Source organism: Halorubrum shenae, assembly GCF_051194165.1.
Classification (GTDB): domain Archaea; phylum Halobacteriota; class Halobacteria; order Halobacteriales; family Haloferacaceae; genus Halorubrum.
In genome coordinates, this window is record NZ_JBLZNI010000008.1 from 1 (window position 1) to 55,098 (window position 55,098).

57 protein-coding genes and 2 tRNA genes (1 of these 59 only partly in view) are annotated in these 55,098 nt (G+C 66.9%); 34 read left to right on the plus strand and 25 right to left on the minus strand.

All coding sequences use genetic code 11. From position 1 onward, the window contains the following. Positions 1 to 151 precede the first annotated feature (151 nt). The 3 genes from icd to ACNS88_RS10760 all read right to left on the minus strand — a co-directional run bounded on the left by icd (position 152) and on the right by ACNS88_RS10760 (position 4,035). Positions 152 to 1,414: an isocitrate dehydrogenase (NADP(+)) gene (gene icd / locus ACNS88_RS10750; RefSeq protein ID WP_435097091.1), complete on the minus strand. Its 1,263-nt coding sequence runs from the start codon at positions 1,412 to 1,414 to the stop codon at positions 152 to 154. Positions 1,415 to 1,504: 90 nt separating this feature from the next. Then, on the minus strand, positions 1,505 to 2,482 hold the full coding sequence (locus tag ACNS88_RS10755; protein ID WP_435097093.1) for a glycosyltransferase family protein: 978 nt from the start codon (positions 2,480 to 2,482) through the stop codon (positions 1,505 to 1,507). A gap of 62 nt (positions 2,483 to 2,544) precedes the next feature. Then, positions 2,545 to 4,035 carry an HTTM domain-containing protein gene (locus tag ACNS88_RS10760; RefSeq protein WP_435097095.1) on the minus strand — a complete coding sequence of 497 codons (1,491 nt, stop codon included), beginning with the start codon at positions 4,033 to 4,035 and terminating at the stop codon, positions 2,545 to 2,547. 116 nt (positions 4,036 to 4,151) lie between these two features. Between ACNS88_RS10760 and ACNS88_RS10765 the strand changes: the two genes are divergently transcribed. The 9 genes from ACNS88_RS10765 (at position 4,152) to ACNS88_RS10805 (ending at position 11,167) form a co-directional block, all read left to right on the plus strand. Next, a complete protein-coding gene (locus ACNS88_RS10765; RefSeq protein ID WP_435097097.1) occupies positions 4,152 to 5,060 on the plus strand; it encodes an isoaspartyl peptidase/L-asparaginase in 909 nt (302 codons plus the stop codon). Between the two features lie 500 nt (positions 5,061 to 5,560). Next, positions 5,561 to 6,577 carry a 2-phospho-L-lactate transferase gene (gene cofD, locus ACNS88_RS10770; protein WP_435097099.1) on the plus strand — a complete coding sequence of 339 codons (1,017 nt, stop codon included), beginning with the start codon at positions 5,561 to 5,563 and terminating at the stop codon, positions 6,575 to 6,577. Next, entirely contained in the window at positions 6,574 to 7,395 is an 822-nt protein-coding gene (locus tag ACNS88_RS10775; protein WP_435097102.1) for a tRNA-dihydrouridine synthase, read from the plus strand. The genes cofD and ACNS88_RS10775 overlap by 4 nt, the downstream gene beginning before the upstream one ends. After that, positions 7,392 to 8,351: a triphosphoribosyl-dephospho-CoA synthase gene (locus ACNS88_RS10780; RefSeq protein WP_435097105.1), complete on the plus strand. Its 960-nt coding sequence runs from the start codon at positions 7,392 to 7,394 to the stop codon at positions 8,349 to 8,351. Before ACNS88_RS10775 ends, ACNS88_RS10780 begins: the two co-directional genes overlap by 4 nt. Continuing rightward, positions 8,348 to 8,995 carry a DUF447 domain-containing protein gene (locus ACNS88_RS10785; protein WP_435097108.1) on the plus strand — a complete coding sequence of 216 codons (648 nt, stop codon included), beginning with the start codon at positions 8,348 to 8,350 and terminating at the stop codon, positions 8,993 to 8,995. The genes ACNS88_RS10780 and ACNS88_RS10785 overlap by 4 nt, the downstream gene beginning before the upstream one ends. A gap of 90 nt (positions 8,996 to 9,085) precedes the next feature. Beyond that, positions 9,086 to 9,280: a 30S ribosomal protein S17e gene (locus ACNS88_RS10790; protein ID WP_435097111.1), complete on the plus strand. Its 195-nt coding sequence runs from the start codon at positions 9,086 to 9,088 to the stop codon at positions 9,278 to 9,280. 118 nt (positions 9,281 to 9,398) lie between these two features. Further along, positions 9,399 to 10,634, plus strand: a complete 1,236-nt coding sequence (locus tag ACNS88_RS10795; protein ID WP_435097114.1) for a tripartite tricarboxylate transporter permease — start codon at positions 9,399 to 9,401, stop codon at positions 10,632 to 10,634. Between the two features lie 84 nt (positions 10,635 to 10,718). Next, complete coding sequence (locus ACNS88_RS10800) at positions 10,719 to 10,898, plus strand: HVO_2753 family zinc finger protein (protein WP_004047107.1); 180 nt, start codon at positions 10,719 to 10,721, stop codon at positions 10,896 to 10,898. A 2-nt stretch (positions 10,899 to 10,900) separates the two neighbouring features. After that, complete coding sequence (locus tag ACNS88_RS10805) at positions 10,901 to 11,167, plus strand: elongation factor 1-beta (protein WP_435097119.1); 267 nt, start codon at positions 10,901 to 10,903, stop codon at positions 11,165 to 11,167. A gap of 94 nt (positions 11,168 to 11,261) precedes the next feature. Here the strand turns inward: ACNS88_RS10805 and ACNS88_RS10810 are convergent, their stop codons facing one another. From ACNS88_RS10810 to ACNS88_RS10825, 4 genes are read right to left on the minus strand one after another with little or no spacing between them, the layout of a single operon-like run. Further along, positions 11,262 to 11,642, minus strand: a complete 381-nt coding sequence (locus tag ACNS88_RS10810) for a thioredoxin family protein (protein ID WP_435097122.1) — start codon at positions 11,640 to 11,642, stop codon at positions 11,262 to 11,264. Between the two features lie 60 nt (positions 11,643 to 11,702). Then, entirely contained in the window at positions 11,703 to 15,398 is a 3,696-nt protein-coding gene (locus ACNS88_RS10815; protein ID WP_435097129.1) for a UvrD-helicase domain-containing protein, read from the minus strand. Beyond that, positions 15,391 to 16,677: a PD-(D/E)XK nuclease family protein gene (locus ACNS88_RS10820; protein ID WP_435097132.1), complete on the minus strand. Its 1,287-nt coding sequence runs from the start codon at positions 16,675 to 16,677 to the stop codon at positions 15,391 to 15,393. The genes ACNS88_RS10815 and ACNS88_RS10820 overlap by 8 nt, the downstream gene beginning before the upstream one ends. Then, positions 16,674 to 17,492 carry a hypothetical protein gene (locus tag ACNS88_RS10825; RefSeq protein WP_435097135.1) on the minus strand — a complete coding sequence of 273 codons (819 nt, stop codon included), beginning with the start codon at positions 17,490 to 17,492 and terminating at the stop codon, positions 16,674 to 16,676. The genes ACNS88_RS10820 and ACNS88_RS10825 overlap by 4 nt, the downstream gene beginning before the upstream one ends. A gap of 109 nt (positions 17,493 to 17,601) precedes the next feature. Here ACNS88_RS10825 and phoU point away from each other — a divergent pair, with 109 nt between their 5' ends. From phoU to ACNS88_RS10850, 5 genes are all read left to right on the plus strand, one after another. Next, positions 17,602 to 18,276: a phosphate signaling complex protein PhoU gene (phoU, locus tag ACNS88_RS10830; protein WP_435097138.1), complete on the plus strand. Its 675-nt coding sequence runs from the start codon at positions 17,602 to 17,604 to the stop codon at positions 18,274 to 18,276. A 5-nt stretch (positions 18,277 to 18,281) separates the two neighbouring features. Beyond that, positions 18,282 to 18,680 (plus strand): acyl-CoA thioesterase, encoded by a 399-nt coding sequence (locus tag ACNS88_RS10835; RefSeq protein WP_435097141.1) that lies wholly within the window; start codon positions 18,282 to 18,284, stop codon positions 18,678 to 18,680. Between the two features lie 83 nt (positions 18,681 to 18,763). Then, positions 18,764 to 19,003, plus strand: coding sequence for a glutaredoxin family protein (locus ACNS88_RS10840; RefSeq protein ID WP_435097144.1), 240 nt, complete (start codon positions 18,764 to 18,766; stop codon positions 19,001 to 19,003). Beyond that, the gene (locus ACNS88_RS10845; RefSeq protein WP_435097147.1) at positions 19,000 to 19,533 is read left to right on the plus strand and encodes a cob(I)yrinic acid a,c-diamide adenosyltransferase; all 534 of its coding nucleotides are present in this window, start codon (positions 19,000 to 19,002) and stop codon (positions 19,531 to 19,533) included. The genes ACNS88_RS10840 and ACNS88_RS10845 overlap by 4 nt, the downstream gene beginning before the upstream one ends. Positions 19,534 to 19,706: 173 nt before the next feature. Beyond that, a complete protein-coding gene (locus ACNS88_RS10850) occupies positions 19,707 to 19,988 on the plus strand; it encodes a DUF7553 family protein (RefSeq protein WP_435097150.1) in 282 nt (93 codons plus the stop codon). Between the two features lie 20 nt (positions 19,989 to 20,008). Here the strand turns inward: ACNS88_RS10850 and ACNS88_RS10855 are convergent, their stop codons facing one another. Next, a complete protein-coding gene (locus ACNS88_RS10855; protein WP_435097153.1) occupies positions 20,009 to 20,527 on the minus strand; it encodes a hypothetical protein in 519 nt (172 codons plus the stop codon). Between the two features lie 84 nt (positions 20,528 to 20,611). Here ACNS88_RS10855 and ACNS88_RS10860 point away from each other — a divergent pair. Then, positions 20,612 to 20,686 (plus strand) — tRNA-Val (locus ACNS88_RS10860). Positions 20,687 to 20,901: 215 nt separating this feature from the next. Here ACNS88_RS10860 and ACNS88_RS10865 read toward each other — a convergent pair. The 4 genes from ACNS88_RS10865 to ACNS88_RS10880 all read right to left on the minus strand — a co-directional run bounded on the left by ACNS88_RS10865 (position 20,902) and on the right by ACNS88_RS10880 (position 23,196). Beyond that, positions 20,902 to 21,753 (minus strand): SDR family oxidoreductase, encoded by an 852-nt coding sequence (locus tag ACNS88_RS10865; RefSeq protein ID WP_435097156.1) that lies wholly within the window; start codon positions 21,751 to 21,753, stop codon positions 20,902 to 20,904. A 90-nt stretch (positions 21,754 to 21,843) separates the two neighbouring features. After that, complete coding sequence (locus ACNS88_RS10870) at positions 21,844 to 22,122, minus strand: DUF7123 family protein (RefSeq protein ID WP_435097159.1); 279 nt, start codon at positions 22,120 to 22,122, stop codon at positions 21,844 to 21,846. After that, a complete protein-coding gene (locus tag ACNS88_RS10875) occupies positions 22,119 to 22,394 on the minus strand; it encodes a DUF8028 family protein (RefSeq protein WP_435097162.1) in 276 nt (91 codons plus the stop codon). The genes ACNS88_RS10870 and ACNS88_RS10875 overlap by 4 nt, the downstream gene beginning before the upstream one ends. Before the next feature lie 286 nt (positions 22,395 to 22,680). Further along, positions 22,681 to 23,196, minus strand: coding sequence for a macro domain-containing protein (locus tag ACNS88_RS10880; RefSeq protein ID WP_435097165.1), 516 nt, complete (start codon positions 23,194 to 23,196; stop codon positions 22,681 to 22,683). Positions 23,197 to 23,363: 167 nt separating this feature from the next. Here ACNS88_RS10880 and ACNS88_RS10885 point away from each other — a divergent pair, with 167 nt between their 5' ends. Together ACNS88_RS10885 and ACNS88_RS10890 are read left to right on the plus strand one after the other, a co-directional pair. Continuing rightward, entirely contained in the window at positions 23,364 to 24,131 is a 768-nt protein-coding gene (locus ACNS88_RS10885; RefSeq protein ID WP_435097168.1) for an Lrp/AsnC family transcriptional regulator, read from the plus strand. 40 nt (positions 24,132 to 24,171) lie between these two features. Then, positions 24,172 to 24,879, plus strand: coding sequence for a universal stress protein (locus ACNS88_RS10890; RefSeq protein ID WP_435097171.1), 708 nt, complete (start codon positions 24,172 to 24,174; stop codon positions 24,877 to 24,879). Positions 24,880 to 24,917: 38 nt separating this feature from the next. Here ACNS88_RS10890 and ACNS88_RS10895 read toward each other — a convergent pair whose 3' ends face one another. Then, on the minus strand, positions 24,918 to 26,300 hold the full coding sequence (locus ACNS88_RS10895) for an APC family permease (RefSeq protein WP_435097174.1): 1,383 nt from the start codon (positions 26,298 to 26,300) through the stop codon (positions 24,918 to 24,920). Between the two features lie 140 nt (positions 26,301 to 26,440). Next, positions 26,441 to 27,253: a DUF485 domain-containing protein gene (locus ACNS88_RS10900; protein ID WP_435097177.1), complete on the minus strand. Its 813-nt coding sequence runs from the start codon at positions 27,251 to 27,253 to the stop codon at positions 26,441 to 26,443. A 216-nt stretch (positions 27,254 to 27,469) separates the two neighbouring features. On the opposite strand from ACNS88_RS10900, the gene ACNS88_RS10905 reads away from it, so the two are divergent. The 3 genes from ACNS88_RS10905 to ACNS88_RS10915 all read left to right on the plus strand — a co-directional run bounded on the left by ACNS88_RS10905 (position 27,470) and on the right by ACNS88_RS10915 (position 30,991). Beyond that, on the plus strand, positions 27,470 to 28,597 hold the full coding sequence (locus tag ACNS88_RS10905; RefSeq protein WP_435097180.1) for a tRNA (guanine(26)-N(2))-dimethyltransferase: 1,128 nt from the start codon (positions 27,470 to 27,472) through the stop codon (positions 28,595 to 28,597). 75 nt (positions 28,598 to 28,672) lie between these two features. Continuing rightward, positions 28,673 to 29,989: a YihY/virulence factor BrkB family protein gene (locus tag ACNS88_RS10910; RefSeq protein ID WP_435097183.1), complete on the plus strand. Its 1,317-nt coding sequence runs from the start codon at positions 28,673 to 28,675 to the stop codon at positions 29,987 to 29,989. Positions 29,990 to 30,004: 15 nt separating this feature from the next. After that, the gene (locus tag ACNS88_RS10915) at positions 30,005 to 30,991 is read left to right on the plus strand and encodes a phosphatase PAP2 family protein (RefSeq protein WP_435097186.1); all 987 of its coding nucleotides are present in this window, start codon (positions 30,005 to 30,007) and stop codon (positions 30,989 to 30,991) included. Positions 30,992 to 31,088: 97 nt separating this feature from the next. On the opposite strand, the gene ACNS88_RS10920 is transcribed toward ACNS88_RS10915, so the two are convergent. Then, positions 31,089 to 32,222, minus strand: coding sequence for a zinc-dependent metalloprotease (locus tag ACNS88_RS10920; RefSeq protein ID WP_435097189.1), 1,134 nt, complete (start codon positions 32,220 to 32,222; stop codon positions 31,089 to 31,091). A 114-nt stretch (positions 32,223 to 32,336) separates the two neighbouring features. On the opposite strand from ACNS88_RS10920, the gene ACNS88_RS10925 reads away from it, so the two are divergent. From ACNS88_RS10925 to ACNS88_RS10945, 5 genes are all read left to right on the plus strand, one after another. Then, complete coding sequence (locus ACNS88_RS10925) at positions 32,337 to 33,401, plus strand: M28 family peptidase (protein ID WP_435097192.1); 1,065 nt, start codon at positions 32,337 to 32,339, stop codon at positions 33,399 to 33,401. A gap of 120 nt (positions 33,402 to 33,521) precedes the next feature. Next, positions 33,522 to 33,596, plus strand: a tRNA-Glu gene (locus ACNS88_RS10930). Between the two features lie 161 nt (positions 33,597 to 33,757). Beyond that, the gene (locus tag ACNS88_RS10935) at positions 33,758 to 34,885 is read left to right on the plus strand and encodes a tyrosine-type recombinase/integrase (protein ID WP_435097195.1); all 1,128 of its coding nucleotides are present in this window, start codon (positions 33,758 to 33,760) and stop codon (positions 34,883 to 34,885) included. A 238-nt stretch (positions 34,886 to 35,123) separates the two neighbouring features. Then, entirely contained in the window at positions 35,124 to 35,258 is a 135-nt protein-coding gene (locus ACNS88_RS10940) for a hypothetical protein (RefSeq protein ID WP_435097198.1), read from the plus strand. 700 nt (positions 35,259 to 35,958) lie between these two features. Continuing rightward, positions 35,959 to 36,540 carry a hypothetical protein gene (locus ACNS88_RS10945; protein WP_435097201.1) on the plus strand — a complete coding sequence of 194 codons (582 nt, stop codon included), beginning with the start codon at positions 35,959 to 35,961 and terminating at the stop codon, positions 36,538 to 36,540. Between the two features lie 465 nt (positions 36,541 to 37,005). On the opposite strand, the gene ACNS88_RS10950 is transcribed toward ACNS88_RS10945, so the two are convergent. From ACNS88_RS10950 to ACNS88_RS10965, 4 genes are all read right to left on the minus strand, one after another. Beyond that, positions 37,006 to 37,485, minus strand: coding sequence for a hypothetical protein (locus ACNS88_RS10950; RefSeq protein WP_435097204.1), 480 nt, complete (start codon positions 37,483 to 37,485; stop codon positions 37,006 to 37,008). Between the two features lie 355 nt (positions 37,486 to 37,840). Then, positions 37,841 to 38,680, minus strand: coding sequence for an alpha/beta fold hydrolase (locus ACNS88_RS10955; RefSeq protein WP_435097207.1), 840 nt, complete (start codon positions 38,678 to 38,680; stop codon positions 37,841 to 37,843). A gap of 78 nt (positions 38,681 to 38,758) precedes the next feature. Further along, a complete protein-coding gene (locus ACNS88_RS10960) occupies positions 38,759 to 39,265 on the minus strand; it encodes an Ig-like domain-containing protein (RefSeq protein WP_435097210.1) in 507 nt (168 codons plus the stop codon). 630 nt (positions 39,266 to 39,895) lie between these two features. Continuing rightward, the gene (locus tag ACNS88_RS10965; RefSeq protein WP_435097213.1) at positions 39,896 to 40,171 is read right to left on the minus strand and encodes a hypothetical protein; all 276 of its coding nucleotides are present in this window, start codon (positions 40,169 to 40,171) and stop codon (positions 39,896 to 39,898) included. Between the two features lie 278 nt (positions 40,172 to 40,449). On the opposite strand from ACNS88_RS10965, the gene ACNS88_RS10970 reads away from it, so the two are divergent. Beyond that, on the plus strand, positions 40,450 to 42,363 hold the full coding sequence (locus ACNS88_RS10970) for a methyl-accepting chemotaxis protein (protein ID WP_435097216.1): 1,914 nt from the start codon (positions 40,450 to 40,452) through the stop codon (positions 42,361 to 42,363). Between the two features lie 24 nt (positions 42,364 to 42,387). On the opposite strand, the gene ACNS88_RS10975 is transcribed toward ACNS88_RS10970, so the two are convergent. Next, entirely contained in the window at positions 42,388 to 42,816 is a 429-nt protein-coding gene (locus ACNS88_RS10975; protein WP_435097219.1) for a DUF7993 family protein, read from the minus strand. Then, on the minus strand, positions 42,816 to 43,325 hold the full coding sequence (locus ACNS88_RS10980; protein ID WP_435097222.1) for a DUF2240 family protein: 510 nt from the start codon (positions 43,323 to 43,325) through the stop codon (positions 42,816 to 42,818). The genes ACNS88_RS10975 and ACNS88_RS10980 overlap by 1 nt, the downstream gene beginning before the upstream one ends. Positions 43,326 to 43,467: 142 nt before the next feature. Here ACNS88_RS10980 and ACNS88_RS10985 point away from each other — a divergent pair, with 142 nt between their 5' ends. The 3 genes from ACNS88_RS10985 to ACNS88_RS10995 all read left to right on the plus strand — a co-directional run bounded on the left by ACNS88_RS10985 (position 43,468) and on the right by ACNS88_RS10995 (position 45,600). Next, positions 43,468 to 44,352: an aldo/keto reductase gene (locus ACNS88_RS10985; protein WP_435097225.1), complete on the plus strand. Its 885-nt coding sequence runs from the start codon at positions 43,468 to 43,470 to the stop codon at positions 44,350 to 44,352. 5 nt (positions 44,353 to 44,357) lie between these two features. Beyond that, the gene (locus ACNS88_RS10990) at positions 44,358 to 45,101 is read left to right on the plus strand and encodes a class I SAM-dependent methyltransferase (RefSeq protein ID WP_435097228.1); all 744 of its coding nucleotides are present in this window, start codon (positions 44,358 to 44,360) and stop codon (positions 45,099 to 45,101) included. A 274-nt stretch (positions 45,102 to 45,375) separates the two neighbouring features. Next, a complete protein-coding gene (locus ACNS88_RS10995) occupies positions 45,376 to 45,600 on the plus strand; it encodes a DUF5789 family protein (RefSeq protein WP_435097231.1) in 225 nt (74 codons plus the stop codon). A gap of 212 nt (positions 45,601 to 45,812) precedes the next feature. Here the strand turns inward: ACNS88_RS10995 and arcD are convergent, their stop codons facing one another. Beyond that, entirely contained in the window at positions 45,813 to 47,273 is a 1,461-nt protein-coding gene (arcD, locus tag ACNS88_RS11000) for an arginine/ornithine antiporter ArcD (protein WP_435097234.1), read from the minus strand. Positions 47,274 to 47,476: 203 nt separating this feature from the next. On the opposite strand from arcD, the gene ACNS88_RS11005 reads away from it, so the two are divergent. Next, a complete protein-coding gene (locus ACNS88_RS11005) occupies positions 47,477 to 48,463 on the plus strand; it encodes an NOG1 family protein (RefSeq protein ID WP_435097237.1) in 987 nt (328 codons plus the stop codon). A gap of 29 nt (positions 48,464 to 48,492) precedes the next feature. Here ACNS88_RS11005 and ACNS88_RS11010 read toward each other — a convergent pair whose 3' ends face one another. From ACNS88_RS11010 to ACNS88_RS11020, 3 genes are all read right to left on the minus strand, one after another. Continuing rightward, positions 48,493 to 49,248 carry an SIMPL domain-containing protein gene (locus ACNS88_RS11010; protein ID WP_435097241.1) on the minus strand — a complete coding sequence of 252 codons (756 nt, stop codon included), beginning with the start codon at positions 49,246 to 49,248 and terminating at the stop codon, positions 48,493 to 48,495. Between the two features lie 91 nt (positions 49,249 to 49,339). Then, positions 49,340 to 51,607 (minus strand): formate/nitrite transporter family protein, encoded by a 2,268-nt coding sequence (locus ACNS88_RS11015; protein ID WP_435097244.1) that lies wholly within the window; start codon positions 51,605 to 51,607, stop codon positions 49,340 to 49,342. A gap of 200 nt (positions 51,608 to 51,807) precedes the next feature. Continuing rightward, on the minus strand, positions 51,808 to 53,082 hold the full coding sequence (locus tag ACNS88_RS11020; protein WP_435097535.1) for a TIGR00341 family protein: 1,275 nt from the start codon (positions 53,080 to 53,082) through the stop codon (positions 51,808 to 51,810). Positions 53,083 to 53,264: 182 nt separating this feature from the next. Here ACNS88_RS11020 and ACNS88_RS11025 point away from each other — a divergent pair, with 182 nt between their 5' ends. The 4 genes from ACNS88_RS11025 to ACNS88_RS11040 all read left to right on the plus strand — a co-directional run. Beyond that, entirely contained in the window at positions 53,265 to 53,516 is a 252-nt protein-coding gene (locus tag ACNS88_RS11025; RefSeq protein ID WP_435097247.1) for a DUF8006 family protein, read from the plus strand. A gap of 182 nt (positions 53,517 to 53,698) precedes the next feature. After that, positions 53,699 to 54,580 (plus strand): homoserine kinase, encoded by an 882-nt coding sequence (locus ACNS88_RS11030; RefSeq protein ID WP_435097250.1) that lies wholly within the window; start codon positions 53,699 to 53,701, stop codon positions 54,578 to 54,580. A 62-nt stretch (positions 54,581 to 54,642) separates the two neighbouring features. Further along, positions 54,643 to 54,873, plus strand: coding sequence for an antitoxin VapB family protein (locus tag ACNS88_RS11035; protein WP_435097253.1), 231 nt, complete (start codon positions 54,643 to 54,645; stop codon positions 54,871 to 54,873). Further along, positions 54,870 to 55,098 carry the 5' portion of a PIN domain-containing protein gene (locus ACNS88_RS11040; RefSeq protein ID WP_435097256.1) on the plus strand. Its footprint extends 179 nt past the window's final position, so 229 of the gene's 408 nt are visible here — the first part of the coding sequence; its start codon is at positions 54,870 to 54,872; the stop codon falls past the right edge of the window. The genes ACNS88_RS11035 and ACNS88_RS11040 overlap by 4 nt, the downstream gene beginning before the upstream one ends.

Below are 55,098 nucleotides of genomic sequence, written 5' to 3' on the forward strand. Positions count from 1 at the left end.
ACTGCAAACCCTAATATCCCAATCCAGCGGTACGGTACCGTGGGATTCCCGCGTCTTCAGGCGCGGGAGGATGTCAAAAACGGAGCTGACGCTCGCGCTCGAAAAAGAATGAAAAATCGTCGACTGCTAGGCCGACGTAAGTAACCGAGTCTTACGCGAGTTCGTCGATATTCTCGACGACGGCCTCGGCGAACTTGCTCGTGGCGAGCTTCTCGCCGCCCTCGATCTGCCGGTGAAGGTCGTAGGTGACCTGGCCGGACGAGATGGTCTCCTCGACGGCGTCGCGAACGAGGTCCGCGGCGTCGGACCAGCCGAGGTAGTCGAGCATCTCGCGGCCGGAGAGGATCATGGCGGTGGGGTTCACTTTGTCCTCGCCGGCGTACTTGGGCGCGGAGCCGTGAACGGGTTCGGCGAGACAGCGCCCGTGGCCGCGGTTGATACCGGGCGCGATGCCGAGGCCGCCGATCTGTGCGCCGGCGGCGTCCGAGAAGTAATCGCCGTTGAGGTTCATCGTCGCGATCACGTCGTAGTCCGCGGTCCGAGTCAGCACCTGCTGGAGCATGTTGTCGGCGATGCGGTCCTTAACGACCACGGTACCCGCGGGCTGTTCGCCGTCGTGATCGTCCCACAGCTCGTCTTCGGTGAGGACGTCGTCGCCGTACTCCTCTTCGGCGAGTTCGTAGCCCCAGTCGCGGAACGCGCCCTCGGTGAACTTCATGATGTTGCCCTTGTGGACGAGCGTGACCGAGTCACGGCCGTTGGCGAGCGCGTAGTCGATCGCCTCGCGGATGAGCCGCTTCGAGCCGAACTCGGAGATGGGCTTGATGCCGATCCCGACCGGGCCGTCGTGGATCACGTCGGCGATCTCCATGTCGTTTTCGAGGAAGTCGCGTACCTCCTCGACCTCGTCGGTGCCGGCCTCCCACTCGACGCCGGCGTAGACGTCCTCGGTGTTCTCGCGGAAGGTGACCATGTCCATCGCCTCGGGATTTTTGACGGGCGACGGGACGCCGTCGAGGTAGTACGTCGGGCGGACGTTCGCGTATAAGTCGAGCGTCTTTCGCAGCGCCACGTTCAGCGAGCGGAAGCCGGCACCGACCGGCGTCGTCAGCGGGCCCTTGATCGCGACGCGGTGGTGGCGAATGGCCGAGACGGTGTCCTCGGGAAGGTTCTCGTCGTACATCTCGCGGGCTTTCCCGCCGGCGTAGACGCGCATCCACGCGATGGAGCGACCCGTCGCCTCCGCGGCCGCGTCCAGTACCATCTGGGCGGCCGGCCCGACGTCGGTGCCGATTCCGTCGCCGTGAATAATCGGGATGATCGGGTTCTCGGGGACGTTCAGCTCGCCGGTTTCCTCGTCGGCGAGCGTGATCGCCTCGCCGTCGTCGGGGACGTCGACCTTATCGTAGCTCATGAACGTTCGTGCGTTGTCGGACCCGCGTAAAGTGCCTGCCGCTTTGCCTCTGAGCGCCAGATACCGCGAAATCAGCCGTTTCAGCTCACCTCACACGGGAAGGACTTCCACGTCGAACAGCGATCGCCACCGATAGCGCCGGCCACCCCAGACGAACGTCCGGCGCGCCAGCGCATACGCGAGGAACAGCGGCGAGAGGAGCACCGACGGGCCCGCGAGCAGGAACGTCGCCCGTCGAATCCCGAACCGGGCGTAGACGGCGGCCGAGATGGCGGTAACGAGCACCACGCCGAACACCGGTGCGAACAGACACAGCGCGGCGAACGCGGCCGACAGGGCGAGGTTGAATGCGGCCGCACGGGGCGCGTGAAATCGGACGATCCGGAAGAACCGGACGAACCGCTCCACAGACCCTCGGATCGAACCGCCCGCGGGGACGACCCGAGTCCTGTTCGCGGCGGTCACGTCTAGGTACTCCGAGAGCGTTCCGTCGTCGCTGACGGTCCGACGGAGGTCTGCGAGGAACGCCGCCTCCGGGTCGGCGGCGTTCGCGGCGGCGGCGGAGACCGACTCGGGACGGTCGAAGTCGTCGCGCTCGAAGACGACCGCGCCGCCCCAGGCGATATCGCCCGCGGACACCGCGGCGGTCCCGCCGATCGCGTACGCGGGCTCGAACAGCCGAGCGAGGGGATCTCTCCCGACGAAAACGGGGATTTCCGTCGTCGGTCCCCGTCGCTCGTAGTCGGCGTTGAGCGTCGCGAGCCAACCGTTCGGGTGCGCGAAGTCGTCGTCGGTCCAGACGAGCCGGTCGTGTGCGGCCGCCTCCATCCCCGCGGCGATGGCGTTCGCCTTCCCGGAGCAGCCCTCCGGTTCGCCGGCGAGGACGATCCGGACGCCGTCCGGTGTCGCCCCCCGACGATCGGCGACCGGGTCGTCGCCGGTGTCGCAGATCACGAGTAGCTCGTCGCGCGCGCCGAGCTGTGCGGACACCTCCTCGCAGGCGTCGGTCCAGCGCACGGTGGGGAGGAGGACGGAGGTCGGCGGCGGGTCCTGATCCGGGCTGGTCACGTTGCCCGCTTGGCGCGGGTGAGTTATAAGTAATCAGTTGGGAGCCCACTCGTTCGGCCCCCTTACAGACACTCGCGCGTGCCGACCTCTCGGACCCGGACCTCGCCGCTCCCGGAGACGTCGACCTCGACCGACGAGACCGTCACCGATTCGATCTCCGCGCCGGAGAACGCCGCCGCCCGGTCACAGAGGTGCGCGAGCGTCGCGTCGACGCGCTCGGTGTCGTCGACCGACAGCAGCGAGACGTGCTTCCGCCAGCGCGCGGTGGGGTACCCTCGGGCGTCCGAAGGCGGGCGATCGGTCGCGACCGGGTCGCCGTACAGCGCGTCGATCCGCTCGCCACCGGCGGTCGTCGCCGTCGCGAGCACGAGCGAATCGGTCGACGGCGGCTCCGGCGCGAACATGTCCCAGTCGCTCTCGGCCGGATCTGACACCGCCGCGACGGACTCCGGTGCATCGACGACCCCGAGCCCCATGGCGGTCCACGCGAGCAGCGAGACGAGGAGGACGGCAGCGACGGCGGCGACGAGGGAGTCGCGGGTCACTCGGTCGAGACCGATCTCGGAGGGCGGGCCGGCGACGGACCTGTCACTCAGCGGCTCGGAGCGCCTCTCGACCGCCGACCGGAACCGCCCGATCATCGGAGCGGCCAGCGACTCGATCCGGTCCCAGACGACCGGCGGGAAAAAGGGCAGCAGCGCAGTCGCCGACACGAGCGAGAAGATGCCGATCTGGAGCGTGAGCGCCATCGAGAGGTGGGCAGCGACGAGCACGCCGGCGAGGGCGGTCCGAACCCGTCCGGCGGCCGCGACGAGCAGCGGCGAAGCGACGAGGAGCGCGAGCCAGCCGTAGGCCGCGGCCGCGAGCAGCGCCGGGCTCTCGGGCACCAGTCCTCCGAGCGGGCCGTGGAGGGACGTGAGCCGGAAGACGGTCTCGACCGCCTCGCCCGCGGGCCACGCCTCGCCGCGGAGCTTCACGACCGCGTTGGAGACGTAGACCCCGACGACGACGGTCAACAGGAGGGCGGATTGGGGAGCGACGAACCGGGCACCCTCGGGCGATCTTCCCTCTCGCATCCCGCCTCGTTCTCCCATCCCGGCTCGCGCCCGGACCGCGTCCACCGACCAGCGCGCGCCGAGCGGGCACAGCAGCCCCGCCCCAAGCAGCTGCCAGAGGAGCGTGTCGCCGGCGTTGAGCACGAACGGGTTCCGCGCCTGTAGCGACGCGAGCAGGACCAGCGAGACCGCGGCCGCGAGCCGAGTTCGGTAACCGACCGCGAGCGCGACTGCAGTGACGGCGGCGAGGAGGAACAGCACGGCGGCGGCCCACGCCTCGCCGGAGAGCGCGTAGAGGGAGAACCGCGCGAGGGGGTACGACTCCGTGAGCAGCGATCGGGGGAGTACGCCGGCGTCGGTGTAGAACGCCGTCAGGTTCCGGGCGCGCAGCGCGAGGTCGACGAGGAGGGTGACGCCGAGCGCGATCCGGAACGCCGCGAGCGCGCGCACGTCGATTCCGATCCGGCGGCGGAGCGCGGTGCGGAGACGGTCGGCCACGATGGTGACGACTCTTCGAGGAGCGTGGATAGCTCTTGCGGGGACGGGAGGACCGGCTGGCGGGTCGGTTCCACCGCTTTCCGGAGGCTTATCCGAACACCGCGAGACCCCGACGCATGCGCATTGTCGCTCACGGCGGTGCCGGGGGGCTCCCGGACGAGCCGGATCCCAGACAGGCGACGCTCGACGAGGCGACCCGTCGCGGCGTCGACGCCGACACGCCCCTCGGCGCGGTCGAGGCGGCGCTCGGCGTCCTCGAGTCGAGCCCGCGGTTCAACGCCGGCGTCGGGGGCGCGGTCCAGTCCGACGGCGTCGTCCGCACCGACGCGGGCGTGATGACGTCGGACCGCGAGATCGGCGCAGCCTGCTCGATGCCCGGCGTCGAACACGCCGCGAGCGTCGCCCGCGTCGTCCACTCGGAGACGCCGCACGTTTTCGTCTCCGGCGAGCACGCGATCGATCTCGCCGACGTGTTCGGGGTCGAGACGGGGATCGATCTGCTCACCGACGAGAAACGCGAGGGGTACGAGGCGGAGGACCCGCCGCGGGGCGGTCCTCGGGAGCACCTCGACTGGCTGGCGACGCGGTTCGGGTCTGGCGACGATCAGGCGGGAGAGCGGTCGGAGAGCGACGGCGGGAAAGGCGAGGCACCGGACCACGACACGGTCGGCGCGGTCGCGACCGACGGCGAGACGTTCGCGGCGGCGACCTCCACAGGCGGCCGGTCGTTCGCGCTCGCGGGGCGCGTCGGCGACGTGCCGCAGGTCGGCTCGGGGTTCTTCTGTACCGAGGCCGGCGGCGCGAGCGCGACGGGCGCCGGCGAGGACATCGCACGCGTGACGCTCTCGCGGCGGGCCGTGGGGTATCTTGCGGAGGGGCTCGGCGCGCAGGAGGCGGCCGAACGAGCGATCGACGAGTTCGAAGGAATCACCGGGTCGGGTGCCGGCGTGATCGTTCTCGGGGAGGATGAAGCCGGGAGCGCGTTCAACACGAACGGGATGCAGACGAGTATCGCTTATAAGTAGTTGACTCGGCGGCCAGCTGTGCATGTCCGGTCGCCGACGTAGCGACTGCGCGGCGGTTCGGTCGCTTATAAGTCGCCGACAGTGCGGTGAACACCTCCAAAGCCCCAGCCGCGCTCGGCTCCCACAGCTCGCTGCGCTCCTCAGTCGCTCACTTCGTTCGCTCCTTGTGGTGCTTTCGTCGCTGGGGTTCGCCGAGCGCGGCTGCCCCTTTGAGTCCCACCCGACCGCCCCGCGACCGCACCTCACACCTCCCCAGCCTCGTCGCTCACTTCGTCGCCGGCGCTTCGCGCCGGCTGCAAGAGGGACGAAGGTCCCTCCCAGTTCGCGACTCCCTCGCGCGTGCTGACTCGCGGGCCTGCGGCCCGCTCGCAGGCACGCGCCGACCGTGAACTCGGTTGAGCGTCGTCGATCACTTATAAACAAACCCGCTACTCCCGTCCCGATTCTCCGCGTCGATCGCAGAGGCGAGGATACAAATCCGCCCGCCGCCTTGCCCGGGTATGGTCACGTTCCTCGCCGGCGGTACGGGGACGCCGAAGCTCCTCGACGGGGCGACCCGCGTGTGGGACCCCGACGAGATAGCGGTCGTCGCCAACACCGGCGACGACATCGAGCTCGGCGGGCACCTCGTCTGCCCCGACGTCGACACCGTGCTGTTCGCCGGCGGCGGCGTCCTCGACCGCGAGACGTGGTGGGGGATCGCGGACGACACGACGGCGACCCACGAGGAACTCCGCCGACTCGCGGAGGCGGTCGGAGTCGAAACGGGTCCCCGATACCTCGACGACAAGGCGCAGACGGCGGGCCGCGAGATTTCTCGATGGCGGCGCTTCTCGGGCGTCGGCGAGTTCATGGAGATCGGCGACTGCGACCGCGCAGTCCACGTCACGCGCACGAGCCTGCTCGACGAGGGGCACACGCTCACCGAGGCGATTCGCACCCTCGCGGCCGCCTTCGACCTCGACGTCGCCCTCCTCCCGATGTCCGACGATCCGGTCGCGACGCTGATCCACACCGAGGCGGGCGAGACGATCCACTTCCAGGAGTACTGGGTCGCGCGCCGGGGCGAGCCGGCGGTCGCCGACGTGGAGTTCCGGGGGGCGGCAGACGCGGAGCCGACGGCGGCGGTCCGGGACGCCCTCGCCGACCCCGTCGTGATCGGCCCCTCCAACCCCGTGACGAGCATCGGCCCGATGCTCGGGCTCCCGGGGTTCGAGGCCGCGCTTTCGTCGACCCCCGTCGTCGCTGTCTCGCCGTTCGTCGGCGACGAGGTGTTCTCCGGGCCTGCCGCCGATCTGATGGCGGGCGTCGGCCGCGACCCCTCGACGGCGGGCGTCGCCGACGCGTACCCGTTCGCGGACGCGTTCGTTCTCGACGACGACGACCCGACCGAGCTTCCAGATCGGCACGTCGAGCACACGGATACCCGCATCGACGACGCCGACGACGCCGAGCGCGTCGCTCGGGCGTGTGAGCGCGCGTTGTCGGCAGTCGCGGATGGGGAGGTTGCGGAGTGACCGACCCCGACTCGTCCCCGTTCCTCGTCGCGGCCAGCCTCAGCGGCGCGGCCGACGCCGACTGGGCGCGGGCGGCGGCCCCGCACGTCGACGCCGCGGTTCTCGGGGGAATCGCGCTCGATCCGGCCAGTCGGGCCGCCGCGCGCGACCTCGTCGCCCGCGACCGCTCGGAGTTCCTCCCCGCGGATCCGTTCGCCTGGATCGATCGCCAACTCGATCAGCTCGCCGAGACCCCAATCACCCCCGGCGTCAACGTCCGGAGCGCGACCGTCGACCCGGTCCGCGAGGCGGCGAGGGTCTGCGCCGAGCGCGACGCGGTCTGCGAGGTAAACGCGCACTGCCGACAGCCCGAACTGCGCGCGGTCGGCTGCGGCGAGTCCCTGCTCCGAGACACCGACCGTCTGGCCGAGTACGTGGCTGCCGCCGCCGAGACCGGCGCGACGACGGGCGTAAAGGCCCGCGCCGAGGTCTCCGGCGTCGACCTCGTCGCCGTCGCGGACGCGGTCGCGGACGCGGGCGCCGACTGGTTCCACGTCGACGCGATGGACTCGGAGGCCGTCGTCGACGAACTGACGGCGGGCCGAGAGCGGGGTGAGACCGCGAGGCTCCGCGACGATCTCACCGTGATCGCTAACAACGGCGTACGGGGCCGAGAGACCGTCGCCGAGTACGCCGCGTACGGCGCGGACGCCGTGAGCGTCGGTCGGCCCAGTGATCGCCCGGCGGCGCTCTCCCGCATCGCCGATGCGGTGGCGGCGTGGCGAGAGGGGGAGCTGCTGCCGGAGGACGCGGCGGTCTCCTCGGAGGCGTCGCCGTGACACCGGACCCCGTCGACGACGCGACCCTCGCGCTCTTACTCGAGGTGGCCGGAACGCCGAAGCCCGGCAACGTCGACCGGCACCGCGACCTCGGCGACCTTCGGTTCGAGGCGTTCCTCGGTGGGGCGGTGGGCGCCCGCGAGGGACTCGAACTGGCCGCAGGCGGGGAGGTCGGGATCGGAGACGCCTTCGAGCGCGGCGTCGAAGGAATGGCGGCGCGGTCCGGGACCAACACCCAGTTCGGCTGTCTCCTCCTGCTCGTTCCGTTGGTGCGGGCGACGGTCGCGGGAGACGGGTTCGATGACGGTCTCTCCCTCGCAGTCGTCGACCGGGTGACCCGAGAGACGACCGTCGAGGACGCGGTCGCGTTCTACCGAGCCTTCGAGCACGTCGATGTCGCGGTCGGAGACCCACCGGCGGACGTCGACGACCTCGACGTGCGCCGCGGAAGCGACGCGTCTCCCGCGCTTCGTGAACGGGGCGCGACCCTGCGGGACGTGATGGCGCTCTCGGCCGACCCCAACGACACCGCCATTTCCGACGATTCCGACGACTCCGATAGGGTCCCCGACCGCAACGCGCAGGAGTGGGTCGAGGGGTTCCCGCGGACGTTCCGCGCGGCCGAGTGGATCCGAAGCGACGAGGGTCCGTTAACCGACCGCGCGGCCAGGGCGTTTCTGGGCCTGCTCGCGGCCGAGCCCGACACGCTGGTCGCGGCGAACCACGACCCGGAGACGGCCCACGAGACCAGCGAACGGGCGGCCGCGCTGCTCGGGGGAGAGCGCTCGACTCGCGAGCCCATCGACGCCGACGCGGTTCACGACGCCGACCTCGACGCCGCAGAGGAACTGGCGACCGCGTTCGTCGACGAGGGGATCAACCCCGGGACGACCGCCGACCTCACCTGCGCGGCGCTGTACGTCGCTCTCCGGCGCGGGGCTGAGGTGGCGCCGTGAGCGGGACCGACCGCGATGACACCGACACCGTCTCGCCCCCCGGCTGGCCGGTCGCCCTCCGCGGCGTCACCGAGTCGGTCGTGACGACGCTGGGGCCGAACGACCGCTGGAACGTCGCGGCGCTCGGGCTCCACGCGCCGGACGACCCGAGCGAGCCCGTCACCGCCCGAACGTACGGGCGCACCCGAACGTGGCGGAACTTCACCGAGCGCGGGGGCGGTGTCGTCCAGTTCACGACCGACCCGCGAACGTTCGTCGACGCCGCGCTGACGGTCCACGAGGCCGACGAGCCCGTGCTCTCGACCGCCGACGCGTGGGTCGAAGTGACTGTCGAGGAGGTCGCGAGCGAGACGGAGGGCGACACCACGATCCGGACGTGGGCGCTCGACCCGGCCGAAAGCGCGGTCGTGAGAGAGCGCGTCCCGACGGTGAACCGCGGGTTCGGCGCGGTCGTCGACGCGACGGTGGCGGCCTCGCGGCTGGACGTGCCGGGGTTCGAGGCGGCGGAACTCCTCGATCGGCTGCGGTATTTCGCGGACGTGGTCGAGCGGTGCGGCGGCCCGGCCGAGCGCGAGGCGTTCGCGCGGATCGACGAGGCGACCGGGTGGCGGGAGCGGGCGGGAGCGGGAGACGACGGAGAATGACTGATCGAGAACCCGCCCGACTCAACTGCGCCTGTGGGCCGCTCGCGGCGTAACGAACCCTTTTAGTTCGGGCCGGGGGTATCGCTCGGTATGGCCATCAAGCCCAAGTACATCAAGCAGCTCGGGAAGGTCCTGCTTGAGCGGTACCCCGACTCGTTCAACACGGACTTCGAGACGAACAAGGACAGCGTGACCGCGCTGACGACCGTCGAGTCGAAGGGCGTCCGCAATCGGATCGCCGGCTACGTCACCCAGAAGAAGGCGCAGGCGGCCCAGAAGGCGTAAGCGGGTTCGAGTTCTCGACCGGTTCGTTCGTTTTCGCCGAGCTGCGGCTCCGTCGCAGTCGGCGGTGTCTGTACCGCCTCCCCACGTTTATCACCGAAGCCGCGGCCACCTCGTCGCGATGGACGCGCTGGTCCGACCCGTCGTCGATCCGGGGTTCGCGGCGGCGGCGCTGGCGTTCCTGTGTGGGGGCGTCGCGCTCGGGACGGCGAGCGGACTCGTCCCGGGGCTCCACGCCAACAACTTCGCGCTGCTTTTGGCCGGACTCGCTCCCTCGGTGTCGGCCGATCCGCTGCTCGTCGGCGTCGCGATGCTCGGCGCGGGCGTGGTCCACTCCTTTCTCGACATCGTGCCCGCGCTCGCGCTCGGCGTCCCGGACGCGGCCACAGCGGTCGCGGCGCTGCCGGGTCACCGGCTCGTCGTCGCCGGGCGCGGTCGGGAGGCGGTCCGGCTGTCCGCGGTCGGCTCGGGAGTCGCTGTCGCGCTGGCGGTCCCGCTAGCGGTCCCGATCACGTGGGTCATGATACGCGGCTACCCCGTCGTCAGAGCGCACCTTCCTCTGGTTCTGGGCGGCGTCGTCGTCTTCCTCGTACTCACCGAGTCGTCGAGGCGGGCCGCGCTCGGCGGACTCGCCGTCTTCCTCGCGAGCGCCGCGCTCGGCCTCGCGACGCTCGACGCCGACCCGTCTGCACCGCTCGACGCCGGCGGGGTCCTCGCGCCGCTTTTCGCCGGACTGTTCGGCGCCCCGGTGCTCATCGATGCGATGGGCGGCGGGGGCGTGCCGCCCCAGGCCGACGCCCGAGTCGCGATGAGTCGCCGCGGGCTTGCCGCCAGCGCGAGCGGCGGGTCCCTCGCGGGCGCGATCGTCGGGTACGTGCCGGGCGTCTCTGCGGCTATCGCGGCGGTCGCGGCGCTGCCGGCGGTCCCGCGCGATGAGTCGGACCGCGGATTCATCGTGGCCACGAGCGGTGCGAACACGGCGAACACGATATTCGCGTTGTTCGCCCTCGTCGCGCTCGGGACGCCCAGAACGGGGGTGACCGTCGCGATCGACCGCGCCGAGGTCCCCTTCGCGCTCCCGATCCTGCTCGTCGCGGCCGCGACCGCCGCGGCGTGTGGGTTCACGCTCGTGCTGCTGGTCGGCGACGCGTACCTCCGAGTCGTCGGAAACGCGGACTACACGCGGCTGTCGGTCGGCGTGCTGGCGCTGCTCGCCGGGATTTCGTACGCGTTCGCGGGTGCGTTCGGGGTCGGTGTCTTCGTCGTCGCCGGGGCGTTGGGACTCGTTCCGCCGCGGGTCGGCGCGCGACGAGTCCACCTGATGGGTGTGTTGATCGGGCCGCTCATCGTCGGATGAACTACGGTACCGCGTCGCAATCGGCCGTAGGAAGGGCGAGGGCAAAGAACAACGGTTAAAAGTCGCGCGGTGGTGGTTCACTGTATGAGCGAGAGTGAAACGCAGGGCACCCGGCAGTGTGTCTCCTGTGGCATTCAGGTGGCCGGGATGAACGCCGCGCGGTTCTCCTGCCCCGACTGCGGAGAGACGATCCACCGGTGCGCCAAGTGCCGGAAGCAGAGCAACCTCTACGAGTGTCCCGACTGCGGCTTCCGAGGACCCTAACCATGGGAGACGTCGCTGCCAAGATCAAGGTCATGCCGAACAGTCCCGACGTGGACCTTGACGACCTGCAGGACCGACTGGAGGAGTCGCTCCCGCAGGGTGCGAAGATCCGCGGCTTCCAGCGCGACGATGTCGCGTTCGGACTCGTCGCCGTCCTGCCGACCGTCATCGTCCCCGACGGCGCGGGTGGCACCGAAGCGGTCGAAGAGGCGTTCAACGAGGTCGACGGCGTCGAGTCCGTCGCCGTCGAGAACGTCGGTCGTCTCTAAGCGACTTCGGTTTCGTCGTCAACGACACGAAACGGCCTTTTTCGGATCCGATCGTTCCTCGACCGGAGAGCGACCGCTGTAGAGGGAATGAGCCCTACGCGACGCGGTCTTCGATCCACGTGGTGAGGTCGTCGCCGGGAATAAACCCGTCCGCGCGGCGCGCGACCGGCTCGCCGTCGACGAACAGCACGAACAGCGGGACGCTCCGCACGTCGAACCGCTCGACGAGCGGCGGGTCGTCTCGGGGGTTCACCGTGGCGACGGCGATATCGAGCTCGCGCGCGACGTTGCCGAGGACGGGCTCCATGCTCGCACAGATGCCGCAGCCGTCCGTGTAGAACTCGACGACGGCGGCGTCCGCGCCGGCGACGAACGCGTTGAGCGCACCTTCGTCGGTGAGAGAGACCGGTCGGCGGACCTCCGCGGACGCGCCGTCACCGGCCCCGATGTTCTCGGGCTCAGTATTGGATTTCATATACATTATTGTCGTCGAACGGTGATAAAGGCTCGTGTCGGGACCGCGTCGCTTCCGACCTCAGCGGTCGAGGAGCCGCTGTAACCGCCGATAAACGATATCTGGCGGCCACGAAGTCCCGGTCGTCTCGGTCGCGACGCCGAACGTCTCGACGGTCCGGCGGATGGACGCGTCGGACGCACCGCGCTGTTCCGCGAGGAACGCGTACGCCGCGATCTGGAGCTCGTACCGCCGACGCGTCTCGGGAGTCGGCTCGGCCAGGGCGATCTTCACGTCTGTCACGAACCGCTCCCCGGTCGGGTACTCAATGACGAAGTCCGCCCGCCCGTGGATCTCGACTTCGAGATCGCCGACCTCGGCCAGCCCGTCCAGCGGGCGTTCGACGCCGACCGTGGTCGCCGGGTCTGCGATCCGCTCCCACAGGTCCGAGTCGAGGAAGTCCTCAAGAACGGTCTCGAAGAAGGAGAACATCCCCTCGCGTTCGGCCTCGCCAACCGGTTCCGGGAGCGCGTTCACGGCGTCGTCGAACGCCGCGCGCACTTCGGGGCTCGTCGCCCGGATCGCCCGTCCGTCGACGCCGCTGGCGACGAGTTCCGTGAGCGCGTCGTGGAGACACGTCCCCACTTCTTCGGGACCGAGCCGCTCGAAGCGCAGGGGGAGATCGGCGGAGATCTCGTTCGTCGTCGTGTGCAGCGGCTCGCCCAGCAGGTGGGCGAGTGCGTACCGATCCACGTCCTCCGTCAGCGGGTACATCGTACTGGGACTCAGGAACCGGGGAACCCACGAGTCGAGCCGGTCGCGCCGCGGCGGGGAGGCGGTGACGTGAGCCCGTCCCGTCTTCGAGACCGAGCGGTCAAGTCGGGTGAACAGGTCCACGTCGTTGACGCCGACCGCGATAGCGTCTCGGTTCGGGTCCGAATCGAGCCGCAGCTCGTAGGAGTCGGTGCCGCCGCGCGGGAACGCCAGCCCGTCGCGGAGCGCGTCGAGCCACCGGTCCCGAGTCTGGTCGTCTCCCGCATCCGAGCGAGGCAGCGGCACCACGAGGTGGTCCCGGGCTCGGGTCAGCGCGACGTACAGCAGCCGCCACGCCTCGGCGCGTTCGTTTTCCGCAATCCCGCGGAGCCGGTCTGGACCGACAAGGGCGTCGCGGTCCGCGGATGCAGATACCGAATCGCGCCAGCGAGCCGTCGCCCACCGAAGTCCGACGTCACGGCCCCAACCGTCTCCGACACCGTACAGCCCGCCGTCGAACGGGGGGACGGCGACATCTTCGGGCACGTCAGTGTTCGTCGGCGGGGCGATCCCCGCGATCTCCCCCTGCGCGACGAACCGTCGCGTGTGAGGGCCGCGCGACCAGATATCGAACCCGGGGTCGGCGACGACGACGACATCGTCTTGGTCCCCTTTTGCCCGGTGAACCGTGCGGAACTCGACGTCGTACGCGGCGCCGGCCGCGCTCGGCTGTGCCGGACCGGCGCCGGGGTCCTCGCGGAACGGGTCCACGAGATCGATCAGCGCCGCGGGCGAGTGGCTGTTGTCCCCTTCCCACTCGGAGAGCGTTTCGACGAGCGCATCGAGATTGGCGACCCGCTGGTCCGGATCGACCTCGCCGACGCACCCGTTCGGGTCGGCCCGCAGCGCGAGCGCCTCGATGACCTCCTCGACGTAGCCGCTCGCCGGGAGCCGGTGAAACGCGTCGCTGCGGTCGCGGAGTCGGACGAGCCCCTCGACGACGTTCCGCTGCGCTTCCGTGAGGGCCTCTGGGGTCTCGTCAAGCACCCGGTCGAGACTCCACGATCGGGCCTCGAACGGAGCCGGATCGAAGACAGCGCGCAGCGGGGATTCGGTGAGGAGTTCGGTCGTGCGTCGCGGAGATCCCGGCACGATCAGCCACTCGCAGACGGCAAGTGCGGTCTCGACAGCTGGACAGTCGAACAGCCTGTCCGTCGCGGTGCGGACGCGGAGCCCCTCCGCGGTGAAGGCCGCCTCGTACTCCGGCAGCCGCGTGCCGCGGCGGAACAGCACCGTGACGTCGAGCGGGTCGCCGTCGGCGTCGCAAAACGTCCCGTCGGCGAGCCCCCGCGAGACGTGAGTCGCGAGTACGTTCGCCTCCCCGACCGCCTCGTCGGGATCTGCCCACGTCGCGGAGCCGGGGTGGCCGGCGCCGGCAAACGACGAGACGTGGACCGCGGTCCCGTCCCCGTCGTCGAGGTCGTCGCCGTCACGAGCCGAGACCAACCGCGAGTACGCGGCGTCGAGGTCGCCGAGGCCCCCGCGGGCCGGATCGTCGAACACCGGTTCGGCGATCGCGTTGATCCCGGCGGCGATGTCGGGTACGCATCGGTAGGTGGTGGTCGCTCTCCGGTTCTCGTGGGTGTCCCACTCCACGCCGAGATAGGTCCCCTCGGTCGTCGCGGCGGCGAACCACCGCGGGTCGGCGTGGCGCCACAGGTAGATCCCCTGAAGGGTGTCACCGCAGGCGAACACGCGCGAGTCGCTCGTCACGACGTGCGAGAGCGCGGCGTGCTGGACGGCGGAGACGTCCTGCGCCTCGTCGATGACCAGGCTCCGGATCCGCGACCGATAGATTCGACGGACCCGATCGCGATGGGAGTCGTCGATCGAGCGGAGCGGCTCCGGGAGATCCGACCGCTCGCCAGCTCCAGCGAAGTACGCGTCCACGAGGTACGCGACGTCGGTGTGGGAGATCGCGCCGTGCTCCCGAACTGAAGTCCGGTAGCGGGCGCGGTACGCCGAGAGGACGGCACAGAAGTCGTCGATGCGCGCGTCCCACGCGTCGTACAGGTCGCGGTCGGCATCGACTAGGCGTTCTCGGTCCGGACCGGCCACTGCCTCGCGGACCCGATCGCCGGCACCCGCGTCGGCTTTACTGCCGTCGAATTCGTCGCCGGTCGCGTCTCCGTCGCCCGTTTTTCCGGTGTTCGCGTCCTCGCCTTCGACGAACCGCTCGACCGACCGCACGATGTCGTCGAACGAGTCGGGTTTTCCCTCGGGGTACACCGCGTCACGCGTTCGCCTCAGTTCCGAGCGGAAGGCATCGGTCGAGAGGTGTCGATCGCGGCAGTACGTCAGTGCGTCCGCCAGCATCTCGTCGACGCTCTCGTCGTACTCGCCGTCGGGATACGCGGCCTCGAGACGATCGAGCCGCCGGGCGTGTTCCGGGTCGTCGCGGAGCGACTCGTCGCAGTCGCGGTGAACCCGTTTCAAGAGCGCGTCGTTCCCGACCGACGGCACCTCGTCGAAGCCGATATCGGCGGCGAACTCCCCGAAGACCCCGCGCAGGAATCCGTCGACGGTACCCGCGTATGGGGCCTGTCGCGTGCGCTGCTGGAGGTATCGCAGCTCCGCTTCGGAGACGTCGGCCGCGGCGGGAACGAGTTCGTGTTCGACGATCTCCCGTAGCCGATCGCAGATCGCTGGAACAATGTCGGCCGCTTCGTCGCGGTTGAACGAGACGACAGCGACGTGCTGTTCAGGCGTCGGGTCCCCGGCCGCGTATCGACGGAGGATGTCCTCGGCGGCGACGTGGTGAGCGACGACCGATTTGCCGGCTCCCGGCACGCAGTCGAGGGTGAACAGCCCGGCGTCGGACGCGAAGTAGGCCTCCCTGATCTCCCGCTGTGCGCCCCGCAACCGGACGAGGTCGTCGTCGTTGTTGTCGCCGGCGTCGCCGTCGCCGCCGTCATCGTCGTCGTCGCTGTCGCGGCCGTCGTCACCGTCGTCGCCGTTACTCATGATCTCCCTCCGGGTCCGCGTGGTCGCCCTCCGACGCGCCGCGGACGATCTCTCGAAGCTCCGGCGGAAGCTCTCGGTCCGTCCCGATCAACCGCCGTCGAGCATCTTCGGAAACGCGCCGCGTGTCGAGGTGGTCGAGCAGCGGGGAGCGGGCCACGTCGTCGCCGGTGAGGGTCCGAGTGTGACGAGTAACGACGACGCACTGCCCCGCCGCCCGGAGCGTGTCTACGAACTGATCGCGGTCGCGCCCGCCGACCCACGCCGGCTGCGGAGCGAGGGCTCCGGCCGATCCCTCACCCCGCAGGACCGCCTCCTGAAACTCCGGCTGGAGCACGGACTGCGCCGACCGTGGCCACCCCTCGGCTGTCAGCCCGACGGCGATCACGTACGGGACCTCGAGCGCCCAGATGTCGTTCGCCTCGAAGATGTCGAGCGCGCGGGCGTTCGAGTGCTCTCGGCGACCGGGGCGCTGCGTGGCGACCGCGCCGGCGAGATCGGCGGCAGCGTCCCACGAGCGCTCCAGCGACCCGTCCGCCAGCCGATCGGCGAACTTCCGTCGGAGCTGCCGAACGAGGGTGCGAACGCGCACGACCGCACGGGCGTCGGTCTCGGTGTCGAGCAGCGCCGGCGAGTCCGCGGGCTTCGTCTCCGGGAGCGCGGCGTCGGCGTATCCCTCGACCACCTCGCCGAGCAGCGAGGCGACCGATTCCGGCCCCGGGGGCGGGGCGGCGTCGAGCCATTCGGCGAATCGCCGAAGTCTGTCGTCGACGCCGTCAGTCGATTCGATCGCCTCGATCCACTCGGAAATCGGCCGCGGCCCGTCCGGAAGGATCTCTCTTGCTCGGTGTATCGCTTCGGGTTCGATCGGCCACCTCAGCGCCTGTGAGTCCGGCCCCGACGACCCGTCCGCTCCCGTCGGCGACCAACCGAACTCGAGCGGGCGCAGCAGCGTCTCGCGGTCCGCCGTCTCCCCGGCCAGCGCCTCGCATACCGCCTCGACGAGCGCGTACGGTCGGGTCCGGGTCACGCGGAGCTGCGTCCAGAACACCGGTGCGATCCCGTACTGGAGCGCCGCCCGAAACAGCGCCTCCTCGTACGGGTCGAGATCGCGGACGACGACGGCGATATCCCGGACTGGAACTCCCCGATCCCGGAGCGCGGCCGCCATCGCCATCGCGCTGCGCGCCTCATCCCGACGTGTCGGGGAGGCGATCTCGACCGCCGGCACGTCGGGGGCGTCGATCGGTCCCGAGAGCGCGAGCCGGTCGGATCCGGTCATTCGAACACCTCCGTGCCGGGGTCACCGACGGCAAGGAGGTCGGAGACTCGGCGCCGGAGGTACTCCCCAGTCCCCTCTCGGAAGTGGACGTCGACCGCAAGCGACGTGGCGGTCAACAGCCCGTTGACGAGGTCGGTGTGGGGCGCCGACAGGCTGGAGAGCCCGAGCAGGGTGAGCCGGTCTATCTCCGGGTACGCCTCCGCCCACGCCGACCCGTTCGTCGCCGTGATCGACCGGGTCGCACGGCGCAGGAGGGCGGTCTCTGAAACCGCCTCCGTGGTTCGGTCCCGTAGCTCGCGTTCGATGCCGAGCCCGGCGTCGAGGAGGTCCTCCGCCTCGTCGCCGATCGGCTCGTCGAGCGCGGCGGTCGTCTCGGTCCACGCTGCGATCCGGTTCGGGTGGAAGTTCGTGATCGCCTCTACCTCGGTTCGGATCTGTTCGACCTGGCGGGGATCGCGCGACGACACCCCGGTCGGAAGGAGGAGATCCGCAGGAACCGCCGACTCGGCAGGCCCGAGGAGCGACCGGATCAGCGAGAGGCGATCGACGCGGTCGACGGCGGCGGTCGGACGACTCGCCGCCTCCAAGACCGTGGTACAGAGACCGACCGGGTCCGCGAAGCGGAAGGCGTCGTTCGGCAGCCGCGCCTCGCGGAGCCGACGCTGGACGTTCCGCTGGTGAAGCTCGACCGGAGACACGACGAGTTCGGTCGGGGTCGGGCGCTGTCGAGCCCGCTCGAACAGCCGCCCTTCTTCGCCGACGTGAAGCGTCAGCCGATCGGGGATCTCGTCGTCGCGTGTGCGTATTCCGTCCATTTGCTGTGGGCGACAGTTCGTCAGGCCGGACCGTACAGCGTCCTCCCTCGAACCGTTGTCGGTCGACGACGTGTTTTTATACGTTCGGTCAAGCAGATACGCTAACACGATGCCACGCGAACAGTACCAAACGAAACTGGAGAAACTTCGCGACGACGTGCTCTACATGAGCGAGGTCGTCGCCGAGCGGCTCCGGATGGGCCTCGACGCCTTAGAGCGACAGGACGGCGAACTGGGCGAAGAAGTCATTACGGGCGACGCCGAGATCAACGATCTGTATCTCGAACTGGAAGGCCAGTGTACGGATCTCATCGCGCTCCAGCAGCCGGTCGCGGGCGACCTGCGGTTCATCGCGGCATCGTTCAAGATCATCACCGATCTCGAACGGATCGCCGACCTCGCGACGAACCTCGGCGAGTACGCCAAGCAGGCCGACCGAGAGGTGTTCCCCGACGTCGACGTGCAGCGCATCGGCGACGACACGCTGGCGATGTTGGAGGACGCGATGGCCGCCTACGCCGAGTCGGATCACGAGCGCTGCTTCGCGGTCGCCGAGGCCGACGACGAGATCGACGCCGCCTGCGAGGCCGCGAGCGACCTCGTCGTGCGCGATCTGATCGAGCGCGACGAACTCCGCGAGGAGGCGGACATCGAGGGGACGATGCAGAACGTCTCGCGGCTCCTACTCACGATCCGGGACCTCGAACGCGTCGGCGATCACGCGGTCAACATCGCGGCGCGCTCGCTGTACATGATCGAGAACGACGACGAGCTGCTGTACTGACCGCCGTGAGCACCTACACCACCGAGATCGACGTTCGCTTCCGCGACATCGACGCGATGGGTCACGTTAACAACGCTGTCTACGCGACGTACCTCGAGCAGGCGCGGACCGAGTACTTCAGAGACGTGCTCGACGCCGACCTCTCCGCGCTGGCGACGGTGTTGGCGTCGGTGTCGATCGACTTCCGACGCCCGGTCGAGCTGACAGACGCGGCTGTCGCCGTCGAGATCGGAATCGACGAACTCGGAACGTCTAGCGTGACGATGACCCACGAGATCTGCACCGGCGACGAAGTCGTCGCCGAGGCCGAGGCGACGCTCGTGAGCCTCGATCCGGACTCCGGAAAGCCCGCCCCCATCCCCGACGAGCACCGGTCGACCATCGAGTCGTACCACGGTATCTGACGGCCGCGGCTTCGCCGGTTCGGGGACCAGACTCCCACCGGCGACACCCTACCTTCTTGCCGTCGCGCGCCGATAGGCTGTCTATGTCACTCCGACTGTACGCCCTCGACGGGTGTCCCCACTGTGAGGCGGTATCCGACGCGCTCGATGAGGGGAGCATCGCGTACGAGACTGAATGGGTCGACGCGCTCCACTCCGACCGCGACGAGGTGAAGCGGGTCAGCGGTCAACGCGGCGTCCCGGTCCTGATCGACGAAGAGCGCGGCGTGACGATGCCGGAGAGCGCGAACATTCTGGAGTACGTCGAGCGGAGCCTCGCATGACCATCTACACCGGCCGCGGCGACGATGGCGACACCGATCTCCGGGACATGAGCCGGGTGTCGAAGGCGAGCCCCCGGATCGAGGCGTACGGGACGGTCGACGAGGCGAACGCGCTGATCGGTACGGTGCGCCCGACCGGACACGACGATCTCGACGAGCTGCTGGAGACGATCCAGAACCATCTCCACGTCGTGCAGGCGGACCTCGCCAACCCGGATCCCGACCCCGACGATCCCGCCGTCGAGTCCCGACACGTCGAGACGCTCGAAGAACACATCGACGCGCTCGACGAGGAGCTGGAGCCGCTGCGGTCGTTCATCCTCCCCGGCGGCGGCGAGGCGGGCGCCCGGCTCCATCACGCCCGCACGGTGACTCGGCGGGCGGAGCGCCGGACCGTCGAACTGGCGCGCTCGGAGCCGATCAACGAGGCGGTGGTCACCTACCTCAACCGGCTCTCCGACCTGCTGTTCACGCTCGGTCGCGTCGCGAACGCGCGCGACGGGGAGCCCGAGGAGTCGCCCTCGTACTGATCACGCTCTCGTACTGATCGCTCGTTCCGGTTTTCTCGCCCGTTTTCCCGTCCGTTTTCTCGGCGTCGACCCACGCGACCGACGATTTTCGAGCCGGCAACGACGCGATCGCACAAATCTGTCCTCTCCGCACAGCCACAAAGAATATATCCGTCGCATCCCGAAGGACAGATATGAGCAAACACTTCGAAGACGCACGGTACTACCTCGGTCGCGCAACGGAACACGCGAAGGCGGGCGTGAAAGAGGAGTTGGAGCCAGTCGAGGCTCGGGTGAAGGATCTCGTCGGCATCGAGGACGAGGAGGAAGTACCGGAGCCGTCGCGGCTCGATCGGCTGCAGGCCGACCTGAAGCAGCTGGAGGAGCGCGCGGAGGGCGAGGCTCGCGAGGCGGTGGCGTCGGCGCGAGAGCGCGTCGCCGAGTACCGCGGCCGTGACGCCGCGACGGCGGAGTAGGGTAGCCCGGTCGGACACGGTCATCCACTTTTACAGCGTGTATCCACAACAGCGTGCCGCTTCGATGTCGGGACGACGACGTACTCGATGTCGGCGCGCTCGAACAGCGTCCTCACCCGTTCGATCCCCGTTTCGGCGTCGACGTCGGTCGCGCGGTAGTGCCGGATCGGGTGCCGGATCCATGAGGGCTCCCAGTGCGCGTACACGTCAGTCGTCTCGCGGTCCGAGCCGACGAACAGCGCCAGGTGCAGCTGTCGGTCGCTCGCGAGCACGCCGTCGGGGTATCGAACCCAGCTCGCGACCGACGTTTCCGGCGGCGTGGCGTAGTCGCGGAACTTGAGCGATGAGACGAGGTTGCGAACGAAGCCGAGCCGATGGAGCCGCGCCTCGACGATCGGGTACGGCTCCCGGAGCGTGAACGCGTACTGGTCGCGGGGCGTTTCCCGTTCCGCGTAGAGGCCGATCGCCGACAGCGGGAGGTGGAGCAGGCTCGTCGCGTGTTGGCGGAGGCGTTCGAGGAACCGGAGTTCGTGGGGCATGACGTGCTGGTTCGGACGCTCGGCCGATGAATCTTCGCCGTAAGGTAACTCTTAAGGCTAGCGGTCGGATACGTCGGAGTGAGCGGGTTGGTGGTCTAGCCAGGTTATGACGGCTCCTTCACACGGAGCAGGTCGGCGGTTCGAATCCGCCCCAACCCATTTCTGTCGACACCGCAACTGCGAGCGACAGCGAGCAGTCCGTGTCGACAAAATGGTGCTGCGGATTCGAAGCAGGGAACGAAGCGAGCGCCAGCGAGCGGAGTGACTGGGGTTCGGATCCGCCCCAACGTTCGTTTTCTTGCCGCCGTTGAACTCGTCAACCAGCGACGGATTCGGCGTGGCGTTAGGACCCGATCGTCACGCCCGCGACCCGGTCACGCCTCCCGTTCGAACTCCGGATCGAACAGCCGTGCCGACATCGGCGCCGGGTCGCCGTCAGTGAGATTGTACGCCGAGAAGTCGGTGACGCCCGCCTCGCGGAGCAGGTCTTCGTCGTAGAAGCTGTTTCCCGTGCACTCCGACGGATCGCGAGCGAGGATTTCGAGCACCGCATCGGAGACGACCTCCGGGGTGCGCCAGTCGTCCTCGGTCCCGAGCCCGAAGTAGCGGGTCGCGCGGGTGTCGATGGTCGTCACCGGCCAGAACGTGTTACAGCCGACGCCGTCGCCCGCCAGTTCCTCGGCGAGCGAGAGCGTGATGAACGACATCCCGAGCTTCGACCACGCGTACGGCGCCTTCCCCGGCGAGCGGTCGGTCACGACCGGCGGCGAGTTGGACAGCAGCCACGCCTCGTCGAGCCCCGCGAGGTGGTCGGCGAACGCGTGCGCGACGAGATGGGTCCCGCGGACGTTCACCTCGGTCAGGAGATCGAACCGGTCGGCCGGCAGGTCGGCGATATTCGCGAGTTGGATGGCGCTCGCGTTGTTGATGACGATGTCGACCTCGCCGAAGTGATCGATCGCCTCCTCGACGACCGCCTCGACGCGGGCCTCGTCGCGGAGGTTGAGTTCGAGCGCGAGCGCCTCAACCCCGCGGTCGCGCACCTCGCGGGCCGTCTGCTCGATCGAGCCCTCGAGCTCGGAGTCGTCGTCGTCGGTCGTCTTGCCCGTCGAGACGATGTTACAGCCCCGGTCGGCGAGCACGAGCGCGAGCTGCTTGCCGATGCCGCGGGTCGTCCCGGTGATGAACGCCGTCGAGCCTGAGAGATCTGGAGCTGCAGGTGCCATGCCTCCCAGTTCGCCCGACCGAGGGATAATACTCGGTGTCGACGCCGCGTGGTCGGCGCTGTCCGTGTTGATCGGAGCCGAGAGAAACAGCTATTCTGTCGAGACGCGCCACGTCGTCGCACCGGTGTACGACCACTTCTCGATCTCGAGGTCTTGCATCGAATCCCGTAGCTGCACGATCAGCGTGCCGATCTCTTTCGGAGAGAGGTCCACGTCGTCTGCGATGAACTTCGCTTTGAAGTACGTCTCGCCGTCGGCCGCCTCCTCGCGCAGGAACGCGGCGAGTCGGTCGGCCTTCGAGGCTGTCGATTCGGTGGATTGCTCAGTGGACTGCTCGGTCGTCTGCGTGAGAGATTGAGTGCTACTCATGCGTGGGTGGAGGGAATGTCGTTTGAGGAGGTGCCGTGCTCGTGGCCGACCACGACACACGCCATGTGGACGGCGATGAGCGCGAGCGCGCTCCAGGTCTCGAAGCCCATCGCGCCGTACGCCGCGGGGACGTACGCGAGCGGGAGGATGACCGCTGCCCAGAACGCCGCGGCGCGAACGCCCGCGATCGCTTTGTTCCGGCACGCTGTCGACAGGCTGGACCCGATCCGAATCGGCGCCCGAATAGATGAGGGGGACGTTTGGCTTGACATGTGGAACACCGTCTTCGCTCGACGCGTGGAGCGCCGGTAGCATATAAGGGCCAGAGCGTTGTCGCGTCTTCAGCCGGATTACCGACTTCTGCGGTGAGTTTCTGACCGTTCACCGGTTTCACAGACCGTTTAAAACTCGTCTAGAGATAAGTAGAAAATTTATGATTGTCTCTGATCCGTTAATATCTGATATCGGTAGTGAGCGGCCAAATGGCATCGGCTACCGCAACCCCCGTCTCCGGGACCCGTTCATCGCGGGCGACCAGTCGCGCGCGATCAGAGCCGGTCACTCGTCCGCCGAGCGGACTCGGTCCGCGATCGCCGTGACGGTTCGGTACTCGGCGTCCGAGTACGCGATGACGCGCGCGTCCGTCAGCGTCGTCGAGTCGTACGCGTCGATCGTCTCGCAGACACACCGGGCGCCCACCTCGAAGTCGAGGCCGGCGGCGCCGGTACCGAGGACCGGCACGACGATCGACTCACAGCCGAGCTCGTCGGCCCGCGCCACCGCGTTTCGGGTCGCGTCGCGGACTGAGTCGGCTGTCGCGCGACCGTCGCCGTAGTGCGGCATCGCGGCAGCGTGGATCACGTGGTCGGCGTCCAGGTCGTACGCGTCGGTGACGGCGACCCCGCCGAGGTCGACGGGGCCCTTTGAGACGGCTTCGTCGTTTATCGGTCCCCCGGCGTTTCGACGGAGTGCGCCGGCGACGCCGCTCCCCATCTGCAGGCTGGTCCCGGCGGCGTTCACGAGCGCGTCCGCGCGCTGTTCGGCGATGTTTCCTCGGATCACGTCGAACTCCATGTGCGGCCTGTTCGTCGGCGAGCCGGTAACGCTGACGGCCGGACAGCGGCCACAGGAGTGAGCGAGATGGCGTGAGTAAGTCATATTACGTTCTGGCGGTTAGCATACGACATGATACGCACTCGCCGACGTGGTCCGGTCTCGACCGGAGCGGGAGGCAGTCGACCGTGAGCCACCACCTCGACGAGATCGACCGGCAGATCATCCACGCGCTGATGTCGGACGCGCGGAACACCTCAGCGCCGATGATCGCGGAGGACATGAACGTCTCCGCGGGGACGGTCCGAAACCGGATCGAGCGGCTGGAGGAGGCGGGCGTGATCCGCGGGTACACGGCGATAATCGACTTCGAGCAAGCCGGCGGACGACTCACATCGGTGTTCATGTGTACCGTCCCCGCGGACGAGCGGGAGCGACTGGCGCTGGCGGCCCGGTCCATTCCGGGCGTGATCAACGTCCGCGTGCTGATGGCGGGGCGTCGCGACCTCCAGGTGGTCGCGGTCGGCGAGGAGACGAGCGACCTCCGCGAGATCGCGCGCGCCCTCTCGGGACTCGACATTCGCATCGAGGACGAAGAGCTGCTCCAGACGGAGCTACATACGCCGTACTCCCGGTTCCTCAACGACGACACCCGACAGTCGGTGGTCACCGACACCGTCACCCTCGCAGACGGGACCGCCGTGATCGAGGTGTGCGTCACCGCCGACGCGCCGATCGTCGGTCAGTCGCCGTCGGAGGCCCGCGACGACGGGCTCCTCGCGAACACGGTCATCGTGACGTCGATCGAGCGTGACGGGTCGATCATCCATCCGGTAGACGACACGGCGATCCAGCCGAACGACGTGGTGACCGTGTTGCCGAAGGAGGCGTCCGACGAAGACGTCCTCGACGCGTTCCTCGCCGACGAGGACGAGGCTCCGTCGGCGACGTCGTGAGTCTCCCCCGTTTATTGTTCCGGGGGCGCAACCGTCAGCCATGGCAGACACGATCCTCGTCCCGCTCGAACTCCCCGACCCCGAGCCGCTGTCACCGGTGCTGATCGAGGACTTGGCTTCGCTCTCAGTCGTGATCCTCGGTCATTACGACCTCCCCGAACAGACGCCGGCGAGCTCCGCGCGCGAACAGTTCGGCGAGGACGCGCAGGCGACGCTCGACGAGATCGCAGACGCGTTCACCGAAGCCGGTGCGTCTGTCCGGACACGACTGGTGTTCGGCAAGGACCGGGCGGCCGCTATCCAGCAGGTCGCAGCCGAAGAGGACTGTGCCGCCGAACTCGACCCCGCTCCGACGGAGGGGATCGGCCGGATTCTCGTGCCGCTCCCGGACGTCGCCGAGTTCGATCGCCTTCCGACCTTCGTCCGAATCTTGAACGAGGACTCGACCCAGCAGATCACCCTGTTCCACGTCGTCGAGGGAGATGAACGCCGCGAGCAAGGCGAGGCTATCGTCACCGAGACGCGGGAACGCCTGATCGAGGACGGATTCGACGCCGACTCAGTCGACACGTTGGTCGTCGAGGGCGACGAACACGACGAGGAGATCCTCCGGGTCGCGGCCGAGTACGACGCGGTCGTGATGTACGAGCCGGAATCGCGCCTCGGCGATCGACTCTTCGGGACGCTCGCGGACCGAATCGCCAATGACACCGACGACCCGGTGGTCCTCGTTAACCGGGACTACTGATCCTCTGAGACGTCGACCGTCGTCCCGTTTTCGCCTACTCACTCTGGTTCCGTTGAGGCGATTCCGTCGTCCTCATCGCCGTGCCGGGCCCGAAGGATCGTCCCGATCGCTCCGGTTCGATCCGTTCTGGACCGGCCGTACACGAAGTACACGAGCGCACTCCCGACGACGATCGCGACCGCTCCGAGAATGGGAACTGTTCCCATCTGTGTGAGCAGCGCGATGCCGGCGACGAAGCCGAACACCTGAACGAACGGATACCCGGGCGCCTTGAACTCCGGTTCGTATGAGGGCACGTCAGCCACGCGGAAAGCGACCAGCGCCATGTTTTCGAACGAGAAGACGAGGATCTGGAACGCGCTCGCCAGCTTCGCGAGTTCGATCACCGGGACGAACGCGATGAGCAGCAGCAGCACGATCCCGGTGAGCAGCACGGAGTTCCGCGGGGTCTTGAACCGCTTGTCAATCGTCTGCAGTGCGGGCGGTAAGAGGTCGTCGCGGCTCATCGCGAGCGGGAACCGTGAGGAGGAGAGGACGCCGGCGTTGGCCATGCTCGTGAGCGCGATGACGGCGATCACGGAGATAAATAGCACTCCGACGCCGCCGAGCAGCGCCCCCGCTCCGTCGGCCATCGGCGTGAGCGACGCCGTTCCGCCGGGGCCGCCTGTTTTCAGCACCTCCGGATCGCTCAGGCCGATGATCGCGCCGACCACCGCGATGTACAGGACCGTCATGATCCCCATCGAGCCGAGCATGGCGCGCGGGAGATTCGTTCCGGGGTCTTTCACCTCCTCGGCGACGCTCGCGATCTTCGTCACGCCCGCGTAGGAGACGAAAACGAAGGCGGCGGCCGTAATGACGCCGCCGTTCCCGTGGGTCGTGAAGGGAGTGTACCGAGCGGTATCGACGACGAACCCGGCGTTGACGACGTAGGCGAGCAGGCCGGCGACGACCAGCGTGACGATGACCGCCTGTATCTGGCCGCTCATCTTCGTCCCTGAAATGTTTAACGTGACGACGAGAACCGCCAGCGCCAGCGCGACGTACACCACCGCGCCCTGCGAGAGCGGCGCGAAAAGGAGCAGATACGCGCCGAGTCCGACGAGCGCAAACGAGCTCTTGAACACCAGCGAAAACCACGCGCCGATCCCCGCGATCGTCCCGAACAACGGCCCGAGCGCCCGGTCGATGTAGAGGTACGTCCCCCCGGACTCCGGCATTGCCGTCGCCATCTCGGCTTTCGATAGCGCGGCCGGTAACACGACGAGCGCGGCCAGCACGTACGCGAGGATCACCGCCGGCCCGGCCTTTTTGTACCCCAGTGCCGGCAACACGAAGATCCCGCTCCCGATCATCGCACCCATGCTGATCATCATCGTCGGGTACAACCCGAGACTCCGATCCAGATCGTGCTGGCCCATACGTGTACTCCGTATCAATGGCTACCTCGGTATATGGCCTTCGGAATGCCCAATATAGATGGGTCGAATTTACGTATCCGAAAGCCGAATGCGAAACCCATCGGGATCGACAGACCGGCTCGCCGCTCCATCGACGACGACTACGAATCGTCTCGCCGGTCGTTGTCTTCGGTCACTTCTTCGACTTTCTCGTCGACGGTCCTCTCAACGGTTTCCTCGACTTTCTCGTCGACCCTCTCGCCGACGGTCTTCTCGACGGTTTCCTCGACCTTTTCTTCGACCTTCTCATCGACGGTCTTCTCGACGGTCTCCTCGATCGTTTCTTCGACCTTTTCGCCGACGGTCTTCTCAACGGTTTCGCCTACTGTCTCTTCGACGGCCTCGCCCACCGTCTCTTCGACCTTCCCCGTTACCTCCTCGCTGACGGTGTCGCTGACGTCGTCGGCGACCTCGCTTACCTCCTTGTCGACGGTGTCGCCGACGGTCTTTTCGACCGTCTCTTCGACCTTTTCTCCGACCGTCTGCTCAACCGTTTCGCCGACGCTCTTCTCTACCTCTTTGCTGACCGTATCGCCGACCGTCTTCTCTACCTCTTTACTGACCGTATCGCCGACTGTCTTCTCTACCTCTTTACTGACCGTATCGCCGACGCTCTTCTCTACTTCTTTACTGACCGTATCGCCGACGCTCTTCTCTACCTCCTTGTTGACCGTATCGCCGACGCTCTTTTCGACCTCTTTGCCGACCTGATCGGCGACCTCGCGGGTCATCCAGTCGGGGTCGAATCGGGCCATCTTCCAGACCACGTGGACCACGTAGGAAGCGAACACTCCGATCCCGAACGCGATGCCCACGTTGTTCACGTCTAGCGTCGCGATAAGGCCGATCGACAGAATGATCAGCGCACCGTACGCGAGGTCCGTGAGCGCGTCGACGCGAGCCGGACTTACCATCCCTGATCCCCCTCTGCGGTCGCGTCGCATCCGCGCGTCGGACGGCCGCCGCGACTCTGATTGAGCGTAGCGTGCATTAGTACGTCTACGTATCCGGGCTGAGGGGCTAAAAGCCCCGCTTCACGGCCGCGACGCTCACGAGGGCCCGAGGAGCGCGTTTGTCGGCCGTGACCGGCGGAGCGCGGTCCTTTTGTGGCGGATGGCCGAACGCGGGGTATGGATATCGAGGAGGGCGGTCTCACCGTCTCTGTTCCGGAGGCCCGCGACGGGGCCAGCGAGGGCACCGGCGGCGGGGTCTTCTTCAACCCCACCCAGGAGCTGAACCGGGACGTGACCGTCGCGGTGCTGCGCGCGTACCGCGACCGCGAGCCGCGCGCGGCGTCGTACCTCGACGCGATGGCGGCCTCGGGGATCCGGGGCGTCCGCGCCGCCGCCGAGGGGTACGACGTCACCTGCGCCGACGTGGACCCGGACGCGGTCGAACTGGCCGCCGAGAACCTCGCTGCCAATGACCTGGACGGCGAGACCGTTCACCGCGACGTCAACGCCCTGCTGTACGAGAACGTCTTCGACGTCGTCGATCTGGACCCGTACGGGACGCCGATCCCCTTCGCGGACGCCGCGCTCGCGAACGCGCGCAACCTCGTCTGCGTCACCGCGACCGACACCGCGCCCCTCTGTGGCGCGCACCTGAACAGCGGGATCCGCAAGTACGGCGCGGTGCCGCGCAACACCGACTATCACCCGGAGATGGGACTCCGGACCCTGATCTCCGCGCTGGTTCGGACCGCCGCGCGTTACGACAAGGCGGCCCGCCCGGTCGTCTCGCACGTCTCGCGCCACTACGCGCGGACCTACCTCGAACTGGAGTCGGGTGCCCAAGTGGCCGACGACTGCATCGACGACCTCGGGTACGTCGACAACTGCGAGGACTGCCTCTGGCGCGAGCCGACGCACGGGCTGATCGCGGACCCCGTCGACGCCTGCCCCGTCTGCGGGAGCGACCGCGTGCTCACCGCCGGCCCGCTCTGGCTCGGTCCCGTCGCGGACGCCGACTTCGCCCGCGCGGTCCGCGAGCGCGTCACCGATGACATGGGCGAGGCGAAGCGCGCCCGGAAGCTGCTCGGAACGGTCGCGCGCGAGATCGACACCCCGACCCACTACGACCAACACCGCCTCTACAAGGAGTGGGGCGAGCCCGCCATCGGGATGGACGAGTTCGTCGAGCGCCTGCGCGGGGCCGGCCACGAGGCGAGCCGCGCGCACTACCGGGGCACAGCGGTCAAGAGCACGGCGTCGATCCCCGAGATGCGAGACGCGATCCTCGGCAGCGACGGCGCCTGACAGCGCAGTCACGTCTCGGCTCGGCACTCCCCTCCACCCGCCCCGTTTTTGTCGCCGTCACCCGAATCCGCCACCATGTCTCGCCACTCGATCGCCGCGCTCGGGACCGTCCGCCGCGTCGTCGACGTCGCGATCGACCGGCAGGTGACGTTTCTCGCTGCCGCGATCGCCTACTACGCGTTCGTCTCGCTGATCCCCGCGCTCCTGCTACTCGTCGTCGTCGCGACCGCCGTCTTCGGCGAGGTCATCGCCAGCGAGCTCCTGACGGCGGCCGGTGACTTCCTCACGCCTACCGGCCGGGAGACCATCGCCGCCGCGATCTCCTCGGCGGGCGGTCGGACCGGCGCGAGCGTGTTCGGCGTCGTCGTGCTGTTGTGGTCGACGCTGAAGGTGTTCCGCGGGCTCGACACCGCGTTCGCCGAGCTGTACGGCGTCAAGGAACCGCCGGACTTCGTGAAACAGCTCACCGACGCCGGCTCGGTCGTCCTCGCCGTCGGCGTCGGCATCAGCGTGATGGTCGTCGTCGGCGGGTTCGTCGCAGCCGCCGACGCGGTCCCGGCCGTCGAGACGGCGAGCATCCTCGTATTACCGGGACTGCTCGCGGTCGTCTTCCTCCCGATGTACTACCTGCTCCCCGAGCCGGATATCGGCTTCCGAGAGGCCCTCCCCGGCGCCGCCGTCGCCGCGGTCGGATGGACGCTACTGCAGGCCGGCTTCCAGGTGTACGCGGCGAGCGCCGGCCAGTTTCAACTGTACGGCGTCATCGGCGGGGTCCTGCTGTTCGTCACGTGGCTGTACCTCGCCGCCATCGTCGTCGTGGTCGGCGGCGTCGTCAACGTCGTGCTGGCCGGCCGCGACCAGGTCGCCCCCGCAAGCGGTGCCGGATTGGGGGGCGGGCCGACCGCGATCGACCACGGCGTGGACCGGCAGTTACAACACGCCCGCCACCGACGCACCGGTATGAACGGTGAGTCGGACGGCGCGGGCGACGCCGGCGACGAGGAGCGCCCGGCGGGAGCGCCGGACGTGGCGGCGCTAGAGGACGAGGTGAGTCGGCTACGGTCGGAGTTCGACGCGTTCGAGGATGACGTCGAGCGACGCACCGTCGACAAACCGGCCGTTGAGTCGGAGCTGAAGCGGTACGTCCGGTCGCAGATGCGGCGCGGCCACGCCCGCGGCTGGGGCCCGTACCTCGTGCTCCTGTACGGCACGGTGCTGATACTCGGCGCGTTCTCCTTCCTCGACGGGCTCTACGCCATCGCCGCGATGCTCATCCTCGGGCTGTCGACGCTCGGGCTCTACACGCTCTTTATCGTCGTCGGCATCGGCCTCAACCTGCTCGAAACGCCCGGCAAAGCGCTCGATTACGCTCGTAACCGTGGCGACGACTAACCGGGCGATCAGCTCGTGACCGGACTCGTCACCGCCGAGCGCGGGATCGGTGAGATTCCTCTCGTCGACGCGCTCCCGGAGGTCGTCGTCGTCGCCTTCGCCGCCGTCACCCACCTCGCGGACCCGTGGTTTCTGTTCGGGCTGTTGGCGGTCGGCTACTGGTTCGCGAGCGACCGGTTCGCGGCCGCGCCCCGACGCGCCGGTGCGACCGCGATCGCGGCCGTTACCTGCGCGTACGCCGCCACGGCGCTCGGGAAGGCGTGGTTCGCGGTCCCCCGCCCGCCCGGCGCGGTCGGTCCCGCAGACGTGCCGACGTGGCTCCCCGGCCTGCTGTCGGCGTGGTACGAGGCGCAGGTGCTCTCCGACGGCTTCGGCTTCCCGAGCGGTCACGCCACCGGCGGCGCGGCGGCGTACCTCGCGTTGGCGCTCGCGTACGACCGGGCGTGGACGGCACAGAAGCGGCTTCTCGCCGCCGTCGCGGTGGCCGTCGCCGTCGCGGCCTCGCGGGTCGTCATCGAGGTCCACTACCTCGTCGACGTCCTGGCGGGGCTGGCCGTCGGCGCCGGCGTCGTACTCGGGGCGCTGTGGCTCGCGGGCGACCCGCGGATTCGTGGGGGCATGGAAGAAACGGATGCCCGCGACGCCACCGTCGCGCTCGATCCGACCCTGCCGTTCCTGCTCGCGGCGGTCGTCTCGATCGGCGCGCTGGTCGTCGCCGTCGCGGGCGGGTACACCGGCGAGGTCGTCGAGGCCGGAATCGGGATCGCCACCGGCGCCGGCGGCGCGATCGGCTGGCGCCTCGTCGACGGCGACGAGCCCGCGGTCCCGGTCCGGATCGCGGTCCCCGCGCTCGCCGTCACCGGCGGACTCTGGGTAGGCGCGTACGCGCTCTCGGAGTCGCTCGCGGTGACGCTAGCCGCGACGACTGCCGCCGTCGTCGCCGTCGTCGCGCTGCCCGCGCTGCCGGAGCGGATCGAGCGGCTGTCGGGAACTCGGAACTGAGCGGTGTCGCTGGCGTCTGTTTATAAGTGATCGCTGACCACGCGGTGGTGAGTAATACGGCGCTAGCCGCGACGACTCGCACGGCTCGCTGCGGCCCTCAGGGATCGACCCGCATCAGCCACGCCTCGGGGTCGTCGAGTTCGGCGCTCGTCGGGAGGTGTTCGGGGCGCTCCCAGACGGCGCCGGCCGCCTCGATCCCGCGGGCGTCGACGACGTGCCGGAAGAAGGCGGCGCCTTGTTCGTACTGCCGGCGCTTCAGTCCCAGCCCGAGCAGCCGGCGCGCGAGCCGCTGAACCGGGCCGCCCCCGCCCCGGCGCTCATCGAGCTTCTGACGGAGGTCGGCGTACTCGCCGTCGAAGGCGCGGTCCATCAGCACCTCGGCGTACCCCTCGACCGCCGTCATCGCCGTCTGCAGCTCCGCGAACGGCTCGGTGTCGAGGGCGTCGACCGGCAGCCTGCCCGCGGTCAGTCCCCCGCGGCCGCCTGACCCGCCTCTGCCGGTGAACCCCTCGATCCCGCGCTCGACCCGCGACTCGAGGTATTCGGGGAGCCAGGGCGCCGCGCCGAACTCCGCCGCGTGGGTCACCTCGTGGAAGGCGATCCAGCGTCTGAAACGCGGGAAGTCGACGTCGAGCGACGCCGCGACGGCAACGATGTTCGGGTGGACGAAGTAGAGCCCGTGGTCGGCGTCGGGCTCGTCGGCCAACAGGAGCGGGTCGTACTGTCCGAGCACGTTGCGCGCGAGAAAGCCGAGCGTAAACGCCATCGAGCCGGTGTTGACGATCCGCGAGAAATCTCGCGCGAATCCATGCGTGAGATCGCCGGTCGGGAGTCCCGCGGGCTCGCCGGTCGGCTCGACGACCTCGCCGACCGATCCACCACCGACCACCCCCTCGCCGCGACCGGTCGCGGTTCCCTCCTCGCCGTGATCCGTCGCAACCGCTTCGATCGGCGCCATCACGTTCCGGAACGTGTCGATGCTGGCGTCGATCCAGTGGTGGCGGTTCTGGACCTCGATCGCGTCGGGCACGTCGAACTCGATACCGGCCACCTCGCGGAGTCTGGATCGGGCGTCGCGCACGTCGGCCGCGTACCCGGCCCGCTCCGCGTCGGTGAGCGCGAGCGGTCCCGGATCGGTGCTCGCCTTCGCGGCCGCCGCGGCCCGGTCCCAGTCGACGACGCCCGGTCCGCTGGCCTCGGAGACGGTCCGGAGGCTTCGGAGGATATCCATACCGACTCCTGGGGTGCGCGCCTCAAGTCCCTTGTGTCGATGGGGGCAACGTCGTCGAAGGGCTCCGCAGTCCCGTACCGGCGGTTTCTTGCCGAACGCCTGACAGACACGGGTATGCGCGACTCTCAGAGGGCGTTCCTCAACGACCTGCTCGCGACCGCCAGTCCGTCCGGCTTCGAGACGCCGAGTCAGCGGGTCTGGACCGACTACGTCCGCGGCTTTGCCGACGACGTCTCCGCCGACGCCTACGGCAACGCCGTCGCCGTCCACGAGGGGGACCCCGACGCGCCGACTATCGCCCTAACGGGCCACGCCGACGAGATCGGCTTCATCGTCCGTGACGTACTCGACGACGGCTTCCTGCGGATCGCCCGGATCGGCGGCTCCGACCGCACCGTCTCGAAGGGCCAGCACGTCACCGTCCACGCCGACGAACCCGTACAGGGCGTGATCGGCCAGACCGCGATCCACCTGCGCGACCCCTCGAAGGACGAGTACGAGGAGATCGCCGGCCAGTTCGTCGACATCGGCGCGACCGATGCCGATGAGGCACGCGAACACGTCGAGATCGGAGACCCCGTCACGTTCTCGACCGAGGTGGAGGAGCTGGTCGGCGACCGGATCGCCGCTCGCGGGGTCGACAACCGAACCGGCACGTGGGCGGCCGCCGAGGGGCTCCGCCGCGCTGCCGAACGCGACGTCGACGCCACCGTTTACGCCGTCTCCACGGTGCAAGAGGAGGTCGGACTCAGGGGTGCACAGATGGTCGGCGTCGACCTCGACGCGGTGGATGCATTCGTCGCCGTCGACGTCACCCACGCCACCGACAACCCCGATGTCGACGGCGAACACCAGGGACCGGTCGAGCTCGGAGCCGGACCCGTGATCGCTCGCGGGAGCGCGAATCATCCCGTCTTGGTCGACCTCGCGCGAGACGCCGCGGCCAACGATGGCATCGAGGTACAACTGCAGGCAACCGGTACGCGAACCGGTACCGACGCCGACGCTTTTTATACCGCCCGCGGAGGCGTCCCGTCGCTCAACGTCTCGATTCCGAACCGGTACATGCACACGCCGGTCGAGGTGATCGACACCGCTGACCTCGATGCCGTGGCTGACCTCCTCGCCGCAACCGCCGGCGGCGCGAGCGACGTCGCGCCCTTCGCCGTCGACGTCTGAGCGACCTGTCACCCCCTCGCGCCAAGGGACTGATCCACGATAAACCGGGGCATGGCAGGGTCGAAACGGAACTGTTTTACAATATCCTTCCATACCCGTAATTGCGTCAAACGGACGTGCGCTCTGGTGGTGTAGTCCGGCCAATCATATTGCCCTCTCACGGCAATGACCTGGGTTCGAATCCCAGCCGGAGCATCCTAATCCGACGCCTTCTCCCGATTTTTGCCGTGAACTAACCAGAGGGAAACCGATGTTCACGGGCAATACGACTCGAAAGGTGTACCGAACCCGCCGCTGTCTGGCGATTGGCAAAATCGAGGGGCAACGATCCGGGGTACCGCCGAGAGGGGCAGGCAATGAAAGACGCCGACGAGGCAACCGACCCCTTCGACGACATCACTCTGGTGCCCAACAACACCGAGGAACTCCTCAACGAACGGCAGTTTCTCGACTACCGAAGCGAGCGAGAGCACTGTCTCGACTGGCTGTTGACGTTCGGCAAAGAACCGGAGAGAGCGGAGGGCTACGCGAAGACGACGGTCTCGAACCGGGCGTACCGAATGGACCAGTTCTACCGGTGGGCGTGGGAGCAAGAAGACGGGTACACGACGAACCTGACACACGACCACGCCGACGGGTACCTGCGGTATTTAGCGGGCGAAGACTCGTCGAACGCTCACAAAGACGCGTGCCGGAAGGCCGTCATGATGCTGTACAAATGGCGGCATCACCAGCGCGGAGCCGACAAGTGGGAGCCGGAGATCACGTTCTCTCGGAAGAACCAGTCGACGACGCCGCGTGATTATCTCACTAGGCGGGAGCGAACCATGGTCCGCGACGCGTCACTCGAGTACGGGAGTATTCCGAGTCGAAGCAACACGTTCGGTGAGGAGCGAGACAAGTGGAATCGATACCTCGCACAGCGCTTCGAGAAGCCCAAAGAAGACGTTACTCCGGAAGACTGGGAGCGGGCGAACAGTTGGAAGATCCCGAGCATGGTCGGAGCCAGCCTCGACGCCGCGCTTCGCCCGATCGAAGTCGAGCGCGCGCGGACGACGTGGGTAGATGTCGAGAACGGCGTCCTCCGCATCCCGAGAGAGGAGTCCTCGAAAAACAGTGAGAACTGGGTCGTCGGGCTCAAAGAACAGACCGTCGAGATGATGGCTCGATGGCTCGATCAGCGATCGACGATCGAGAAGTACGACGACACCGACGCGTTGTGGCTGACGCGGCAGAGCAACCCGTACCAGTCGGCATCGCTGAGGCGAATCCTCCAACGGCTCTGCGAGATCGCGGACATCTCGACCGAGAACCGGCAGATGAGCTGGTACGCGATCCGGCACTCGACCGGGACCTATATGACGAGAGAAGAGGGGCTAGCGGCCGCGCAGACGCAACTACGCCATCGCAGCCCGGAGACGACGATGAAGTACGACCAAGTTCCAGTCGAAGACCGGAAGAACGCGCTCGACCGGATGGGCTGACCGACGGGGTGGTCAGTCTTCCTCGCCGCTGTTGAGGATCTGACTGACGACATCAACTTTTGCTTCATGCGTATCTGGGAACTCACCGTCGGCGTGGATGGTTCCGTCGCCCGTCTGAGTGACGATATCAGACGTATCGCTTGTCTCAGTCTGTGAACCGTTCTGTTCCGCCGTTTGGTGAGTGCCATCTTGCGGTTCGTCTTCGTACGGGTTGTACGACGGGTCTGCCGCCGAGATCGTGTCGGATGCGAGTAAGACGGCAGACGAAGAGGATCACGAGGAGACGGCCGACGACGTGACTGCGACGGATGACGTCCAGCAGCTGTTAGAGGAGGCGCTCGAGGCAGTGCGGGACGACGACGCCGAAGAGTAATCCGTTTTCAGGCGGATTTTTTGTGGTGTGTTCGTGGTCGTGGCGACGAAGGGGAACGTGTGTGGGTCGTATGTTGGGTACTGGTTTTGTTGAGATACCCTTCTTCAGATAGAGTCTCGTCCGAAACAGGTGGCCGCCGAAGAGTGCGAACCTACCATTAATAGATTCGACTCAGAATCAGCTACACATGCCCTCTTGTCCAGACTGTAATGTAGAGATGGAGGAGACGGAGCACAAGACCTCGTACAGAGGTGATGGGATACGCATCAACTCTGGTGGAGGTTTATTAGGTGCGCTCGATCTCAAAGGGAAATCTTTGACCTGCTACATCTGTCCAGAATGTGGCCTTGCCAGATTTCACGCTGATACCTGATTCAATTGTACTGAACGATTCGTGAGTCCCACAGATCGACCACAGCCGGGGTAGAATGTGTCACCTGTTGAGGATTTCAACAGAGCCGAACGAGTCTATTCGAGGTTTGATTTCATCCGAGATTTGATGAATCAACCGTCAGAACGAGCTTGCGAATGTCCCGCCGATCAACCTGCCAGATCTAAAAAAGTTCTTGCCTTCGTACGAGATCTACGGTGCATATCGGTCATAGATGTTTCCACCAAACAGATTGCCGATGTAACTCTCTATTTCATATCGGTTGTATAGTTCCGAAAGCCCTTTCAGAAATACAGTTGATAATTTAACGTGAACCGACGGACAGCCCTCCAGCTCGTCGGAACAGGTATCACTGCGGGAATCGCCGGGTGTTCGACTAGTTTAGATGGCACATCGACACCGGATCCACCTGCCTGTCCCGAAATCCCGGCGTATCTTCAGGCCGCGGAACTCAAGGGAAACCAGACCGTCGTCTGCAATCATCCGGACGTATCGGATCCACAGAACCAGTCACTGGTCGCAAATCCCCAAACGACATCGCTACCGGATGCAACGGTTGAGTTTACGCTGACGAACAGGCGTGAAGATGCTTACACTACGAACTTCTACCGATGGGGCCTGTACAAGCGCGTTGATGGCCAGTGGTATTCGGTCGTCCGACGATGGGTTGATGGGGGTGATTCAACGCTCGCTTCCGGCGAGACACACAGATGGACGTTCTCTATTGACAATTCGACACTCTCTAAACCTGTCGAGGTAGTCCGTTCGAACGGCGGCGAAACAATCCTTAGAGGACTTGGCGGTGGAACATACGCGTTCCTCCTTCCGGGATCGCACGAAGACGTAAGCATGGTAACTAACAGCGACAACATAATCAGCTATGCGACGTAGTTCACGATCGACGGTTCGCCCCTCGATTTAGTTCCAACAGACACCGTCACCGATGTGTCGCGTACTGGCGATACTGTCGAGGTAACGGTCGGGAACAACAACGCAAGAACAGAGTGGATAATCACCAGAACCACCGAGACACCACCAGGTCAAACGCCCCACGAGCGTATTATCACCGAACAGCTGTATGGTCGGCCAGCTCTTCGAAGCGCATTCGCCCATTTCGATGAGGATATTGAGCGTGTTGTCCTCCGCGCTCGGGGCGGCGGGCTTATCCCGGGAGGGTATGTGACGTTCGACGGGACGACATACCGCATTGAGAAGCAATTCGTGACAAACGAGCTATGACACCCTCTACTGTCCGGCAGTACGCGTCAGTCTCTAGTGTTAACACGGGAACTGAGTCATTCTCTCAGGCGTCGGAACGAGGCCAGAAGATTCTGTTCGAAAGGTGGTTATCCTCCCTCAAGCCGAGGTAGTGGTATGGCTGAGTGGGCGGCCAAGTAACCACAACGCTATCACGAGCAAGATGACGCCCGTCGCGCCAGTAATAGCCAGCGGCGTCGGGTTGTCTGTCGTGGCGACGAGTGGGCCGCCGACGAACGCGCCGAACGCCAGTGAGAAGAGTCCGATGATGAGACAGACACCACCGAGTGTCTGCAGCCAGACTGACTGTTCACTATTGCTGGCGCGAAGTTTTCGAGTGATTCCTGCACCACTAACAGCGAGCACGTACAGAAACAAGGGGAACGCTACTAGGTAGTATGGAGTGAGGACCGGGAGCGCGACCTCGACGAGGTCGTAGGCGACGATCAAGAGGTAGGGCGGAATCTGTACGGGTTGGAACGGGATGAATTTCAGGAGATACAGTGCCACGAGGATTGCGTAGGCGACGGCGACGTCACGGCCGAGGAGGATTTTTCGGAGTGTTTGACGGGGGACCATAGGTGACCGTAGACACGCGGAGATAGTAAAACTCCGGAGTCTTTCGAAGCGAAGGGGTGTGATGACTAGTCCGCGTCGTTGATGTAGAGGCCGTATCGGTGGAGCGTATCGTCGTACCAGAGATGATGGCCGTTCGAGGGAGTTTCGACGTGTTCGAGATCAAGTGCGTCAAGCAGATTCGTGTACTTCGTTGAGAGCGGTGTCGTTTCTTGAGACGTGTCTTGTGCGATGACTTTGGTTGTGTCCGTCCTATTCCAATGGAGATCACATTGGGGGCTCGATAACTGAGTTGACATCCCCCTCACACTAAAGGGAGAGGAGCCCCCGACGGATAGTAAGTATTCAATTGTGCTTGTTAATCGACAAAACTGCCGGATTCCTCGGATCTTAGCCACCTGAACGCATCCTCGCTACAGTCAAGTAGCGTTCCGAGATGGTCGGTCTCAGACGTTTTCAGCGAGCCGTGGGTGTCGTTTATGAATACTTGGACGGGTGCGAGTGGTGTGTTCTCGTCTTGGGTGCCATGCCAGGCGCGGATCGGAGTTGCTGTCTGTTCCGGGTCAAGCGTCTGAGATGCGAACGATCGATTCTCGCGCGCAACGGCCCGTGTGTCCTGTCGAAATGCCTCGTGAAAGTCCTCAGCGATTGCGTGGCCGATCGCATCCGATACGGATCGGTCGGTGTACTGTTGGACAATGGCTCTGGGCCCTGCAACGGCGGCGATTGCACTGGATACCCGGAAGAGGAGACGTACTGCGAAGGGGATCTTCGAGAGCATTGCGAGGCTGTTTTCGGCTGGCGGGACCACGGTACTGACGAGCCCGAGACGAGTCGCCCACTCGCTGGTCGCAGCTGCGAATGCGAACGGACCGCCACCCGAAAAGCCCATTACTGCAGCCCGATCAATCGACATCGAATCGAGAACCTCCGATAGATCAGCCTGCCAGTCCCACCACGTCCAGTCATCAGGGGGCGGCGACGAGCGACCGTATCCGGGACGGTCCGGAACGATGAGTCGGATTCCTTCGGCAGCTGCAACGTCCGAAAGCAGCGTTGCGAACAACCGGGAGCCGGGCGTTCCGTGATGGGCGACGACGGGAGGTCCATCGGGTGTGCCGCTGCAGGTGTAGGCAAGCGTTCGACCGCTTTCAAGAGTATACGTATCAGTTGAAGTGGAATTGGTTTCTTTCGTCATTGATTGTATTCCATGGGTGGTGTCTATGGTGCGACAGGACGCCGATCGGAAAGCTGATCACTTCTCATGTGGGCTTCGCTACTCAACCGTCACGGTCCCCTGGTTGTCGATTCCGATGTTAATCGCCTGAATCGGCCTGTCTTTGGACTCGAAGGTATGGCGTGTCGTCGTCGTCGTGTCCCCGTCGACGGTGACTGCAACCTCGTATTCGCCCGTTTGGTTGAATTGCACCATTTTGAGGTCCGATTCCGCGTCGAGGGTTCGCTCGTCGGAATACACCAAGCCCGAATCGTCAGAGATCTCCACGACGACAGCATGATTCGTACTATCCTGATTGACGACGATCACGTCTCTAGTGACATCGTCCTCGCTGAGAATCCCTGTACAGCCGGCACCGAAGGCGAGAGCTCCGACGAGAAGACCGAGTACGGCGAGTCGAGTTCTGTGGTTCACACGGTGGGCTTTCCGCCCGGCCCAGATAACCCACGGGTAAGGACATACTCGCGTTTTAGTGTTCCCAACCGGCAACATCGAGCAGTTCGACGTAGTAGTGAATCCGACGGTGTCGAGCAGGACAGAGCGCATACCAAATCGCGGCTTGCAGTCATCCGTGAGCGGCAAGTCCGACTTCGGACTGGCCCACCGGCCAATTTGGGCCACCAACAGCCCGACGACGGCCTGTAGTTACGGAGAATTGAGGAGAAAGCCTCGCCGTTCACAGTAGTTGCCGAACCTCTCAACACAGCGCATATCGAAGGTGCTGCTCGTCGAACTCGGCGCATTCCAGTTATATACTCCTTTATCGGGTATATGTACGTAGATCGTCGTTCACACGAGATCGATGGCTGAAACGAACTGATTCGGCAACTACTGTTCACGGCGGGGATGAATCCGACAAACCCTCCACGAACCACGTTCGACGTGCCAAAAGGATGTTTTACGTAACCTGAGACATATTTAACGGTAACCGAGGCGGTCTACCCGCCCCACTAATCGGACAATATCGGGATTCCCTCATTTCAAGCGGAAGACACCCTCTTCCGTGTCGAAATAGGGTGTAGGCAGTCAGAAGTACCTCCGAATCCCATGCCGGGATAGGAGTAACGGCTGGTTGGCACAGCCAGTAGCCGTCATCGAGGCGTCTACAAACCTTCAACATCCCAACCCAGCGGTGCGGTGCCGTGGGAATCTTCGCCCTTCAGGGCGGAGAGGATGTCAATCGCCGCCTCCGTCCTCGGTGCCCCGTTCGGCCACGACCTTGGTCTGCAATCGGTCGAGTCCGAGCGTGAGAAGAAAGAAGCTGCCGCCGACGTACAAAAGCGACTGCGGCTCGACGACGAGTCGGCTTAACAGACCGTTCCCGTAGCCGATCACCGTGCTCAGATATCCCAGTACTGACGCAGTCCAACCGAGCCCCGTGAGACCGGTGAGCTGGTTAAGCAGGTCTTTATCGGCATCGCGTATCGCCCTCAGCGATTTGACGGTTATCATCACCTTACCCGGACTACTTGGTGACGGTACATAAGTTATTTTCACAATATTGAGAATGTATGTATTATATGACTGTACGGTTTTCGCAACTGTCGCCTCGCGAACCCGGACACCTCCGTGGCCCTGTCCGTCGGTTTTCCGCGGACCCGTGCGGTTCCGCACGGCCTCCCGTCGCCGGAACCCTCACTCCCGCCACGGGGGACCGTCCGAGCGTCGGATAGTATCAGAAGTAATATTCAGAGGCCGTAGATTTTTAACCGGTACGAAGACTGACGAATATGACCGAATCAGCGACCGGGGCAGCCGCAGACGCGTCGGGGTCTGGGTTGGCGTACAAGCTCAGAGAGTTCGTCCGCTACATCCCGGACGGGACGTCGATGCCGAAGGAGATGTGGGGCGGGCGCCACCGGAACGTCCTGATGCTGATCGCGGTGCAGGTGCCGTTCTTGATCGCGTTGGGGCTGTACAGCGGGACCGAGTCGATCACCGGGGCACAGATCCCCGCGACGCCGGGGTGGATGCTCGGCGGGTTCGTCGCCATCATCCTCGCCACCGCCGCGCTGGCGAACTGGTCGCGGCTCGGCCGACGCCAGCGGACGGTGCTCACGGCGTTCAGCCTCATGACGGTCTCGATGGCACTCGTGAAGCTGTCGGGCGGCTACATCGAGGCGCACTTCAGCTTCTTCGTGTTCGTCGCGGTGCTCGCGCTGTACGAGGACTGGGTCCCGTTCGCCGTCGGCGTCGGGTACGTCGCCGTCGGCCACGGCGCGTTCAGTCTGATCGATTCGAGCCTCGTCTACAACCACACCGCGGCGATCGAGCAGCCGATAATCTGGGGCGGTATTCACGCGTTCTTCATCCTCGGACTCGTGGGCGCGCTGATGGCCAACTGGTACTCCATCGAGAAGTCGCGCGAGGAGGCGCAGCGCCAGCTCGATCTCGTCGCCGAGCAGAAGTCCGAGATCAAAGACGTCGAGGAGGCGAAAGCGGAGGTCGAGAAGCGCCGCGAGGAGGTCGAGTGGCTGAACCAGCACCTCGAGACGAAGGCCGACGACTACAGCGCCACGATGGACCGCGCGGCCGACGGCAACCTCACGGTTCGGCTGGACGCCGACAGCGAGAGCGAGGCGATGGAGCAGATCGGCGCCGCGTTCAACGAGATGATGGACGACATCGAGGCGACGATGCAGGATGTTCAGTCGTTCGCCGGCGAGGTGTCCGCGGGTAGCGAGAAGACGGTCGCGGGCGTAGACACGGCCGAGGCACGCAGCGAGGACGTGAGTCAGTCGATCAGGGAGATCTCCGAGGGGGCGGACGACCAGCGCGAGATGCTCGAACAGGTCTCCGGCGAGATGAACAATCTCTCCGCGACGATCGAGGAGGTCGCCTCCTCGACGGAGACCGTCGCCGACGTGGCTCAGGAGACGGCCTCGATCGCCGACGAAGGACAGGACACCGCGGGCGAGGCGATCGACAGCGTCCAAGAGTCGCGGGACGCGATCGGCGAAACGGCGGAGAAAGTTCGCATCCTCGACGAACGGATGGAAGACATCGGCGAAATTGTCGATCTCATCGGCGACATCGCCGAACAGACGAACTTGCTCGCGTTAAACGCCAACATCGAGGCGGCGCGAGCCGGCGGCAGCGGCGGCGGGAGCGACGGGTTCGCGGTCGTCGCCGACGAGGTCAAGCAGTTGGCCGAGGAGACCCAAGACGCGGCCGGCGATATCGAGGAGCTCATCGCCGGCACGCAGGCACAGACGCAGGCGACCGTCGAGGAGGTCCGGACCGCCGAGGAACACATGGAGGAGGGGGCCGAAGCCGTCGAGGACGCCGCCGACGCCTTCTCTGATGTGGCGGCCAACGCGAGCGAGACCGACGACGGTATCCGCGAGATCAGCAAGGCGACCGACGATCAGGCCGCGAGCACGGAGGAGACCGTGTCGATGGTCGAGGAGGTCGCGGGGATCAGCCGGTCGACCGCAGACGAGGCCGACGAGGTCAGCGAGGCGGCCGACGAGCAGCTCACCGCGATGTCGCAGGCGACCACCGAGGCCGGCTCGCTCGACGAGCAGGCCGATCAGCTTCGGGCGCTGCTCCGGAACTTCGACGTCGGTGAGCAGTCGCCCGACGGCCCGTCCGCGGCGGGAGCGCGCAACGTCGCGATGGGCGACGGCGGTCGGTCGGACTGAGGTCGAACGGTTCACGTCTCCCTTTTATACCGCGTCGACGACGGCCTCGAACACGGCGAGCGCGCGCTTCACCTGCGCGCCGTCCTCGACGAACACGAGCGTGCGCGGCGGTCGGACCGCCTTCGGCCTGACGCGGAGCCCCTCGTCGTCGGCAGCCGCCGCGACGAGCGCGGGGCGGTCCGTCTCGTCGCTCGCCTCGTCTCCCCCTCCTCCCGAGACGAACTCGAGCCGGAGCCGGTCCGGCTGGACGTAGGCCTCGGCGACGAGCCGGGCGCCGTCACCGCCGGCCCCCTCGCGGACCACCCGGTACGCGAGCGCGCCGTCCGGGGTCGGCTCGACGTCGGGGTCGGCATCGGAAAGCGAGAGGTCCCGCAGACGCCCCTCGTTTCCGGTTATCTCGGAGGCGAGGAGCTGGCCGATCCGGAGCCCGTCAGTCAGGCGGTCTCCGACCATCACTCGGCCTCCGAGGCGCCGGCCGCCGCGTCGCCTCCGTCCCCCTCACCGGCCGCGTCGCCGGCGGCGGCCAGCTTCTCGCGAACGTCGGCGGCGAGGTGATCGACGGGGGCGCCGTGTTCCTTCGCGACGAGGACCGCGGCCGCCTCGATGCGTACCGCCAGCGCGCGCTGGCGCTCGTTGATCGCGGCGACGGCGCGCTGCTTCTCGACGCCGGCGGCGACGATCGCGTCGAGCGCCGTCTCGAAGGTGGACTGCTCGCGGAGGATCGCGTCGTCGGGCGCAAAATTCTCGGGGACGGTCACGTCGGCGGGGTCGAACCGCGCGACGAGGTCGCCGTCCTCCTCGGCGACCAGTCCGCGCCCGACCGCGACGTCGACGAGTCGCTTCGCCTGATCCGGGGAGAACCAGTCTCGATCGAGCGACAGCGCAACGACGAACTCTCCCTCGCCCAACCGCTCCGTCGCTCGCTGTTTAAACGGCACGGCGACGGAGACCTCGAGACTCATGTGCGAATCGGGGGGCGTCGACGGCGGTAAACCTACCGGACCGGGAGCCGGGCCTCGCGATCGCTCCGAGTTCTCTCTCGCGGCCGACAGCCGTGACTCGTGGCCGACAAGCGTTATGACGCGCCGGCGAGATGGCGCATGCATGGAGACCCGCCCGCTCGGCGACACCGGCCACGACAGCACCGTCATGACGTTCGGCGCGATCGCGCTCAACTGGCTCGAACAGGAGGGCGCGAACCAGTTGGTCGAACACGTCCTCGACTACGGGGTCAACCACTTCGACGTGGCCCCGACGTACGGCGACGCGGAGCTGAAGCTCGGCCCGAAGCTCCGCCAGCACCGCGAGGAGATATTCCTCGGCTGTAAGACCCAAGAGCGAACCTACGAGGGCGCGTGGCGCAAGCTCGACCGATCGCTGAACCGCCTCGGCGTCGACACGATCGACGTATACCAGGTACACGGGCTCGAGTACGACGAGGAACTGGACACGATCACGGGCGACGACGGCGCGCTCACGGCGTTTCGCGAGGCCAAAGAGCAGGGACTGATCGACCACATCGGCCTGACGAGCCACGGCAACCCGGAACTCATCCTCGACGCGCTCGACCGCATCGACGACCTCGAGTCCCTGATGTTCCCGCTGAACCCCGTCGTCGCCGGGAAGGACGACGACGAGTACGACTACGAGGCGGTCCTCGCCCGCGCCGACGAGAAGAACGTCGGCACGCTGGGGATCAAGGCGTTCGCCGGCGGGACATGGCCGCCGACCGACGAGCTTCCCGAGTCGGACCGACCGTTCGCGAACTGGTACCGGCCGGTCACCGCGCCCGACGAGATCGGCGAGCGGTTCGACTTCGCCGCCGCACAGGGGCTCACCAGCGTCGTCAGCGCCGGCGACCCGAAGCTCGTCACGATGATCCTCGAAGCCGCCGCCGACTACAGCGGGATGGACGAGACCGCCCAGCGGTCGCTGATCGAACGGGTGCGCCACGACGACAGCCCGGTCCCCGAACAGCTACACCACTGAGCGGGATGGACGTCCCGCACACGGTCGCGACCGCGCTCGACGATCAGCCGGTCGCCGGCAAGCGCTGTCTGGAGGCCGGTGCGGGCGTCGGGAACGCGACCGCCGGACTGCTCGCGAACGGCGCCGCTCGGGTGTACGCCGTCACGAACGACCGGGACCACGCGCGGACGACCCGTCGGCGCGTCGGCAACAACGGCGACGGAAACGGGAACAGCGACGACGGCGACCGACTGGCCGTACTGGAGGCGGACCTCCGAGCGATCCCGCTCCCCGACGGCTCTATCGACGTGATCACTGCACACGGGCTCTGTAACGTCCTCGATCCCACGTCGCTGTCGGCGGTCGCCGAAGAGCTCTCACGGGTCGCCGCCCCGGGCGCACGGCTCGTCGTCGACGACTACGACCCGCTGCCCGACGACGCCGCGATCAGCGAGCTGTTCGCCGTCGAGAACGCCGCGTCCGAACTGGCCCGCGGCCGCCCGGCGCTCACCTTTTACCCGGCGGCGTTCCTGCGGCGGTTCTTCGCCGGCCACGGCTGGGAGTTCGGGCGGGAGCGGACGCTGCTGGACCCGGTTCCGTGGACCGAGAGCCACGTCTCCGCACACGCCGACCGAGCGGCGTCCATGGTCGGGGAGTATCCCGGTGAACCCGGCGATACGCTGGCGGCGACCGCTCGCCGGCTCGCGGCCGAGATCGGGTCGGAATCGGTCGGGCGGATGTACGGTCTCGCGTTTCGTCTCCCGGAGTGACGGCCTCGGAAATGGCGATTCTGTTGAGCCCCTCCGTAGTTGAGGGAAATTCTGCGTTGAATATAGAGGCTGAATCCAACACGACGGGGACATTCCATTCACTTCCGAGATGGGTACACCGAGGATCAACCACACCGTTATCTGATTCGGTCGCCTGCGGAGACACATGACGGATTATCAATAGGACGGGGACGAGAAAACAGATAATGAAGAGCAACGCCGGCCAGAGCGGAACCAAGAGGATGTCCGTTACCGCGGCGATGAAGACGAAGCAATGGGCGGCGACCCTGATAGGCGGCTTGGTGAACTTGACAAAGCACTCGAAATTCAAGAGTATCCAGCCACGACGAACGAATTGGCCGAGGCCTACGGCGACTACGATATCGAAACACAGGACGGGACGAAATCCCTCGAAGAAGTGCTTGCCTCGACTGATGACCAAACGTTCGTCTCTGCCGATGACGTTCGAAGTCGGATACTGGGATTGATACACCGTTAGGGAATACGGCCCGATCCTCCCCCGTCTCGCTAGTCGCTCCCTGAATTCAAAACGTATATCCCCTGCATCCACCGATCGGATTGGGGCCGAACTGGAGCTCCTCTGAGAATTTTACAAAAGCGAAATCACCGGAATACGTCGTTTGACCGCCGAAACGATCCGTCAGTCGGCCGTCGCCGTCGACCCGTCAGTCGGTCGCCCCCGTCGACCCGTCAGTCGTCGGTCGCCACGGCCGGCTCGCCGGCGGCGGGCGTCCTATCCGCGGTCGGCGTCACGTTCAGCGAGTAACCGGTCGCGGCCATGGCGAACAGCACGAGAGGCGAGAGGAACGCGAACAGGAAGTACGGTGCGTACTCCAGCGTCGGGACCCCGGTGACGCCCGCCATGTAGACGGCGCCCGCGTGCCACGGGAACAGCGCGCCGGTCGGCGTTCCGGCGGCCTCAACCGCCCGGGAGAGCTGGTCGGTGTCGAGCCCGAACTCGTCGTAGGTGTTCCGAAGCGTGACGCTCGGCAGGACGATACTCATGTACTGCTGGGCGGTGAGCGCGTTGATGACGATCGCCGAGACGCCGGTCCCGGCGATGAGCGCGCCTGGGCTCCGCACAGCCGACGTGAACGCGTGAGCGATCACCGCCAGCACGCCGGTTCGCTCCAAGATACCGCCGAGCGCGAGCGCGGCGACGACGACAGTTATCGTCCACGTGGAGCCGGTGAGCCCGCCGGTCGCGAGTAGGTCGTTCACCAGATCGAAACCGGATTCCGGCGCGGTGCCGTACATGAACGCCTCCCACGCGGCGACGAAGCCGACTTCCTGCACGAGGATCGTCGTGAGTACGCCCGCGAACACGCCGGCGACGAGGGTCGGGAGCGCGGCGTATCCGCGTAGCGCCAGGCCGAAGGTGACCACGAGCGGAATGAAGGCGAGCAGCGTGATCGCGTACGTCTCGCCGAGCGCACCCTGTATCTCCGCAATCTTGCCCGCCGGGATTTCACCGCTCGCGCGGAGCCCGAGCGCGGCAAAGCCGAGCACCGCGAGCCCGAAGGCGATGGCGGTGCCGGTCCGCATCCGGCGAATGTGCGTGTACAGGTCAGTGTTGGTGACGCCGGCGGCGAGGTTCGTCGTGTCGGAGAGCGGCGACTGCTTGTCGCCAGCATACGCTCCCGAGAGGACGGCCCCGACAGTCATCGGGGCGGGAACGCCGAGCCCAGCGCCGATACCGACGAAGGCGACACCGAGGGTTCCGACGGTGGTCCACGAGGAGCCGATAGCAAACGCGACGACGGCGGCGAGGACCGCGGCCGCCGGGAGGAACGTCGTCGGCGAGAGGATCTCCAGCCCGTAGTACATCAGCCCCGGAATCGTGCCGGCGCTGACCCACGTCGCGATCAGCCCGTAGATGGTGAAGATGATCAAAATTGCCTGCAGCCCCATCACGAGGCCGTTTGCGATTCCGTCGAACAACTCTTCCCAGTCGTAGCCGAGCCACAGACCGAACCCGCCGACGAAGGCGATACTCCAGAGGAGCGGCGGATGCGGGTCGAGGCCGAGGACGGCCGAGCCGATGCCGAGGAACGCCACGACGGCGAGGACCGGGATCAGCGCCGCCGCCAGACTCGGGCGACGGTCCGGATCGAGGTCTTCGTACGTTGTGGGCGTGAACGAGCGTGCCATGGCTGCGTATATTCCTTTGAAGCATAAATATGACTCGAAATATGCATGAGAAATATAACGATCGTTCATCGTCGTTTGGGGCAGGGCGGCGACGCCCTCCGGAGATGCCCCGAGATCCGACGCGATTCCGGCCGTGTGCCGCCGTGTCGCGGGAGTCACCGAACGGACGGTCTTATACGGGTCGGCGGTCAAGTCTGGGCAACATGATATTTGAGGGCCTCCCGACGACTCCCCGCTCGGAGGAGCTCGTCGACAAGGCGTTCTCGCGGGCGGCGCGCGCGGGGCGCGCCAAACACGGGCACGAGGCGCAGGAGTCGATGCTGCGGACGGCCGGCAACGTGCTCTCGGACAACTTGGAGAACGTCGTGGTGTCGTGGCCCGACTTCGGCTTCGACGTGGAACCGTTCTACTACGAGCTGGCCGACGCCATCGTCGACGTCGACCGGCTCCGGCAGGCCCTCTCGCAGGTGATGTGGGCCAGCCGGCAGATCGAGGACCTCCGCGACGAGTACACGACGAAGGTCCGCAACTCGGACGTCGACACCGCGCGGAAACACCGGAAACAGGCGTTCGCGCGCATGGCCGACGTGATGGACCAGATCGAAGACGACCTGCGGTATATCGGCGACTCGCGGGACCAGCTGAAGGTGCTCCCGGACATCCGGCCCGACGAGCCCGCCATCGTGATCGCGGGGTACCCCAACGTCGGCAAGTCGTCGTTCGTCAACCGGGTCACCCGCGCCTCAAACCAGATCGCGGAGTATCCGTTCACCACGAAAGGCGTCCAGATCGGGCACTTCGAGCGCGACCACGTCCGGTACCAGATCGTCGATACGCCCGGACTGCTCGACCGCCCGGAAGACGAGCGCAACGACATCGAGCGGCAGGCGGTCAGCGCGCTCGAACACCTCGCGGACGTCGTCGTGTTCGTGCTCGACCCCTCCGGCGACTGCGGGTACCCCCTCGACGTGCAGCTCGAACTCCGCGAGGAGGTCCGCGAGCTGTTCGGCGAGGCCGTCCCGTTCCTCACCGTGGCGAACAAACACGACCGCTTCGAGGCGGTTAAAGCGGAGTCCGTGGACGCGACGATGAGCGTCACCGAAGACGAGAACGTCGAGGACGTACTCGACATGGCCGTCGGCGCGGCCGCGTTCGAACCCGACCTCCCGACGCGCGACGGCGAGGAGTGAGCGGCTTTTTATAAGTAGCGACCGCCGCGTCAGGTCTGCTCGGCGGCGTAGACGACATTGACGCTGACGCGCACGCTCACGTCGCCGGTCTCGATGCCGGTGGCGGCGCCGTCCGCGCCGCCTTCGGCCGCCATGGCGGCGTCGGACACTCGGTACGGCGTCACGCCCCCGTTCGCGGTCGAGACGCTGTAGGCCCCGGCCAGCTCCAGCCCGCTGGAGTTCGCGAGGACGGTGGCGTCGGCCTCGGCGTTCGCCATCGCGTTCTCGATGGCGGTCTCGCGGACCTCGCGCTCGCGCTCTTCGCTCAGCCCGAACTCGATCCGCTGGACCTCGTTGGCGCCGGCATCGACGGCGACGTCGATGACCTCGCCGACCGCGTCCACGTCGTCGAGCGCGATCGCGTAGCGGTGAATCCCTTGGTACCGCGTCTGGTCGGGGTTCTCACGCGTCTCGTAGGACTCTCGCACGTCGTACCGGTCGGTCCGGATGTCGTCCTCGTCGAGCCCCCAGTCGGTGAGCGCCGCGCGGACCGCCTCGTCGCTCGCGGAGAGCTCGTCGCGGACCGCTGCCGAGTCGTTGCCGGTCGCGGTCACTGCGACGCGGATGGTCGCACGATCCGGCTCGGCGGTGGCCTCGCCGTCCGCGGTCACCTCGATGTTCCTCTCGAGCGCCGATTCGTCGCCAGCGTCGACGCCGCCATTTCCGGTCGAGCCGACGAGCCCCGAACAGCCCGCGAGCGCGACGAGCAGCGCGACACCGACGGCGGTCGCAAGTTTCCGGTTCATACCCGACCGGTTGTCGGGAACCGTCAAATAAGTCGCCGAAAGGACAAAGAGCCGTTTGCGCTATCTGGCGCGGCCGCTCCGACGGCCGCGATCAGGCGGAGCCGGACTCGTCTGTATCCGTCGCGTCGTCGGTGACCACGTCTTCCGCCGTCTCGTCGTCTTCACCCTCCGCGGAGTCGTCGTGATCCGTGATCACCGCCGACTCCGGCGGGAGATCGTCCGTCTCGTCTTCTTCGTCGGCGTCGTCGTGGTCCGCGATCACCGTCCGGTCTGCGGCTTCGTCGCCCCCGGTAGTGTCGTCGTCGCCGTCACCGTCGCCGTTCTCGGCAGCGTCGTCGTCACCGGTATCGGCAGCGTCGTCGTCACCGGTATCGGCAGCGTCGTCGTCGTCGCCGTCGCTGTTCTCGGCACCGTCGTCGTCGTTGCCGGCGTCATCCGCTCCGTCGTGGTCCCGCTCGCTGCCGGCGCCGATCTCCGCCCCGGTCGACGCGTCCGGGTCCCGCTCGACGCCGCCGTCTGGCGGTCCGGACACGCGTCGTCCCGGGCCGAATAGCCGATCCCGGAGCGAGCGACTGCTCGGGCGCTCGGCGAGCAGCACCGAGCAGTCGACGTCGTGGATCACGTCGAGGTGGAGGGAGTTCGAGACGAGCCGCGAGAGCAACCCCTTCTCCGTCGCGCCGATGATGATGAGGGTGTTGTCCGCGGCCTCTCGGGCGATAGCTCGCTCAACGTCGCCGCTGTCATCGATTATCCGCTCGGCGTCGGGGAGCCCGTTCTCCGTCGCCCACGTGGCGAGGAATCCCTCGCCGTCGGCGCGGTTCTCGGGCCCGTCGACGACGTGGAGCAGATTTACCTCGGCGCCCGCGGTCCGGGAGAGCACGCTCGCGACCTCCGCGCCCAGCCGGGAGTCCGGGCCGCCGGAGGTCGGAAGCAGGACCCGCGAGGTGTCGAGATCGTTCTCGTTTAAGATGAGGAAGTCACAGGGGAGCTGGTTGGTCAGCTCGTCGATCGGCCGCTCCGCGCGCGCGGCGTTCCACAGCTGGTCTTCGCCCCACCCCAGCAACACCGCGTCGGGACGGGTCCGGCGGGCCATGTTGAACACCTCCTCGAAGGAGCGGTGCGAAACGACCGTGGAGGTGGAGACGTCGACGTCGTACTCCGCCGCGGTCTCGCGGAGTCCGGACATCCCCTCTTCGGAGACGTCAGCGATCCGGCCGGCGCCCGCCGACAGCGACATTCGCTCCGGCGCCTGTACGACGTGGACGATGTGGACGAGCCCGTCCTCGTGGTCGCTCGCGATCTGGCTCGCGAGTTCGACGATCGGGCCGTCAGTCCGCGGATTCGTGATGGGGACCATGATCCGGTGGCCCTCGTTGGCGAACAGCGTCGCCTCCGTGGCGTCCAAGATCGGGACGTACGAGCGCCCGGCGGCGCGACCGAGCACCCACTCCGGCACCGTGAGTCGGCGGGTCATCCCTTCGAAGCGCGCCTCCTCCAAGCGCTCCTCGCTGGTCTGGAAGTAGTTCACCAGCGTGACCAAGACGATCCCGCCGATGGTGTTCCCGAGCAACACGGGGATCACGAAGCCGACGATCCCGGAGTAAAGGCTTATTTCCGCGCCGTACAGCGGGATGTTGTACTCGAAGAACAGGTAGAGGACCTCGGTGAAGGAGACGACCACGTGGAACAGGTCGCCGAGCGGGATCGCGAGGAACGCGAGGTAGACGACGAGCATCCGGCTCACGGAGTCGGTGGACGCGAAGCCGACCCAGACGACGCCGGCGACGATCAGCCCCGCCATCGCGGCCTTGAAGAACAGCGGGACGAAGTCGACGGCGAAGCCGCCCTCGGAGATGTACCGCGCCGCGTCGACGGTGTCACCGGTAAAGACGCCGCCGTACGAGAGCACGAGCGCGCCGATCCCACCGCCGACGAAGTTGCCCGCGAGCACGATGGTCCAGTGGCGGAGGAGCGTGGGGAGGCTCGCGAGCCGTTCCAAGGTGAGCGCGACCGGCGGCAGCGTGTTCTCGGTGTAGAGCTGGTAGCCGCCGATGATGATGTAGATAAAGCCGAGCGGATAGAGGAGGACACTCAAGATCGGATGGGAGTCTGTCGCTGCCGTCAGCGAAGCGTACAGCATGAAGGTGATCGTGATCGCCAGCCCCGCGGCGACCCCGCTGAAGAAGAGCTCGCGCCCGCCCGAGGTCACCTCCTCGTCCGCAGCGGCGATGATCCGCTGGAACACCTCGTCCGACGAGAAGCGGTCTCGAACGGCCTCGCCGACCGCCGGGGCGCCGCTGCGGGAACGCTCGACGACCTCGCGCATCGAGTCGTCGTCGGATCGCGTTGAGTCGGTCACTGTGCTATGCCACCGAGGCCGCGTTAAAAAGTACTTCTGCTTCCGTCATGCGCCGGAAAAACCGCTGATACTGAATTTCTGGTGGAATAGGCACAGCATCTTTTCATGTTTATCAGTGGCGAGAGCGGAATCGTCCGGACGTGGCTCCGCGTCGAGTGCGGAGACGGGTTCGGTTGCGGTCCGGCCCGTTCGACCGTCAGTCAGGCGTGGCTGACCGTCACGAGCCGTACCTCGACCTCCACGTCCTCGCCGATCGCCATCTCGATCCGGCGGTCGAGGGACTGAGCAACCCCTTCCGCACCGGTACTTGGGGGCGCTCCGACGGTGACCACCACGCGTTCGGTGTCGCGAGGCGGTATCGTCCCACCGCGCTTGACCTCGAGTTCGATCAGCTCCATCCCGTAACCCATCGCGTCCAGCTCGTCGCTGACGGCGTTTCGGATGTCGTCCTCGGTCGTCGAGGCGACGTACGAATCGTAGGTGACGCCGCCGAGGAACAACGAGAGCACGGCGATGGCGGCCAAGAGGATCACGGCGCGCTTCACGAGGGCCGCGCGCGCGTCGTCCTCGCGGAACCACCGCTGGGGCCGGTACCCCTCGTACCAGAGCACGACCAGCGCGGAGAGGTTGATCGAGAGGACGTTCACCGCGACGATCACGCCCGCGCCGATCACGAGCCGCGGGATCTGAAACGCAATCCCGATGCCGACGGCGGCCGCTGGCGGGATGAGCGCCACCGCGATCATCACGCCGACCAACGCCGCGGAGACGCCGGTCATCAGCGAGACGATCCCGGCGACGCCGGCGCCGACCGCCACGACGAGCACCAGGACGTTCGGGGCCAGCCGCTCGGAGACCTCGGCGAGCGCGAGCGGGTCGATCCCGGGCGGCACCAGCGCGAGGGTCCGGACCGCGAACGCGAACAGCGTCGCGGCGGCGATCGCGACGGCGACCCCGATTACCTGCATCTGCACGCCGCGTCGGAACATCTCCTCGTCGTCGACGACGGTCCCGACCGCGGCCGACATCGCGGGGCCGATCAGGGGGGCGATCACCATCGATCCCACCACGGTCGCCGGCGAGTCGAGCAGGAGGCCGGCGGTCGCGATCACCGCCGACATGACGGTCATCAACACGTACGTGTGGAGCCCGGAGGCGAGACCGTCGGCCTTCGCCTGTAGCTCTTCACGTGAGATCCGGTTTCCTCCGCGCTCGGACTCCTCTTCGTACTCCTCTTCGAGCGCCTCGAACCGGCGGGAGATGACCGTCTCGGCCGCGACGATGACGGTGTAGGTGCTCTCGTCGATCCCCGCCTCCCGGAGCCGGTCGAGCACGGGCTCCACGGCGGCGGTCGGAAGCGGGAACATCGCGACCGCGGTGTACTCGCGGCCGCTCGTCTCGTCGGTGACGACGTAGTCCACGCTTTCGTCGTCGAGCGCGCGAACCACCGCCGCGCGCTTCCCGGCCGGGATCATGACCTGAACGAGTCGCACGATCGGTCGTCTCGCCGGCGGGACTTATAAGAGGCGGTGGCCGCAGGCGGCAGCCGGGGCGAGGCAGTCGAGCGGTCGAACCGGTCGGTCCGGGGGCGAGACTCCCGTCTCCTCCGCGCGAAACGGAACTTTAATGCGCGAATCCCTCGCACGTCCAGACAAGAATGCTCTCGCCGCTGTTCATCGACACGTTCCTGCTCGACTACCACCTCGGGCACGTCATACTGCTCGGGTTCGCCGTCTCGCTACTGGCAACCGTGCCCCTGAAGTCCCAAAAGCTGGTCGCGTCCGTCGTCGCCGGCTTCGGGACGATCTTCCTGGTCGCCCCGTACACGACGATGCCGAAGACGTACGTCCTCGCGGGCATTCCGCTGATCCTGATCGGCGCGCTGCTGTGGACGATGGCCGGTAACTGACGCGAGTCGCCCCCGAACCACTAGTCGTCCCCGAATCTCCGGTCTTCTGCGTTCTGCGTTTCCGTTTCGTCTTCTGCGCTCTTCGAGAGCGCCGCCGTTCCGTCTCGCCATCTCATCGTTCCGCCTCGCCGCGCCGTTGTTCGATCCCGCCTCTTTTTGCACCCCGGGCGACACTCACCGCCATGGTCACGGTACGGGCACCCGCCACGAGCGCGAACCTCGGTAGCGGGTTCGACGTGTTCGGGGCGGCCCTCACGCGTCCGGCGGACGTCGTCACCGTCGAAAAGGCGGCGGAGACGACGATCGAAGTCACCGGCGTCGGGGCGCAGTACATCCCCGAGGACCCCGAGAAGAACACGGTCGGCGCCGTCGTCGAAGCGCTCGACGCGCCCGCGCGGATCCACATCGACAAGGGCGTCCGCCCGGCGTCCGGGCTCGGCTCCTCGGCGGCCAGCGCCGCCGGCGCCGCCGTCGCGCTCAATCGGCTGTACGACCGCGGGCTCTCCCGCTCGGAGCTGGTCCCGATCGCCGCGGAGGGCGAGGCCGTCGTCTCGGGCGTCGCGCACTCGGACAACGTCGCCCCCTCGATCCTCGGCGGGTTCACGGTGACGACGAGCGAGGGGACACACGCCGTCGACGCCTCGATCCCCCTCGTCGTCTGTCTCCCCGACATCGCCGTCTCGACCCGGGACGCGCGCCGGGTCGTCCCCGAGACGGCCTCGATGGACGACCTCGTCGAGACGGTCGGCAACGCCGCCACCCTCGCGGTCGGGATGTGTCGCTCGGACCCCGACCTCGTGGGCGCCGGCATGAGCGACCCCGTCGTCACCCCCGAGCGCGCGCGGCTGATCAGCGGGTACGACGAGGTGTGTGACGCCGCCTTCGACGCCGGCGCGGCCGGGGTCACCGTCAGCGGCGCCGGTCCCGCGATCCTCGCCGTCTGCCGCGACGGGCAGCGACGGGGGGTCGCCGCCGCGATGCTCGACGCCTTTTCCGACGCGGGCATCGACGCCCGCGCCTACCAGAGCCGGATCGGGCAGGGAGCGACGGTGCTTGAGGAGTGAGACGATGACAGCGTACACACCCAAATATTGATTCCCGCTGAGCGTCAACGCTGTCAACAAGAATGTCACATCAGGTTCGCTTGAAAGATGATGTGTACGAACGAATCAAGGCGAACAAACGCGACGACGAGTCGTTTAGCGACGCCGTTTCGCGGCTCATCGGTGACCGATCACTTCGAGATCTCCGAGAGGTCTTCGACGAGGATCAGGTGAGCGAGATGCGAGACGCAATCGAGACCGCGGACCAGAGCGACCGCGAGGAAGTCCGCGAAATCGCGGACAGATTCGAATGATCGTCGATACGAGCTTCGTTTTGGATGTCATCGATGGCGTCGATTTGGCGCTCACGAAGGAACGAGAACTCGAGGCCGCAGGCGTCCCGCTCGTCCTCCCTTCGATGACCGTTCTGGAGCTCTACATCGGCGTCGGAAAAGTGGCGAAGACCCACGAGGAGCGACAGAAGGTGGAATCCGTACTCGACTCATACCCGCTGGTGGATATGACACCGAGTATCTCGC

What these genes read in the sequence shown, in the direction of transcription:
- icd (WP_435097091.1), bottom strand. Translation starts at nt 1,414, where the DNA reads ATGAGCTACGATAAGGTCGACGTCCCCGACGACGGCGAGGCGATCACG.
- ACNS88_RS10765 (WP_435097097.1), top strand. Translation starts at nt 4,152, where the DNA reads ATGCGCATTGTCGCTCACGGCGGTGCCGGGGGGCTCCCGGACGAGCCG.
- cofD (WP_435097099.1), top strand. Translation starts at nt 5,561, where the DNA reads ATGGTCACGTTCCTCGCCGGCGGTACGGGGACGCCGAAGCTCCTCGAC.
- ACNS88_RS10790 (WP_435097111.1), top strand. Translation starts at nt 9,086, where the DNA reads ATGGCCATCAAGCCCAAGTACATCAAGCAGCTCGGGAAGGTCCTGCTT.
- ACNS88_RS10795 (WP_435097114.1), top strand. Translation starts at nt 9,399, where the DNA reads ATGGACGCGCTGGTCCGACCCGTCGTCGATCCGGGGTTCGCGGCGGCG.
- ACNS88_RS10800 (WP_004047107.1), top strand. Translation starts at nt 10,719, where the DNA reads ATGAGCGAGAGTGAAACGCAGGGCACCCGGCAGTGTGTCTCCTGTGGC.
- ACNS88_RS10805 (WP_435097119.1), top strand. Translation starts at nt 10,901, where the DNA reads ATGGGAGACGTCGCTGCCAAGATCAAGGTCATGCCGAACAGTCCCGAC.
- ACNS88_RS10810 (WP_435097122.1), bottom strand. Translation starts at nt 11,642, where the DNA reads ATGAAATCCAATACTGAGCCCGAGAACATCGGGGCCGGTGACGGCGCG.
- ACNS88_RS10815 (WP_435097129.1), bottom strand. Translation starts at nt 15,398, where the DNA reads ATGAGTAACGGCGACGACGGTGACGACGGCCGCGACAGCGACGACGAC.
- ACNS88_RS10820 (WP_435097132.1), bottom strand. Translation starts at nt 16,677, where the DNA reads ATGACCGGATCCGACCGGCTCGCGCTCTCGGGACCGATCGACGCCCCC.
- ACNS88_RS10825 (WP_435097135.1), bottom strand. Translation starts at nt 17,492, where the DNA reads ATGGACGGAATACGCACACGCGACGACGAGATCCCCGATCGGCTGACG.
- phoU (WP_435097138.1), top strand. Translation starts at nt 17,602, where the DNA reads ATGCCACGCGAACAGTACCAAACGAAACTGGAGAAACTTCGCGACGAC.
- ACNS88_RS10840 (WP_435097144.1), top strand. Translation starts at nt 18,764, where the DNA reads ATGTCACTCCGACTGTACGCCCTCGACGGGTGTCCCCACTGTGAGGCG.
- ACNS88_RS10845 (WP_435097147.1), top strand. Translation starts at nt 19,000, where the DNA reads ATGACCATCTACACCGGCCGCGGCGACGATGGCGACACCGATCTCCGG.
- ACNS88_RS10850 (WP_435097150.1), top strand. Translation starts at nt 19,707, where the DNA reads ATGAGCAAACACTTCGAAGACGCACGGTACTACCTCGGTCGCGCAACG.
- ACNS88_RS10855 (WP_435097153.1), bottom strand. Translation starts at nt 20,527, where the DNA reads ATGCCCCACGAACTCCGGTTCCTCGAACGCCTCCGCCAACACGCGACG.
- ACNS88_RS10865 (WP_435097156.1), bottom strand. Translation starts at nt 21,753, where the DNA reads ATGGCACCTGCAGCTCCAGATCTCTCAGGCTCGACGGCGTTCATCACC.
- ACNS88_RS10870 (WP_435097159.1), bottom strand. Translation starts at nt 22,122, where the DNA reads ATGAGTAGCACTCAATCTCTCACGCAGACGACCGAGCAGTCCACTGAG.
- ACNS88_RS10875 (WP_435097162.1), bottom strand. Translation starts at nt 22,394, where the DNA reads ATGTCAAGCCAAACGTCCCCCTCATCTATTCGGGCGCCGATTCGGATC.
- ACNS88_RS10880 (WP_435097165.1), bottom strand. Translation starts at nt 23,196, where the DNA reads ATGGAGTTCGACGTGATCCGAGGAAACATCGCCGAACAGCGCGCGGAC.
- ACNS88_RS10890 (WP_435097171.1), top strand. Translation starts at nt 24,172, where the DNA reads ATGGCAGACACGATCCTCGTCCCGCTCGAACTCCCCGACCCCGAGCCG.
- ACNS88_RS10895 (WP_435097174.1), bottom strand. Translation starts at nt 26,300, where the DNA reads ATGGGCCAGCACGATCTGGATCGGAGTCTCGGGTTGTACCCGACGATG.
- ACNS88_RS10900 (WP_435097177.1), bottom strand. Translation starts at nt 27,253, where the DNA reads ATGGTAAGTCCGGCTCGCGTCGACGCGCTCACGGACCTCGCGTACGGT.
- ACNS88_RS10905 (WP_435097180.1), top strand. Translation starts at nt 27,470, where the DNA reads ATGGATATCGAGGAGGGCGGTCTCACCGTCTCTGTTCCGGAGGCCCGC.
- ACNS88_RS10910 (WP_435097183.1), top strand. Translation starts at nt 28,673, where the DNA reads ATGTCTCGCCACTCGATCGCCGCGCTCGGGACCGTCCGCCGCGTCGTC.
- ACNS88_RS10920 (WP_435097189.1), bottom strand. Translation starts at nt 32,222, where the DNA reads ATGGATATCCTCCGAAGCCTCCGGACCGTCTCCGAGGCCAGCGGACCG.
- ACNS88_RS10925 (WP_435097192.1), top strand. Translation starts at nt 32,337, where the DNA reads ATGCGCGACTCTCAGAGGGCGTTCCTCAACGACCTGCTCGCGACCGCC.
- ACNS88_RS10935 (WP_435097195.1), top strand. Translation starts at nt 33,758, where the DNA reads ATGAAAGACGCCGACGAGGCAACCGACCCCTTCGACGACATCACTCTG.
- ACNS88_RS10950 (WP_435097204.1), bottom strand. Translation starts at nt 37,485, where the DNA reads ATGGTCCCCCGTCAAACACTCCGAAAAATCCTCCTCGGCCGTGACGTC.
- ACNS88_RS10955 (WP_435097207.1), bottom strand. Translation starts at nt 38,680, where the DNA reads ATGACGAAAGAAACCAATTCCACTTCAACTGATACGTATACTCTTGAA.
- ACNS88_RS10960 (WP_435097210.1), bottom strand. Translation starts at nt 39,265, where the DNA reads ATGCGCTCTGTCCTGCTCGACACCGTCGGATTCACTACTACGTCGAAC.
- ACNS88_RS10965 (WP_435097213.1), bottom strand. Translation starts at nt 40,171, where the DNA reads ATGATAACCGTCAAATCGCTGAGGGCGATACGCGATGCCGATAAAGAC.
- ACNS88_RS10970 (WP_435097216.1), top strand. Translation starts at nt 40,450, where the DNA reads ATGACCGAATCAGCGACCGGGGCAGCCGCAGACGCGTCGGGGTCTGGG.
- ACNS88_RS10975 (WP_435097219.1), bottom strand. Translation starts at nt 42,816, where the DNA reads ATGGTCGGAGACCGCCTGACTGACGGGCTCCGGATCGGCCAGCTCCTC.
- ACNS88_RS10980 (WP_435097222.1), bottom strand. Translation starts at nt 43,325, where the DNA reads ATGAGTCTCGAGGTCTCCGTCGCCGTGCCGTTTAAACAGCGAGCGACG.
- ACNS88_RS10985 (WP_435097225.1), top strand. Translation starts at nt 43,468, where the DNA reads ATGGAGACCCGCCCGCTCGGCGACACCGGCCACGACAGCACCGTCATG.
- ACNS88_RS10990 (WP_435097228.1), top strand. Translation starts at nt 44,358, where the DNA reads ATGGACGTCCCGCACACGGTCGCGACCGCGCTCGACGATCAGCCGGTC.
- ACNS88_RS10995 (WP_435097231.1), top strand. Translation starts at nt 45,376, where the DNA reads ATGGGCGGCGACCCTGATAGGCGGCTTGGTGAACTTGACAAAGCACTC.
- arcD (WP_435097234.1), bottom strand. Translation starts at nt 47,273, where the DNA reads ATGGCACGCTCGTTCACGCCCACAACGTACGAAGACCTCGATCCGGAC.
- ACNS88_RS11005 (WP_435097237.1), top strand. Translation starts at nt 47,477, where the DNA reads ATGATATTTGAGGGCCTCCCGACGACTCCCCGCTCGGAGGAGCTCGTC.
- ACNS88_RS11010 (WP_435097241.1), bottom strand. Translation starts at nt 49,248, where the DNA reads ATGAACCGGAAACTTGCGACCGCCGTCGGTGTCGCGCTGCTCGTCGCG.
- ACNS88_RS11020 (WP_435097535.1), bottom strand. Translation starts at nt 53,082, where the DNA reads ATGATCCCGGCCGGGAAGCGCGCGGCGGTGGTTCGCGCGCTCGACGAC.
- ACNS88_RS11025 (WP_435097247.1), top strand. Translation starts at nt 53,265, where the DNA reads ATGCTCTCGCCGCTGTTCATCGACACGTTCCTGCTCGACTACCACCTC.
- ACNS88_RS11030 (WP_435097250.1), top strand. Translation starts at nt 53,699, where the DNA reads ATGGTCACGGTACGGGCACCCGCCACGAGCGCGAACCTCGGTAGCGGG.
- ACNS88_RS11035 (WP_435097253.1), top strand. Translation starts at nt 54,643, where the DNA reads ATGTCACATCAGGTTCGCTTGAAAGATGATGTGTACGAACGAATCAAG.